Annotated in this window: 46 protein-coding genes (2 of these 46 running past the window's edge); 15 read left to right on the top strand and 31 right to left on the bottom strand. The window is 64.5% G+C overall.

What is annotated here, in order from left to right; all coding sequences use genetic code 11:
- The 6 genes in view from treY to AABA84_RS27225 are tightly spaced (at most 11 nt apart) and all read right to left on the bottom strand, a layout consistent with a single transcriptional unit that may run on beyond the window.
- A protein-coding gene (gene treY / locus AABA84_RS27250; protein WP_338313710.1) for a malto-oligosyltrehalose synthase crosses the window boundary here: on the bottom strand, positions 1-2279 show its 5' portion. The gene continues 508 nt to the left of window position 1, outside the view; 2279 of the gene's 2787 nt are visible here — the first part of the coding sequence; its start codon is at positions 2277-2279; the stop codon falls past the left edge of the window.
- Position 2280: 1 nt separating this feature from the next.
- Positions 2281-4032: a malto-oligosyltrehalose trehalohydrolase gene (gene treZ, locus AABA84_RS27245; RefSeq protein WP_338313709.1), complete on the bottom strand. Its 1752-nt coding sequence runs from the start codon at positions 4030-4032 to the stop codon at positions 2281-2283.
- Positions 4029-6107 carry a glycogen debranching protein GlgX gene (gene glgX / locus AABA84_RS27240; RefSeq protein WP_338313708.1) on the bottom strand — a complete coding sequence of 693 codons (2079 nt, stop codon included), beginning with the start codon at positions 6105-6107 and terminating at the stop codon, positions 4029-4031. The genes treZ and glgX overlap by 4 nt, the downstream gene beginning before the upstream one ends.
- Before the next feature lie 3 nt (positions 6108-6110).
- Complete coding sequence (glgB, locus tag AABA84_RS27235) at positions 6111-8258, bottom strand: 1,4-alpha-glucan branching protein GlgB (protein WP_338313707.1); 2148 nt, start codon at positions 8256-8258, stop codon at positions 6111-6113.
- The gene (gene treS / locus AABA84_RS27230; RefSeq protein ID WP_212248226.1) at positions 8251-11544 is read right to left on the bottom strand and encodes a maltose alpha-D-glucosyltransferase; all 3294 of its coding nucleotides are present in this window, start codon (positions 11542-11544) and stop codon (positions 8251-8253) included. Before treS ends, glgB begins: the two co-directional genes overlap by 8 nt.
- An 11-nt stretch (positions 11545-11555) precedes the next feature.
- The gene (locus AABA84_RS27225; protein ID WP_338313706.1) at positions 11556-13502 is read right to left on the bottom strand and encodes a maltotransferase domain-containing protein; all 1947 of its coding nucleotides are present in this window, start codon (positions 13500-13502) and stop codon (positions 11556-11558) included.
- A gap of 204 nt (positions 13503-13706) precedes the next feature.
- Between AABA84_RS27225 and malQ the strand changes: the two genes are divergently transcribed.
- Positions 13707-15668, top strand: a complete 1962-nt coding sequence (gene malQ, locus AABA84_RS27220; RefSeq protein WP_338313705.1) for a 4-alpha-glucanotransferase — start codon at positions 13707-13709, stop codon at positions 15666-15668.
- A gap of 43 nt (positions 15669-15711) precedes the next feature.
- Entirely contained in the window at positions 15712-17514 is a 1803-nt protein-coding gene (locus AABA84_RS27215; protein ID WP_338313704.1) for a glycoside hydrolase family 15 protein, read from the top strand.
- Positions 17515-17598: 84 nt separating this feature from the next.
- Here AABA84_RS27215 and AABA84_RS27210 read toward each other — a convergent pair whose 3' ends face one another.
- From AABA84_RS27210 to AABA84_RS27185, 6 genes are read right to left on the bottom strand one after another with little or no spacing between them, the layout of a single operon-like run.
- Complete coding sequence (locus AABA84_RS27210; protein ID WP_212248222.1) at positions 17599-18411, bottom strand: HAD family hydrolase; 813 nt, start codon at positions 18409-18411, stop codon at positions 17599-17601.
- A gap of 25 nt (positions 18412-18436) precedes the next feature.
- The gene (locus tag AABA84_RS27205) at positions 18437-18967 is read right to left on the bottom strand and encodes a gluconokinase (RefSeq protein ID WP_338313703.1); all 531 of its coding nucleotides are present in this window, start codon (positions 18965-18967) and stop codon (positions 18437-18439) included.
- Entirely contained in the window at positions 18954-19703 is a 750-nt protein-coding gene (gene pgl / locus AABA84_RS27200) for a 6-phosphogluconolactonase (RefSeq protein ID WP_338313702.1), read from the bottom strand. Before pgl ends, AABA84_RS27205 begins: the two co-directional genes overlap by 14 nt.
- Entirely contained in the window at positions 19703-21214 is a 1512-nt protein-coding gene (zwf, locus tag AABA84_RS27195; protein ID WP_212248218.1) for a glucose-6-phosphate dehydrogenase, read from the bottom strand. Before zwf ends, pgl begins: the two co-directional genes overlap by 1 nt.
- A gap of 38 nt (positions 21215-21252) precedes the next feature.
- Positions 21253-22251: a phosphogluconate dehydrogenase (NAD(+)-dependent, decarboxylating) gene (gene gnd, locus AABA84_RS27190; protein ID WP_212248216.1), complete on the bottom strand. Its 999-nt coding sequence runs from the start codon at positions 22249-22251 to the stop codon at positions 21253-21255.
- 13 nt (positions 22252-22264) lie between these two features.
- On the bottom strand, positions 22265-25114 hold the full coding sequence (locus AABA84_RS27185; protein ID WP_338313701.1) for a bifunctional transaldolase/phosoglucose isomerase: 2850 nt from the start codon (positions 25112-25114) through the stop codon (positions 22265-22267).
- A gap of 304 nt (positions 25115-25418) precedes the next feature.
- Between AABA84_RS27185 and AABA84_RS27180 the strand changes: the two genes are divergently transcribed.
- From AABA84_RS27180 to AABA84_RS27165, 4 genes are all read left to right on the top strand, one after another.
- Positions 25419-26072 carry an STM3941 family protein gene (locus AABA84_RS27180; protein WP_212248212.1) on the top strand — a complete coding sequence of 218 codons (654 nt, stop codon included), beginning with the start codon at positions 25419-25421 and terminating at the stop codon, positions 26070-26072.
- Positions 26073-26369: 297 nt separating this feature from the next.
- On the top strand, positions 26370-28313 hold the full coding sequence (locus AABA84_RS27175; protein ID WP_212248210.1) for a PrkA family serine protein kinase: 1944 nt from the start codon (positions 26370-26372) through the stop codon (positions 28311-28313).
- Between the two features lie 19 nt (positions 28314-28332).
- Positions 28333-29610 (top strand): YeaH/YhbH family protein, encoded by a 1278-nt coding sequence (locus AABA84_RS27170; protein WP_212248449.1) that lies wholly within the window; start codon positions 28333-28335, stop codon positions 29608-29610.
- The gene (locus AABA84_RS27165) at positions 29607-31145 is read left to right on the top strand and encodes a SpoVR family protein (RefSeq protein WP_212248208.1); all 1539 of its coding nucleotides are present in this window, start codon (positions 29607-29609) and stop codon (positions 31143-31145) included. The genes AABA84_RS27170 and AABA84_RS27165 overlap by 4 nt, the downstream gene beginning before the upstream one ends.
- Positions 31146-31375: 230 nt before the next feature.
- Here the strand turns inward: AABA84_RS27165 and AABA84_RS27160 are convergent, their stop codons facing one another.
- The 6 genes from AABA84_RS27160 to AABA84_RS27135 all read right to left on the bottom strand — a co-directional run bounded on the left by AABA84_RS27160 (position 31376) and on the right by AABA84_RS27135 (position 34203).
- On the bottom strand, positions 31376-31816 hold the full coding sequence (locus AABA84_RS27160; protein WP_212248206.1) for a DUF1801 domain-containing protein: 441 nt from the start codon (positions 31814-31816) through the stop codon (positions 31376-31378).
- Positions 31813-32022, bottom strand: coding sequence for a hypothetical protein (locus AABA84_RS27155; protein WP_433960973.1), 210 nt, complete (start codon positions 32020-32022; stop codon positions 31813-31815). The genes AABA84_RS27160 and AABA84_RS27155 overlap by 4 nt, the downstream gene beginning before the upstream one ends.
- A gap of 59 nt (positions 32023-32081) precedes the next feature.
- On the bottom strand, positions 32082-32513 hold the full coding sequence (locus AABA84_RS27150) for an SRPBCC family protein (RefSeq protein ID WP_212248202.1): 432 nt from the start codon (positions 32511-32513) through the stop codon (positions 32082-32084).
- The gene (locus tag AABA84_RS27145) at positions 32510-32833 is read right to left on the bottom strand and encodes an ArsR/SmtB family transcription factor (protein ID WP_212248200.1); all 324 of its coding nucleotides are present in this window, start codon (positions 32831-32833) and stop codon (positions 32510-32512) included. Before AABA84_RS27145 ends, AABA84_RS27150 begins: the two co-directional genes overlap by 4 nt.
- 261 nt (positions 32834-33094) lie before the next feature.
- Positions 33095-33544: a DsrE family protein gene (locus AABA84_RS27140; RefSeq protein ID WP_338305375.1), complete on the bottom strand. Its 450-nt coding sequence runs from the start codon at positions 33542-33544 to the stop codon at positions 33095-33097.
- 38 nt (positions 33545-33582) lie between these two features.
- On the bottom strand, positions 33583-34203 hold the full coding sequence (locus AABA84_RS27135) for a hypothetical protein (RefSeq protein ID WP_212248198.1): 621 nt from the start codon (positions 34201-34203) through the stop codon (positions 33583-33585).
- A gap of 301 nt (positions 34204-34504) precedes the next feature.
- On the opposite strand from AABA84_RS27135, the gene AABA84_RS27130 reads away from it, so the two are divergent.
- Positions 34505-36055 (top strand): SUMF1/EgtB/PvdO family nonheme iron enzyme, encoded by a 1551-nt coding sequence (locus tag AABA84_RS27130; RefSeq protein ID WP_212248448.1) that lies wholly within the window; start codon positions 34505-34507, stop codon positions 36053-36055.
- Between the two features lie 17 nt (positions 36056-36072).
- Positions 36073-36522, top strand: a complete 450-nt coding sequence (locus tag AABA84_RS27125; protein ID WP_338305374.1) for a DUF4399 domain-containing protein — start codon at positions 36073-36075, stop codon at positions 36520-36522.
- On the opposite strand, the gene AABA84_RS27120 is transcribed toward AABA84_RS27125, so the two are convergent.
- The 10 genes from AABA84_RS27120 to pqqA form a co-directional block, all read right to left on the bottom strand.
- The gene (locus AABA84_RS27120) at positions 36523-37578 is read right to left on the bottom strand and encodes a 2-oxoacid:ferredoxin oxidoreductase subunit beta (protein ID WP_338313700.1); all 1056 of its coding nucleotides are present in this window, start codon (positions 37576-37578) and stop codon (positions 36523-36525) included. It abuts the gene before it with no gap.
- Positions 37575-39422, bottom strand: a complete 1848-nt coding sequence (locus tag AABA84_RS27115; protein WP_212248195.1) for a 2-oxoacid:acceptor oxidoreductase subunit alpha — start codon at positions 39420-39422, stop codon at positions 37575-37577. Before AABA84_RS27115 ends, AABA84_RS27120 begins: the two co-directional genes overlap by 4 nt.
- A complete protein-coding gene (locus AABA84_RS27110; RefSeq protein WP_338313699.1) occupies positions 39392-41191 on the bottom strand; it encodes an FAD-dependent oxidoreductase in 1800 nt (599 codons plus the stop codon). Before AABA84_RS27110 ends, AABA84_RS27115 begins: the two co-directional genes overlap by 31 nt.
- A 234-nt stretch (positions 41192-41425) precedes the next feature.
- Entirely contained in the window at positions 41426-42103 is a 678-nt protein-coding gene (locus AABA84_RS27105) for a hypothetical protein (protein ID WP_338313698.1), read from the bottom strand.
- A 13-nt stretch (positions 42104-42116) separates the two neighbouring features.
- Positions 42117-43103 (bottom strand): prolyl aminopeptidase, encoded by a 987-nt coding sequence (gene pip / locus AABA84_RS27100; RefSeq protein WP_338313697.1) that lies wholly within the window; start codon positions 43101-43103, stop codon positions 42117-42119.
- Positions 43093-44292 carry a pyrroloquinoline quinone biosynthesis protein PqqE gene (pqqE, locus tag AABA84_RS27095; RefSeq protein WP_212248185.1) on the bottom strand — a complete coding sequence of 400 codons (1200 nt, stop codon included), beginning with the start codon at positions 44290-44292 and terminating at the stop codon, positions 43093-43095. Before pqqE ends, pip begins: the two co-directional genes overlap by 11 nt.
- The gene (gene pqqD / locus AABA84_RS27090; RefSeq protein ID WP_212248184.1) at positions 44289-44600 is read right to left on the bottom strand and encodes a pyrroloquinoline quinone biosynthesis peptide chaperone PqqD; all 312 of its coding nucleotides are present in this window, start codon (positions 44598-44600) and stop codon (positions 44289-44291) included. The genes pqqE and pqqD overlap by 4 nt, the downstream gene beginning before the upstream one ends.
- A 12-nt stretch (positions 44601-44612) precedes the next feature.
- Entirely contained in the window at positions 44613-45368 is a 756-nt protein-coding gene (gene pqqC / locus AABA84_RS27085; RefSeq protein WP_445083424.1) for a pyrroloquinoline-quinone synthase PqqC, read from the bottom strand.
- A gap of 20 nt (positions 45369-45388) precedes the next feature.
- On the bottom strand, positions 45389-46318 hold the full coding sequence (gene pqqB, locus AABA84_RS27080; protein WP_338313695.1) for a pyrroloquinoline quinone biosynthesis protein PqqB: 930 nt from the start codon (positions 46316-46318) through the stop codon (positions 45389-45391).
- 118 nt (positions 46319-46436) lie between these two features.
- Positions 46437-46517, bottom strand: a complete 81-nt coding sequence (gene pqqA, locus AABA84_RS27075; protein ID WP_007595659.1) for a pyrroloquinoline quinone precursor peptide PqqA — start codon at positions 46515-46517, stop codon at positions 46437-46439.
- Positions 46518-46768: 251 nt separating this feature from the next.
- Here pqqA and AABA84_RS27070 point away from each other — a divergent pair, with 251 nt between their 5' ends.
- The 5 genes from AABA84_RS27070 (at position 46769) to tarD (ending at position 50725) form a co-directional block, all read left to right on the top strand.
- Complete coding sequence (locus AABA84_RS27070) at positions 46769-47026, top strand: DUF6894 family protein (protein WP_212248181.1); 258 nt, start codon at positions 46769-46771, stop codon at positions 47024-47026.
- 285 nt (positions 47027-47311) lie between these two features.
- Positions 47312-48712 (top strand): amidase family protein, encoded by a 1401-nt coding sequence (locus AABA84_RS27065; protein ID WP_212248180.1) that lies wholly within the window; start codon positions 47312-47314, stop codon positions 48710-48712.
- 2 nt (positions 48713-48714) lie between these two features.
- Positions 48715-49191, top strand: a complete 477-nt coding sequence (locus tag AABA84_RS27060) for a glutathione peroxidase (protein WP_212248179.1) — start codon at positions 48715-48717, stop codon at positions 49189-49191.
- The gene (locus AABA84_RS27055; RefSeq protein WP_094893764.1) at positions 49188-49445 is read left to right on the top strand and encodes a DUF3297 family protein; all 258 of its coding nucleotides are present in this window, start codon (positions 49188-49190) and stop codon (positions 49443-49445) included. The genes AABA84_RS27060 and AABA84_RS27055 overlap by 4 nt, the downstream gene beginning before the upstream one ends.
- Positions 49446-49555: 110 nt before the next feature.
- On the top strand, positions 49556-50725 hold the full coding sequence (gene tarD, locus AABA84_RS27050; protein WP_338313694.1) for a D(-)-tartrate dehydratase: 1170 nt from the start codon (positions 49556-49558) through the stop codon (positions 50723-50725).
- A 174-nt stretch (positions 50726-50899) separates the two neighbouring features.
- Here tarD and AABA84_RS27045 read toward each other — a convergent pair whose 3' ends face one another.
- Both AABA84_RS27045 and AABA84_RS27040 read right to left on the bottom strand, forming a co-directional pair.
- On the bottom strand, positions 50900-52252 hold the full coding sequence (locus AABA84_RS27045) for a malonyl-CoA decarboxylase (protein ID WP_212248175.1): 1353 nt from the start codon (positions 52250-52252) through the stop codon (positions 50900-50902).
- A gap of 278 nt (positions 52253-52530) precedes the next feature.
- The gene (locus AABA84_RS27040; protein ID WP_338313693.1) at positions 52531-53331 is read right to left on the bottom strand and encodes an AraC family transcriptional regulator; all 801 of its coding nucleotides are present in this window, start codon (positions 53329-53331) and stop codon (positions 52531-52533) included.
- Between the two features lie 59 nt (positions 53332-53390).
- On the opposite strand from AABA84_RS27040, the gene AABA84_RS27035 reads away from it, so the two are divergent.
- Together AABA84_RS27035 and AABA84_RS27030 are read left to right on the top strand one after the other, a co-directional pair.
- A complete protein-coding gene (locus tag AABA84_RS27035) occupies positions 53391-54563 on the top strand; it encodes an MFS transporter (RefSeq protein ID WP_338313692.1) in 1173 nt (390 codons plus the stop codon).
- A gap of 227 nt (positions 54564-54790) precedes the next feature.
- Positions 54791-57058 carry a cation:proton antiporter domain-containing protein gene (locus AABA84_RS27030; protein ID WP_338313691.1) on the top strand — a complete coding sequence of 756 codons (2268 nt, stop codon included), beginning with the start codon at positions 54791-54793 and terminating at the stop codon, positions 57056-57058.
- A gap of 195 nt (positions 57059-57253) precedes the next feature.
- Here the strand turns inward: AABA84_RS27030 and AABA84_RS27025 are convergent, their stop codons facing one another.
- Positions 57254-57671: the 3' portion of an efflux RND transporter permease subunit gene (locus tag AABA84_RS27025; RefSeq protein ID WP_338313690.1), read on the bottom strand. It continues 2750 nt past the right edge of the window; 418 of the gene's 3168 nt are visible here — the last part of the coding sequence; its start codon lies off the right edge, out of view — the gene reads right to left on this strand; the stop codon is at positions 57254-57256.

Raw genomic sequence — 57671 nt, 5'->3', positions numbered from 1 at the left:
GTGCCCTGATAGAAGTCGGGCACGCCGGGCAGCGTCGCCTTGAGGGTGAGCTGGCTCAACGCGTTCAGCGCGCCCAGCAGTGCCACGCGCCGGGCCAGCGTTTGCAGCGAATCCAGGAATTCACCGGATTGTGCGGGATCGAGGACCTTGTCGATGAAGCTCTTGACGCCGTTCTCATAGGCTTCATGCGGGTTGAGCCAGCTCGTCTCTTCCTTGCCCTCGCGCGCGGCCTTCAGCGCATAAGCCTGGATGCGCTCGACGAAGCCGGCATCGATCGGCCCCTGAAGCGGCCAGGCTCCGAGCAGGGTCTGGTACAGCATGTATTCGAATGTTGCCGACGGTGCGCGGAAAGTTCCGCGGAGCGCCAGATGCGGCGCATTCAACACCTTCCAGCGCGCCACCGCGCTGGTCCATTCGCCGGGAATTTCGCTGAGCGCCGCGATGCGCGCGCGGGCGTCCTCACCGCGCTTGGTGTCATGCGTCGCGGTCGCGGTCATTCCGAGCGGCCATTCCCTGGCGCGGGCCTGCATGGTCTCGTGGAAGGCGGAAATCGTGAGCCCGGTGCTGGCGGGATCGCCGCCGACCTCGTTCAGCGCGAGCAGTCGGTGGAATTGATAGAACGCGGTGTCCTCCAGCGACTTCGCCATCATCGGCCCGGTGAATTGCTGCACTTTCAGCGCGAAACGACGCACGCGCGGGGCGCTGTGCGGGGGGCGGCCGGGCTTGAGCAGGTCCATGGTCAGCGCGTCGCGCAGGAAGTCGAAGATGCCTTCGTCCGCGGCGAACCATTCGGCGCGTGCGCGCGCGATGGTGTCGTCGATCAGCTTGCGGTCGGGCGCCGTCGGGGCGCTGTTGGTCAGATAGGTGCGGTACACCGGGAAATGCAGCACATAGAGCTCGAGCGCCTGCCGCAGGCTGTCGGCGGAGAAATCGCGCGTCGAGTAATGCCCGTTGGCGATGCGCGCGAGCAGGCGGGTCAGCACGGTGAATTCGCTGGTGAGCAGCGTCTCCAGCACGCGCCGCTTGGCGTCCTTGACGTAAGGCGCAAGCCGCGGCGGCCGGTTGCTGACCTGCCGCCAGGTCTCGTCCAGCGCCCCCAGTCCCCCGGCCTCGACCAGCGCATGGATGATGACGTTCATCCATTCATAGCCGGTGGTGCCCTGAACGCCGGCGAAGTGCGGCAGGCGTTCGTGCTCGCACAGGATCTTCTCGATCACCGTGTAGAACGGCTTTGTATTTCCCTGCGCGTCGCGCACCAGCCGGCGCAGCCGCTGGCAATATTGCGCGGGGTCGCGCAGGCCGTCGATGTGATCGAGCCGAATGCCCTGCAGCTTGCCGCTGGCGATGAGCTGCTTCACCAGCCGGTGCGTGGCGGCGAAGGTGCTCGCGTCCTCGACGCGCAGACCTGCGAGACCGTTGACGTCGAAGAAGCGGCGATAGTTGATGTCGCTGGAGGCAAGCCGCCAGTGCCCGAGCTTGTAGTGCTGGCGTTCGAGCAGATGATGCAGCGCCAGCGTCTGCGCGGGACGATCCTTGGCCGCGCGATAGGCCGCAAGGCCGCGATTGATGATATCGGCCGCGCCTGCGATCTCCTTAAGTTCCGCCTTGAACGCCGGTGCCTCCTTGCGGCTGGGACGGCGCAATCCGGTATATCGCGCCGCGAGCGACAGCAGGCGTTTGCCGGCCTCCGTCTCGGCGGCATCCGCTTCCTTCACGATCATGCGCAGCATCTCGCCATAGCGCTCCGGCGCGACGGGCAGGCGATGCTCGAAATACCAGGCGGAAAAGCTTCCCTGGTCCGAATCGTAGCGCAGCTCGATGTCGCCGCGCTCAAGCGCCTCGCCATAGGATGCCCCCAAGATCGGCAGCAGCACGCCGCCGCGGGCGCGGTAGGGCAGCAGGTCCCAGTCGATGTCGAAGGAGACCGCGTGGGGCGAAGCCTGGCCCCATTCCAGCACGTCGAGCCACCAGGGATTGTCGGCAAAATGCACACCGACATGGTTGGGCACGAAGTCGATGATGAGGCCGAGGTCGTGCTTGGTCAGCACCTCGCTCAGCCGGGCGAAGCCGGCTTCGCCGCCAAGCTCCGGATTGAACTGGCTGTGATCGACGGTGTCGTAGCCGTGGGTCGAGCCCTTGCGCGCCTTCATCACCGGCGAGGCATAGAGATGCGTGATCCCCAGCGCTTTCAGATAGGGCACCACCGCGGCGGCCTTGTCGAAGTCGAAATCCGCGGTGAGCTGAAGCCGGTAGGTCGCGAGCGGAATGGCGGGAGGCATCCTAACCTCCGAGGCGCCAGACCACCGACCAGGGCGGAAGCCGGTCGCCGGTCTCGCCGCCCCAGATCGGCGTACCCGCGCTGACATTGGAGACGATCTCATGGTCCGACAGGTTGGCGGTCAGTCGCAGCACCGTGCCGTCGCCCATGCGCCAATGCGCGGTGAGCAGGCCGCTATCGGCCGCCTCGGCCTCGCCGAAGCTCGCGCCCCTCAGCCGCGGCATGATCTCCTTGCGGCGAAGCGCGAGCAGCTCTCGAACCAACGCAAGCCGCGCGTCCTGCTGCAGCGTGCGGCCGGTCCAGTCGAGCACGGCCGATTGCAACGTTGCCGGATCGAGCGGATCGGGCACCTCGTCGCCGTACTTCTCGTAAGCCCAGGCATATTCCTGCTTGCGCCCCTTGCGGACGGCATCGGCGAGTTCGCCCTGGAAATCGCAGAAGAACGGGAAAGGCACGGTCGAGCCCCATTCCTCGCCCTGAAACAGCATCGGCACCATCGGCGCGAGCAGGGTCACTGTGAGCGCGGCTGCGATCTGCTGCGGTGATGCCAGGCTCTCGAGCCGGTCGCCGAGCGGACGGTTGCCGATCTGGTCGTGGTTTTGCAGGAAGTTGACGAAGGTCGCCGGCGGCAGCTTGCCGCTCGGCTCGCCGCGCGGCTTCTTGCCCCAGAACTCAGAAACCTCGCCCTGGTAGACGAAGCCGGAGGCCAGGGCGCGGGCGAGATCGAGCCGCGGCGTTTGATAATCCGCGTAGTATCCGGCGAGCTCGCCGGTCAGCATCACGTGCCAGACGTGGTGATAGTCGTCGTTCCATTGCGCGCGATATCTGCCGTTGGGCGGCTCCTGCGCGGCATCGAGCAGGCTGGCGCGATTGTCGCCGTTCTCCAGCACGAGATGGATGTGCCGCCCCGTGGCCTTGGCAAGCTCGCCGGCGGCGACGCTGAGGTCCTGCAGCATCGACTGCTCGCCGGGGATTGCCATGATGTGATTGGCGGCATCCAGCCTCAGGCCGTCGAAACGGTAGTCGCTGAGCCAGGACAGCGCGTTCTCGACCGCGAACGCGCGCACCTGCGGCACGCGATAATCGATCGCGCTGCCCCAGGGCGTGTGAGCATCGGTGAAGAAGGTCGGCGCATAGCGGCCGAGATAATTCCCCTCGGGCCCGAAATGATTGTAGACGACGTCGAGGAACACCATCAGGCCGCGCAGATGCGCTTCGTCGATCAGCGCCTTCAGGTCTTCGGGGCGGCCATAGGCGCTGTCGGGCGCGTACCACAGCACACCGTCATAGCCCCAGCCGCGGCGCCCGGCGAAATCCGCCAGCGGCATCAGTTCAAGCGCGGTGATGCCGGTTGCGGCGAGATGATCGAGCTTGTCGATCATGGCGCGATAGGTGCCTTCAGAGGTGAAGGTGCCGACATGGGTCTCGATCAGCACCGTCTCTTCCCAGGGCCGGCCGCGCCAATCGCGCGCACGCCACGAAAAGGCGTCGTGATCGATCACCTCGCTCGGGCCGAACACATCCTTGGGCTGGAAGGCCGAGGCCGGATCGGGCACCTCGATCTCATCGTCGACCCTGAACTTGTAGGGAGTGCCGGCGGTGAGGCCGGAAATCTCGGCCACGTACCAACCATCGTGCCGGCGCTGCATCGCGTGTCTTCGGTCGAGCAGGAGGTCGACACGCCGCGCGCCAGGCGCCCACAGACGGAACGACACGCCGTCCTTTGTCGGCCTCGCCCCGAAGGATGGCCTCATAGCGCCCCCGCGAAGGCGAGCACGGAGCGTGGCGGCGCCTTGCTGTCGCTCCCGGGCTGGAACTCGACCGTATTCAGCTTGGCATCGGTCGTGTTCAGCATCTGCTGCCAGCTCTTGTACTCGGTCATTTTTGGCAATTTGAATGCGATCTCTTCGGGGGCGGCGTTCAGTACGATAAAGATCGCGGCTCCGCCCGGTTCCATCGGGCCCATCACATAGGAGAGGAATCTTCCCTCCGGGAATTTCCAGTCGTTCTCCGTCATCTCGTCGCCGGCAGGTGTCAGCCACAATGCGCCGTAGGACACGCCGTCGGCCGGGCGGCCGTCGAGCCAGCGATGGCTGCGAAGCTGTGAGAACCGGCGGCGGATGTCGGCGAGATGGCCGACGAAATCGACCATGTCGTCGCCCTCCTTGCCGAGATTGTCCCAGCCGACCCAGCCGATCTCGTTGTCCTGGCAATAGGCGTTGTTGTTGCCGGATTGCGAGTTGCCGACCTCGTCGCCGGCGAGGATCAGCGGAATGCCCTGCGCCAGCATCAGGCAGGCCAGCACGTTCTTGCGAAGCTGGCGGCGTAGGCTGATGATGTTCGGATCGTCGGTCGGGCCCTCGACACCGCAATTGTTGCTGTGGTTGTCGTTGGAGCCGTCGCGGTTGTCCTCGCCGTTGGCCTCGTTGTGCTTCTCGTTGTAGCTGAAGAGGTCGGCGAGCGTGAAGCCGTCGTGGACGGTGATGTGGTTGATGCTGGCGCGCGGCCGCCGTCCGTCGTGGTTGAACAGGTCGGAGGATGCCGTCATCCGGCTGGAGATGTCGCCGATCAGGCTGCCTTCGCCGCTCCAGTAGCGGCGCATGGCGCTGCGATAGCGATCGTTCCATTCCGACCATTGCGAGGGAAATGCGCCGACCTGGTAACCGCCGAGGCCGAGGTCCCAGGGTTCGGCGACGAGCTTGACCGTCGCGAGCACCGGATCCTGCCGGATCGCGGTCAGGAACGAGATGCCGCGATCATAACCGTTCGGCCCGCGCGCGAGCGTGGTGGCAAGGTCGAAGCGGAAGCCGTCGACGTGGCAGACCTCGACCCAATAGCGCAAGGAATCCATCACCATCTGCAGCACGCGCGGATGGGTGAGATTGACCGACGAGCCGCAGCCGGTGAAGTCGTCGTAATAGCGCGGGTTCTCGCGGTTGAGCCAGTAATAGGAGGCGTTGTCGATGCCGCGGTAGCACAGCGTCGGGCCGAGATGATTGCCTTCGGCGGTGTGGTTGTAGACGACGTCGAGCATCACCTCGATGCCGGCATCGTGCAGGCGCGCCACCGTGGTGCGGAAGGAGTCGAGTGCATTGTCCTGGGCGTAGCGCAGCTCCGGCGCGAAGAAGGAGAGCGTGTTGTAGCCCCAGTAATTGGCGAGCTTCTTCTCCACCAGGATGCGGTCGTCGACGAAGCTGTGCACCGGCAGCAGCTCGATCGTGGTGACGCCGAGCTTCTTCAGGTGCTCGATCATCGCCGGCGAGGACAGCCCGCCATAGGTGCCGCGCAGGTTCGGCGGCACGTCGTCGCGCTTCTGGGTCAAACCCTTGACGTGAGCCTCGTAGATGACGGTGTCTTCCCAGGGGATGTTGGGACGGATCTCGCGGCGGCCCCAGTTGAAGGTCTCGTCGACCACGACGGCCTTGGGCATGCCGCGGGCATTGTCGCGCCGGTCGAAGGACAGATCCTCGCGCGCGCTCCCGGTGCGGTAGGCAAAATGCGCATCGCTCCAGACCAGACGTCCCGCGAGCCGCTTGGCATAGGGATCGAGCAGCAGCTTGTTCGCGTTGAAGCGGTGGCCGTGCTCGGGCTCGTAGGGGCCGTGCACGCGATAGCCGTAGAGCTGGCCGGGCGAGACGTCGTTGAGATAGCCGTGCCAGACATCCTCGGTTCTTTCAGGCAGCTCGATGCGTTCGAGCTCGCGGCGGCCTTGCGCGTCGAACAGGCAGAGCTCGACCTTCTGTGCGTTGGCGGAGAACAGCGCGAAATTGGTGCCGCGTCCGTCCCAGCTTGCGCCGAGGCGTGCAGGCGATCCAGCAGTCAGGCGCATGTGTCAGCTTTCCGGAACGAGGAAGATCGCGGCGAGCGGCGGAATGGTGAGGCGCAGCTCGGGCGCCTTGCCTTCAACGGCATGAACCTCGCCGATGTTCCCGACATTGCTGCCGCCATAATGGGCGGAGTCCGAATTGAACACTTCCTTCCACTTGCCGGCAAAGGGCGCGCGAACCCGATAGTTGCGATAGACATTGGGAGAGAAGTTGATGATGACGAGACACCGCTCGTGCTCCTCGAATCCCTTGCGCAGCCAGGCGTACACGTTGCGGTTGGCGTCATCCGTGACCAACCATTCGAACCCGGCCTGGTCGCAGTCCATCTGGTGCAGCGCCGGCACCGCGCGGTAAAGCCGGTTGAGGTCGCGGATCAGCGCCTGGATGCCGGAGTGAAACTTGTATTCGAGCAGGTGCCAGTCGAGCGACTGGTCGTGATTCCATTCGCGGCTTTGGGCGATTTCCGCGCCCATGAACAGCAGCTTCTTGCCGGGATGGCCGAACATGAAGCTGTAATAGGCGCGCAAATTCGCAAAGCGCTGCCACTCGTCGCCGGGCATGCGGCCGAGGATCGAGCGCTTGCCGTGCACGACCTCGTCATGCGAGAGCGGCAGGATGAAGTTTTCCGAGAAGGCGTAGTGTAGGCCGAACAGGATGTCGCCGTGATGGTGCTTGCGGTGGATCGGGTCCTTGCTGATGTAGTTCAGCGTGTCGTGCATCCAGCCCATGTTCCACTTGTAGCCGAAGCCGAGCCCGCCGAATTCGACCGGGCGCGAGACCTGCGGCCATGCGGTGGACTCCTCGGCCGCCGTGGTCGCCTGCGGGAAGCGTGCGAAGACCTCGGTGTTGAAGCGGCGCAGGAAGTTGATGGCCTCGATGTTTTCGCGGCCGCCATATTGGTTCGGGATCCAGGCGCCGGGCGGCCGGCTGTAGTCGAGATAGAGCATGGACGCGACGGCATCGACGCGTAAGCCGTCGATCGCATAACGCTCCATCCAGAACAGCGCGTTCGACACCAGGAAGTTCGTCACTTCGGTGCGGCCGTAATTGTAGATCAAGGTGCCCCAGTCGAGGTGGCGGCCCTGGAGCGGGTTGGCGTGCTCGTAGATCGCGGTGCCGTCGAAACTGCCGAGCCCGTGCGGATCGTCCGGGAAGTGACCGGGCACCCAATCGAGCAGCACGCCGACGCCTTCGCGGTGGCAGGCATCGACGAGGGCGGCAAAATCCTCCGGCGTGCCGAAGCGGCTGGTCGGCGCATAGAGGCCGGTCGGCTGATAGCCCCAGGAGCCGTCGAAGGGATGCTCGCTCACGGGCAGGAATTCGAGATGGGTGAAGCCCATGTCGCGGGCATAGGCCGGCAGTTGTTCGGCCAGCTCGCGATAGGTCAGCCATTCGTCGCCGTTCTTGCGACGCCACGAGCCGAGATGGACCTCGTAGATCGACATCGGCGCCGACAGCGCGTTGATCCCGTCAGGCGCCGGGCGCGGACGCGCCAGATCCGCCTCGTCGAACACGATGGAGGCCGTCTTTGGCCGCACTTCGCTGGCAAAGGCCATCGGGTCTGATTTCAGCGGAAGCAAATGGCCGTGCGGGCCGATGATCTCGAACTTGTAGTGATCGCCAATTTTCGCATGCGGGATGAACAGCTCCCAATAGCCGCTGCCGCGTACCCGCATGGGATGGCGCCGTCCGTCCCAGAAATTGAAATCGCCGACCACGGAGACGCGCCGCGCGTTCGGTGCCAGCACCACGAAGCCGATGCCGTCGACGCCTTCGAGCCGCATCGGATGCGCCCCGAGCTTGTCATAGAGGCGCTGATCGGTGCCTTCGCCGAGCAAATAGAGGTCGAAATCGGTCAGGATCGGCGGAAAGCGATAGGCGTCCTCGAACTCGACGACGTTGCCTCCGAATTTTGCGCGCAGCTGATAGTGCTTCGAGCCATTGGGCAGGGCCCCGATGAACAGGCCGGAATCGTGCACGCGGTCGAGCGGAGCGACTTCGCCACGCTCGCCGACTGCCTCGACATTTGAGGCCTCGGGGAGAAAGGCGCGCACCACGCTTTTACCGTCCTCGGGATGCAGCCCGAGATAGTGGAAGGGGTCGGAGTGGCGGCCCTCGATGATCGCGTAGGCCTCGGCAGGCAGTTTAGGCATGGGCTTCGCTCCCGGCACTGGACAGAATGCGAAGCAGTCCGGTCAGCGGCGCATGGAGCCCCTCAGGCCGGTTGGACAGCTCGTACTCTACTTCATCGAAGGCTTGATCAAGCAGGAAAAACCTTAACAGGCCTTCCGCGGATTGCCGATCCTCCGGCCACAGCCGTCGATCGGTCGCGGCCTCGCGATAGGCGGACAGGAACGTTGCGGCGGCTCGCTCGCGCCATTCGTCGAGCGCTGCGGTGATCCGGCCCTGCTCGTCGGAGGCACCCGTGAGTGCGCGGCTCAGCGCCGCGTTAACCGAAAGATCGATCGAGCGGATCAGGCCGGCGACGTCGCGCGCGGCAGGCAGCTTGCGCCGCTTGTCGGCCAGCGGCACACGGGGATTGCCGTCGAAGTCGATGATGAAGATATCGTCCTTCACGATCAGAGTCTGCCCGAGGCGGAAGTCGCCATGATGACGGATGTTCAGCCCGCCGATCCCGGAAGGCAATAGCGCATTCAGGTGGTCGGGCAGGGACGCGCGCACGGCGGCGAGCTGGTCGATCAGCGGCCGGTCCGCCTCCCGCAGGCCGTCGCGGCTGTCGGCCAGCCGTTCGAAAATCCGCTCGGCGCGCGCCTTGAGGTCGGACACGAGGCGTTTGACGTGCGCAGAGCCGATCGGCTCCGGGGCGAGATCGTCCGGCTTTGCCGCCGCCAGGGCAACATGCAACTCGCCGAGCCGCCGGCCGATCTGCGCGATGAAGTGCAGATAAGGCGCTTGCTCCTGGGTCTCGCGCGGCGCTTCGCCCGCCGACAACACGCGTTGCTCGTCGATATAGCGATCGAGATAACCCGTGGTCACGGTCCAGCCGTCACCCTGGTTCTCGACATAGGCATGCAACACGCCGAGCGTGCTGCGCTGATCGCCCTCGACCAGCTCGACGCTGCCGAGCAACGCCGGCGTATTGGCAAAGCGCGCGACCTCGGTGAGATAATGGCCGATCTCGATCTCGGGGTTGATTCCGCTTTCGAGCTGGCGATAGAGCTTGGCGACGTACTGGTTGTCGACCAGCGCGGTGCTGTTCGATTGCTCGATCGCGCGGATGCGTTCGGGCTCCTTGATGGTGTAATCGGCGAAGCGGCTGGTCGCCTTGAACTCCAGCCGCAGATTGTTCTCTTCCACCACCAGGTTCTGCGACAGGTTGCGCAGGAACAGGCCGATGAAGATCTGATCGGTCGCCACGTCGAGCAGCGTACCCTCGCGCGCGCCCTGGCGCACGGCGGCGAGCGCCTTCGGGTTGAACCGCTCGCGGTCGAAGCGCACCCACTCGATCTGCATCGGCAGCACGTAACGCGGCGCAGCGTCCTGGTCCGGCCTCTCAAAGAACGCGATCCAGGGCCTGTTGTCGCCGATGTCGCAGAACGGTACCGCCGAGGTCAGCGCGGTCTTGATGTGCTTGGGATTGTGCTCGGGATACCACCGCGTTCGTGACAGGAAGCCCGGCAGAACGTCGCGCTCGAACACGCCGCGCTCGCGGGCGAGCGACACCCAGTTCGAATTCACCGGCACCACCAGCGTCTCGAATTCCGGCACCGCGCGCGGCGTCACCGGCTCGGACTTGTCGCGCTCCTGAAGCTGGAACCAGTAGAAGCCGTAGGGGCCCAGCGTGATCATGTAGGGCAGTTCGCCGATCGCCGGAAAACGCGTCCGTCCCAGCATCTCCTGCGGGATGCGGTCCTTCCACGGCGACAGGTCGAGTTCGGTGGCCTGCGCGGCGCGCGACAAATTGGCGACGCAGAGGATCACCTCGTCGCGGTATTGTCGGACATAGGCGAGCACGGCGCGGTTGGCCGGACGGATGAAGGTCATGGTGCCGCGGCCGAAAGCGAGCGTCGACTTGCGCACCGAGATCAGCCGCTTGGTGGCGCTGAGCAACGACGACAGGCTGCGCGACTGCGCCTCCACGTTCACCGATTCGTAGCCGTAGACGGGATCCATGATCAGCGGCGCGTAGAGGCGGGCCGGGTCGCAGCGTGAGAAGCCGCCATTGCGGTCCGGGCTCCACTGCATCGGCGTGCGGACGCCGTTGCGGTCGCCGAGATAGATGTTGTCGCCCATGCCGATCTCGTCGCCGTAATAGATGATCGGCGTGCCGGGGAAGGACAGCAGCAGCGAGTTCATCAGCTCGATCTTGCGCCGGTCATTATCCATCAACGGCGCAAGGCGCCTGCGGATGCCGACATTGATGCGGGCGCGGGGGTCGTTGGCGTAGGTGGTCCAGAGATAATCGCGCTCGACGTCGGTGACCATCTCCAGCGTCAGCTCGTCATGGTTGCGCAGGAACAGCGCCCATTGGCAGCTTGCCGGAATGTCCGGCGTCTGACGCAGAATGTCGGTGATCGGGAAGCGGTCCTCCTGCGCGATCGCCATGTAGATGCGCGGCATCAGCGGGAAGTGATAGGCCATGTGGCACTCGTCGCCACGGCCGAAATACTCCTGCACGTCCTCCGGCCATTGATTGGCCTCGGCCAGCAGCAGCTTGCCCTTGGAGTAGGAATCCAGCTCGTGGCGCAGGCGCTTGATGATCGCATGCGTCTCGGGGAGGTTTTCGTTGTTGGTGCCGTCGCGTTCGCACAGATAGGGAATGGCATCGAGGCGGAAGCCGTCGACGCCGGCGTCCAGCCAGCGCTTCATCACCTGGATCAGCGCGCTGACCACGCGCGGATTGTCGAAATTGAGATCCGGCTGGTGCGAGAAGAAGCGGTGCCAGTAGAACGCGCCGGCCTCGTGATCCCAGGTCCAGTTCGACTTCTCGGTGTCGGTGAAGATGATTCGTGTGCCCTGGTATTTCTGGTCGGTGTCGCTCCAGACATACCAGTTGCGGGCGCTGGAGCCGGGATGGCTGCGGCGCGCGCGCTTGAACCATTTGTGCTGGTCCGAGGTGTGGTTGACGACGAGCTCGGTGATGACGCGCAGACCGCGCTTCTGCGCTTCCTGGATGAAGCGCTTGAAATCCTTCATCGTCCCGAAATCGGGATTGACCGAGCCGTAGTCGGCGATGTCGTAGCCGTCGTCGCGGCCGGGCGAGGGGTAGAACGGCAAAAGCCACAGCGCGGTGACGCCGAGCTCCTGGAGATAGGGCAGCTTCTCGGTCAGACCGGCGAAATCGCCGATCCCGTCATTGTTGCTGTCGGCGAAGGCCTTGACGTGGAGCTGATAGATAATGGCGTCCTTGTACCAGAGCTCATCCACGATTTCGGCAGCCTCAAGCTTCTTGGTGTCGACGGAAGACAGAACATTCATGGCGTGACCCCTTACGCCAGGCAGCGGAACAAGAGCGCCGGATCGCCGTCGGGATCGATACGCAACCTGATCCCGCCCCATTCGATGCGGGACTGTTCCCCGGTGAGAAGGTTTTCGAGTGTCGTCACATGGTGCCGCTGCCCGCCGGCGTCAACGGTGACGTCGCCGAGCGGCAGCCAGCACTCGCGCAAATGGCCCGAAAGCGCGATCACGATGACGACGGTATTGGCCGGCTCGGCCGCCTCCTTGACGAAGGCGATCGTTTCGCCGTCCTCGATGCCGAGAAAACGCAGGTTCGCGGTTTGCTGGAGCGCGGCGTTGTCGTTGCGGATGCGGTTGAGCGCGGCGATGTAGGACTTGATGTTGCCGGGCCGGTCCCAGTCGCGTTGCCGGATCTGGTATTTCTCGGAATTCAGATATTCCTCGCGGCCCGGCATCGCCTCGTGTTCCAGCAGCTCGAATCCGCTGTAGACGCCGTAACTGCCCGACAATGTCGCCGCCAGCGCAACGCGTGACTTGAACGCCCAGGCTTCGCCGCTCTGGAGATGATAGGGCAGCAGATCGGGCGTATTGACGAACAGGTTCGGGCGATAGAAGTCGCGCTCGGGATAGCGCGTCAGCTCGCCAAGATATTGCTCCAGCTCCCACCGCGAGGTGCGCCAGGGGAAATAAGTAAAGGACTGCGCAAAGCCGAGCTTGGCGAGGCCCTTCATCAGCTTCGGCCGTGAAAACGTCTTGGAGAACAGGATCACCTCGGGATGCCGGCGGCGGATGTCGCGGATCAGCCAGTCCCAGAACGCAAGCGGCGCGGTGTCGTGGTTGTCGATGGCGAAGATGGTGACGCCTTGGTCGATCCAGAACAGCATGGCGTCGCGAAACCCATTCCACAGCCCGGCCCTGTCGACGGAGTTGAAATCGGGGATCACGATGTCCGAATAGGGTCCATCCGCCGTCCGCACCGAGCGGTCCGGCCGCCATTTGAACCATTCCGGATGCTGCGTCAGCCAGGGATGGTCGGGCGAGCATTGCACGGCGAAATCGAGCGCGAGCTCGAGACCGTATTCCAGGCAGGTCGCGACCAGTGCACGAAAATCCTCGATGGTGCCGAGCTCGGGATGCAGCGCATCGTGGCCGCCCTCGGCGGCTCCGATTGCATAGGGCGAGCCGGGCTCGCCTTCGGTTGCCACCGGCGCATTGTTGTGGCCCTTGCGGCGGCGACGGCCGATCGGGTGGATCGGCGTGAAATAGAGCACGTCAAAACCCATCGCGGCGATATCAGGCACGCGGGCGATGCAGTCGCGCAGCGTGCCGTGCTGACCGGCGACCCGGCTCTGGCTGCGCGGCATCATCTGATACCAGGCGCCGAAGCGCGCCTTGTCGCGGTCGACGGTCAGCGGGAAGGGCTGCGAGCGGGTCAGGTCAGGCCGGGACTGGCTCTCGGCCATGGCATTGCCGAGCTCGGCCGCAAGCAGTGTGGCGACATCGCCAGTCTGAAGATAATCCTCGCACTGTCTGACGATGACGTCAGCGGCGTCCTGTCGCGCGCCATGTGCTTTGGTCAGGAGCCCGGCCCCCTCGATCGCATCCAGGCTGACATCGGCACCCATTCGCTGCTTGCGCGCGACCCCGTGCGACCAGGTGGCGAACTCGTCGGTCCAGGCCTCGATCGCGTAGACATATTGGCCGGTCTCAACGGGTGTGAATCCGCCGGACCAGCGGTCATTGCCGTGAGGGATCATCGGCTCGCTCTGCCATTCGCGGTCCTGCTCCTGTCGCCAGATCAGCGCGGCTCCCATCACGGCGTCGCCGTCGCGATAGATGTCGGCCCAGACCTCGACCCGTTCGCCCGCGATCCGTTTCACGGCGAAGCGGCCGCCATCGATCAGGGGATAGATGTCTTCGATGAGGAAAGCGCTGCCGGCAGCGGCGCTCTCGACAGTTTGAATTGTCTTGTTCACGGTGATGCCATTGACAAGAAAGCAGGAGCCCGTTTCCCTTGTCGGGAACCTACGCTTGGTACCACTATAGAAAGCCGCTTGTGTGTCATTGGTTCCCTCGGGAACGGGTGGTGCGGTTTGCGAGTTACCCCTGACTAACCTCTTCCTCGACCTCGTTAAAATCAATGCCCCCGGCCGAAGAATGGCCTGCAAGCTGCGTGCCGAATGGATCTTTTAGCTCAAGCCCGCATCAAGGGCGTTCAATCCGAATTCATCGACGCCCTCGGAAAGCTGCGGGTCACCGATCCCGTGGCCCTCAAATCCATCCTCGACGCCCTGCCGGAGAAGCGGGTTTACCGCTTCGTCAGCGGGCCGGTCGTGGTCCGTGCCTTGGGTCATCCGCGCACCGAATTGGCGACAATCGGCGCGCCGCCGCTCAAGTGGAAATTGGCCGCAAAGGGGGAGGTGATTGCCGAGGGCGAGACGCGCGAGCCCGTGATCGCCTGGCCTGCCGGCCTGCCGCTCGGCTATCACCGGTTGACACTGACCGATGCCGAAGGTGTGACGGAAGAGGTGCCGATGATCGTGGCGCCCGAGCGCGCCTTCGGCGGTGATTTCGACCGCGGCTGGCTGCTGGCCGTGCAGCTCTACAGCGTCCGTTCGAACCGCAATTGGGGCATCGGCGATTTCACCGATCTGGCCGATCTCGTCCGGCTCGCCAAGCAGTTCGGGGCCGATGGTGTCGGCCTCAATCCGTTGCATGTCCTGTTCGACGACCACCCGGCCGATTGCAGCCCCTATTCGCCGAACAGCCGGCTGTTCCTCAACCCGCTCTATATCGACGTCGAGGCCATTCCCGAATTCTCCGCAGACCTCGTGCCCGACGCGGCCGCGACCGCGGCCCGTCTGCGCCAAGGCGATCGCGTCCCCTATGCCGACATGGCGGCGTTGAAATGGCTGGGCCTGCGCGCCGCCTTTGACAGCTTCGCGACGACGGCCAGCGAGGCGCGCCGCAAGGCGTTCGACGCCTTCCGCACCGCCCGCGCGCCGCTATTGTCCCGCTTCGCCTGCTTCGAGGTGCTGCGCCATCGTTTCACCGCGCCATGGTGGGAATGGCCGGTTGAATGGCAGCAACCGGATGAGGCGAAATGCGCCGGCTTGCGCAATGGGCCTGCCAAGCGCGAGGTCGAGTTCGTCGAATTCGTGCAATGGACCGCAGATAGCCAGCTGCATGCGGCCAAGGAGCTTGCCGGCCGGCTCGGCATGCGCGTCGGGCTCTATCTCGATGTCGCCGTCGGCGTGCAGTCCAACGGCTTCGATGCCTGGAACGAGCAGATGGCGATCTCCCGTCATCTCGCCGTCGGTGCGCCGCCCGACGTGCTCAACACCATCGGCCAGGACTGGGGCCTTGCCGGCTTCAACGCCGGCGGCCTGGAAGCCCAATCCTTCGTGCCGTTCGCCGACATGCTGGCGGCGTCAATGCGCCATGCCGGCGCGATCAGGCTCGACCACGTGCTCGGCCTGAAGCGGCTTTATCTCGTGCCGCGCGGCTTCAAGCCGGACAACGGCGCCTATGTGCAGATGCCGTTCGAGGCGCTGCTTGGCGCCGTGGCGCGCGAGAGCGCGGCCCACAAATGCATCGTGATCGGCGAGGACCTCGGCACCGTGCCGGAAGGTTTCCGTGAGACCATGCAGGATTTCGGCATCTGGTCCTATCTCGTCATGATGTTCGAGCGCGACGATGCCGGCCACTTCCGCAACGTCGACCATTACCGGCCCAACGCGTTGGTCACGCTGAACACGCATGATCTGTCGACCTATGCCGGCTGGCGCTCCTTTGGCGATCTCAAGATGAAGCGCTCGCTTGGGCTCGATCCCGGCGAGAACGACCAGGCGCGCTGGGATGCGCTCGGCAGGCTCGACGAGATCCTGCGCCAGAACGGCATTCGTGCCAATGACCTCTATTCGGTGCTGGCCTTCCTGTCGCGCACGCCGTCGCGGCTGCTCGCGGTCTCCATGGAGGATCTGCTCGGCGTGATCGACCAGCCCAACATTCCCGGCACGATCGACGAACATCCGAACTGGCGTCAGCGCCTTCCCGTTGCGCTCGACAAGATCGCCGCGAAGGTCGATCTCACGGCCTTGCGAGCGGCGACGCGGGAACGTTCGCTGAATGGCGGGAGTTGACGCGCAAGGGCTACCAAGGGCTGCTTTCAAGGCTCGTACGGCATTGTCTCAGAGGATCGAGGATTATGCGCTGATCGGCGATTGCGAGACCGCGGCGCTGGTCGGGCGCAACGGCTCGATCGATTGGCTGTGCTGGCCCGCCTTCGATTCCGACGCCTGCTTTGCCGCCATCCTCGGCACCCACAAGAACGGCCGCTGGCTGATCGCGCCTAGCGAGGACGTCACCAAGACGTCGCGCCGCTATCTCGGCGATACCCTCATCCTCGAAACGCGTTTTGAGACGAAGAGCGGGACCGTCGCGCTGATCGACTTCATGCCGCCGCGCGGCAAGGCGTCCGACGTCGTTCGGCTGGTGCGCGGCGTTACGGGCACCGTGAAGATGCGGATGGAGCTCGTGATCCGCTTCGGCTTCGGCATCGATATTCCCTGGGTGCGGCGGATCGACCATTCCCTGATGGCAATCGCCGGCCAGGACATGACGGTGCTGCGCACGCCGGTCGAGACCCGCGGCGAGGACCTGACCACGGTGTCCGACTTCGAGGTGAAAGCCGGCGAGACCGTGCCGTTCGTGCTGACCTACGGCCCCTCGCATCTCGATCCGCCCGCGCCGATCGATCCGGAGATCGCGCTCCGGGAGACGGAGCAGTTCTGGAAGGACTGGTGCAGTCATTGCACCCGCGACGGCGAGTATCACGACCTGATCGTGCGCTCGCTGATCACGCTGAAGGCGCTGACGTTCGGCCCGACCGGCGGCATCGTCGCGGCGCCCACCACCTCATTGCCGGAGAAACTCGGCGGCAGCAGGAATTGGGATTATCGCTTCTGTTGGCTGCGCGACGCTACCTTCACGCTGCTGGCGCTGATGAACTCCGGCTATACCGAGGAAGCCTCGGCCTGGCACAATTGGCTGCTGCGCGCCGCCGCCGGCTCGCCCGCGAACATGCAGATCATGTACGGCATCTGGGGCCAGCGGCGCCTGCTGGAATGGGAGGCGGGCTGGCTCGACGGCTATGAGGGCGCAAAGCCGGTGCGCGTCGGCAATGCTGCACATGCGCAGCTCCAGCTCGACGTCTATGGCGAATTGATCGACGCCTTCCACCAGTCGCGCATGGCCAAGCTCAAGCTCGACGACGAAACGACATGGGCGCTGGAATGTGCCGTGCTCAATCATCTGGCCGAAGTCTGGGACCAGCCCGATCACGGCATCTGGGAGCGGCGCGGCCAGCCCAGGCACTACGTCTTCTCCAAGGTGATGACCTGGGTCGCCTTCGACCGCGGCATCAAGAGCGCGGAGACCTTCGGCTTCAAGGCGCCGCTGTTGCACTGGCGCGCCTTGCGCGAGGCCATTCATCGCGACGTCTGCAACAGGGGATTTGACGCGGAGGAGAATGCCTTCGTCGAATCCTACGGCTCGAAACTGCTCGATGCCAGCGTGCTGCTGCTGCCGGCCGTGGGCTTCCTGCCGCCGTCGGACCCGCGCATCCGTGGCACCATCGCCGCGGTCGAGACATGCCTGGTGCGCGACGGCTTCGTCCTGCGGCACGATCCGCGCGAGCTGCCTGCAGGGCAGCCGCCGCTCGAAGGCGCGTTCCTGGCCTGCAGCCTGTGGCTCGCCGATGCCCATGTGCTCGCCGGCGATCTCGACAAGGCGCAGATCTTGCTCGATCGCGTGGCCGGCATCGCGAACGACGTCGGGCTGCTGGCCGAGGAATACGATTCAGTCGCCCGGCGCCAGACCGGCAATTTCCCGCAGGCGCTGACCCACATCGCGCTGATCAACACCGCGCATAACCTGTCGGCGGCAAGGCAGCAGTGCGACAAGCCGGCGGTGCAGCGGTCGAAGTAGTAGCGCTCTCTCCGTTCCCTCCCCCACAAGAGGGGAGGGAACGCACCGCAGTGGAGGAGCCTGTCGAGGCTCTTCACATCAAGCTCAGCCAACCCCATTCCGCTTCAAGATCATCTCCATCGCCTCCGCAAAACCATCCTGCTCATTGGTAGCGGTGACGTGCGTCGCCTGGTCCTTGACGCTGTCGGTGGCGTTGCCCATGGCGATCGAGACGCCGCTGACGGCGAACATCGCGAGGTCGTTCTGCATGTCGCCGATGGTGGCGACGGCGCCGGTCTCAATGTCCAAGCGCTTGGCCATCGCCTCGACGAAGGTGCCCTTGTTGAAGCCGGGCGGGGTGATGTCGAGATAATAGGTCTGCGAACGCACGGCGGTGGCTTCGCTGCCGAGCGCCTTCTGCATCGCCTTCTCGCAAGCCTCGAGGCCGGCGGCATCGGCGCTGGCGCCGACGATCTTGCACGCACTGGCAAGGTAAGGCGAGAAATCCGTCACGATGGTGGGATCGGAGCGGATCGTATGCTGCTCATGCGCGACGTATTTGCCGCTCGGATTGTCGATTAGCCATTTGTCATAAGTGAACAGCCAGATGTCGGCGCCGAATTCGCGGAGGATTTTCAGGGACCGCTCGGCCGCGCTTGCCGGGATGAGATGCTGCTCCACCGGCCGCATCTCGGGATCGACGATCGAGGAGCCGTTGAACGGGCCGACGGGTAGCCAGAGCGCCAGCGGCTCGATCAGGAAGCGCATGCCGATGGCGGGACGACTGGACGTGATGGTGAAGCCGATGCCGGCCTTGTGCAGCCGCTGCACCGCACTCCTCGCACGTTCCGTCAGCGTCTTGTCCTTGGTCAGCAGCGTGCCGTCGACGTCGGACACCACGAGGGAGATTTGCGTCATGACAGAACCTTCAGGTTTCCAGGTCTCAGCGCTTCGCCCCGCCCAGCTTCAGCTGCCGCACGATGCCGTCCACGATCGCTTCGACGGTTTCGTCGATCGAGACGGTGATGACGTGCTCGCCCGCCTCCGGCGGCTCCAGCGTGTCGAACTGGCTCGTCAGCAGCCCCGGCGGCATGAAATGGCCCTTGCGTTGCGCGAGCCGCTCGGCGATCAGCTCCTTGGTGCCCTTCAGGAACACGAAGCGGACGTCGTCGCGTCCACGCAGCAGCACGTCGCGATAGGTGTGCTTCAGTGCCGAGCAGGCGATGATGACATGCCCGCCCTCGTCGCAAACCCGGGCGATCTCGTCGGCGATGGCGTTGAGCCAGGGCCAGCGGTCCTCGTCGGTGAGGGGATGGCCGGCCCGCATCTTCTCGACATTGCCGGCGGGATGAAAGCTGTCGCCGTCCTCGAAGCGCCAGCCGAGCCGCTCGCCGAGCGCTTCCGCGACCGTGCTCTTGCCCGAACCCGACACGCCCATCACGATCAATGCACAAGGTGCTTCAACGCCCGCCACGAATTCCCTCCGGAAGCGCGGCCTGGTCGACCAGCCAGACGGTCTCACCATTCGAGCGCGCGCGTAACGCCGGCAGAGTCTCGCCATTGACGAGGCGCGTCAAGATCGGCTGCTTGTCGTGCCCGGCAATCTCGAACAGCATTTCGCGGCAGGACGCCAGAGCGGGCAAAGTGAGCGACACCCGCGGCACGAAAGGCGCGACATTGGCTTTGGGCACCCCGACGACCCAGCGTTCGGTCTCCTCGATTTCGGGGAAGCCCGGGAAGAGCGAGGCGGTGTGGCCGTCGGGGCCGGCGCCCATCAGCACCAGATCGAACAGCGGCCGCGCCGGATCGAGACTTTCAGAACCGTAGAAGGCCTGCAGCTCGCGCGCATAGGCCTCGGCGCTTCGGTCCGGATTGTCGGCCGTGGTCGGGATCGGGTGGATATGGCCGGACGGCGCATTGCGGTCGAGAAACGTCGCGCGCGCGACCACCATGTTGTTGAGGGGATCGCTGTCGGGCACGAACCGCTCGTCTCCGATGAACCAGTGCACGCGGTCCCACGGGATCTTGCCACGCCAGGGGGCGCTGCCGAGCAATTGATAGAGCTTCTTCGGGCTGGAGCCGCCGGTGAGGCAGATCGCGATGCGCGAGGGGTTGGCGGCGATCCGCGCCATCACCCGCTCGGCCGCGGCCTGCGCCAGCGCCCCGGCGTCGGCCACGGCGATCAGCTTCGGCAGTCCGGCCGCCGCCATCACGAAAATTTCCGCCAGCTTCGTCCGTCGCGCCGGAGCAGCTCGTCGGCGCAGGCCGGGCCGTCGCTGCCGGCTTCGTAGGTCTCGATGCCGTTGGTGCCCGCGCTTTTCCAGGCGTCCAGGAACGGCTGCACCGCCTGCCATCCGGCCTCGATGCCGTCGGCGCGCTGGAACAGGATGTTGTCGCCGATCATGCAGTCGTAGATCAGCGTCTCGTAGCCGGTCGAGGGGTCGGCTCGGAAATAATCGCCATAGCGGAACTTCATCTCGACGCCGTCGATGGTGACGCTCGGTCCCGGGATCTTGGCATTGAACTGAAGCTCGATGGTCTCGGTCGGCGCAATGCCGATGGTGAGAAAGTTCTGCGACAGGCGATCGACTGTCGTGCCTGAGAACATCGACAGCGGTGCCTGCTTGAACTTGATCGCGACCTCGGTGCGCTTGTGGCCCAGCGCCTTGCCGGTGCGCAAATAGAAGGGCACGCCGGCCCAGCGCCAATTGTCGATCATCAGCTTCAGCGCAACGAAAGTCTCGGTGCTGCTGCCGGGCTTGACGTCCTCGGTCTTGCGATAGTCCGGGATATCGTCGTCGCCGACGCGGCCTGCGAGATATTGCGCGCGGACCGAGTTTCTCAGCGCATCCTCCCGGCTCGGCTGCTGGATCGACGTGAGCACCTCGGCCTTCTCGGAGCGCACGGAATGGGCGTCGAAGCGGGCCGGCGGCTCCATTGCGACCAGCGACATCAGCTGGAACAGATGGTTCGGCACCATGTCGCGCAGCGCGCCGGTGGCATCGTAGAAGCCGCCGCGATGGCCGACGCCGAGCTTCTCCTCCACCGTGATCTGGATGTGGTCGATGTGGTTGCGATTCCAGATCGGCTCGAACATGCCGTTGGCAAAGCGCAGCACCAGGATGTTCTGCACGGTCTCCTTGCCGAGATAATGATCGATCCGGTAGATCTGGTGCTCGTCCATGATCTTCAGCAACTCGGCGTTCAGCGCCTTGGCCGAGGCGAGGTCGGTCCCGAACGGCTTTTCGATCACCAGCCGCCGCCAGGCGCCGTTCTCCTTCATCATGCCGGTGCGGCCGAGCTCGCGCGCCGTCGGTGCGAACGCAGTGGGCGGCGTTGCCAGATAGAACAGCCGGTTGCCGCCGGTTTCCTGCGCGCATTCCAGCGAATCCAGGTGCTCGCGCAGGCGATCGAACGACGGCGGGTCCTTCGGATCGGCCTCGACGAAGGTCACGCATTCCAGCAGCTTCTTTGCGATGTCGTCGTCCACGGGACGGGTCGCGAACTGGCGCAGTCCCTTCAACAGGCTGTTGCGCAGTTCGTCATCCGACTGCCCCCTGCGGGCCACGCCGACGACGCAGAACTTTTCCGGCAACAGATGCTCGGCCGCCAGATTGTAGAGCGACGGCATCACCAGCCGATGAGTGAGGTCGCCGGTCACGCCAAAGATGACGAAGGCGCAATTTTCCGGCTTGCGCTTTACTTGCGGGTCTTTTGTCACGAATTGTCGGCCTTCGCTTGGGTACGCTTACTGAGCTCTTATTTGGACTTCGCGGCGCCCGGCTGCTTCGGCTCCTTGTGGCCGCCAAAACCCGCGCGCATCGCGGAGAGAATTTTTTCGGCGAAGGTGTGTTCCTGGCGGGAACGGAAACGTGTGTAGAGCGCCGCGGTCAAAACTTCGGCCGGCACGGCCTCGTCGATCGCCGCATTGACGGTCCAGCGTCCTTCGCCGGAATCCTCCACGAAGCCGGAATATTCCGCGAGCTGCGGACTGTCGGCGAGCGCCGTCGAGGTGAGGTCGAGCAGCCAGGACGGGATCACGCTGCCGCGCCGCCACACTTCGGCGATGTCGGCGAGATCGAAATCGTAGCGGTGATCCGCCGGGAGAGCCTCGATGTTGGCGTTCTTGAGGATGTCGAACCCTTCGGCATAGGCCTGCATCAGGCCGTATTCGATGCCGTTGTGGATCATCTTGACGAAATGGCCGGCGCCGACGGGGCCGGCATGGATGTAGCCCTGCTCGATGCGGGGATCGCGGCCGTCGCGTCCTTCCGTGCGCGGAATGTCGCCGGCGCCGGGCGCCAGCGCGGCGAAGATCGGATCGAGCCGGTCGACCACCTGCTTCTCGCCGCCGATCATCATGCAATAGCCGCGGTCGAGACCCCAGACGCCGCCGGATGTGCCGACGTCGACATAGTGGATGCCGCGTTCCTTCAGCGCCTTGCCGCGGCGGACATCGTCCTGCCAGAAGGTGTTGCCGCCATCGATGATGACGTCGCCCGCCTGCATCACGCCCGCGATGGTGTCGATCGTGGTCTGGGTGATGTGCCCCGCAGGCAGCATCACCCAGGCCGTGCGCGGCCGCTCGAGCTTCGCGATGAAGTCCTCGAGCGTCGCGGAGCCGACCGCGCCGTCGGCGGCGAGGCCCGCGACGGCCTTGGCGTCCTTGTCATAGACCACGGTCGAATGTCCGTGGCGCATCAGGCGGCGAACGATGTTGCCGCCCATTCGGCCGAGGCCGATCATGCCGAGTTGCATCTGCAATATTCCCTTAGTTCAGCGCGTCGTTAAGCGCCGCATTGAGTGCCGCAAGACCCTTCTTGAGCCCGCCCTTGAGGTGCACGCGCAGCGCACGCCGGCCGCGTTCGGTGAGCACGTCGAAATCGCCGCGTGCCTGCGCCGCCTTGATCACGCCAAAGCTGGCCTTCTGGCCCGGCACCGCCAGGTCCTTGGCATCATCAGCGGTGATCTGGAGGAACACGCCGCTGTCGGGTCCGCCCTTGTAGGCCTGCCCCGTGGAGTGCAGGAAGCGCGGTCCGAACTCGGCACAGGTCGCGACCTGCCGCTTCTCACGCACCTCTAGCCGCATGGCCTGGAGCGCGTCGATGGTCACCTTGTCCCGCGCGATATAGCCGAGCAGGGCGACGTAGTCGCCGTGGTTGGAGCGCGAAAGATGCGCCTTGAGCCACGAGGTGAGGTCGCCGTTGGCGCCGGCGGCGCGCAGCGCAGTCGCGTTGGCTTCGTCGGTGTAGAGATCGGCCTCATCGGTGCTGACCACCGGCTGCTCTTCCGGCAACGTGCCGGTCTTCTCGAACGATGCCGTGAGCTCGCGAGTCTTGATCTTGGCCGCTTCCACGTCCGGCTGGTCGAACGGGTTGATGCCGAGGATCGAGCCGGCCACGGCGGTTGCCATCTCGAAGCGGAAGAACTCCTGGCCGAGATGGTCGATCGACTTCATGACGATGCGCACGAGGGGGTGGCCGGCCGCTTCGATCGCGGCGAGCTGCGAGTCATGGGCGGCGTCCGCCTCGCCTTCGATGCGAATGTCGACGAAGAAGCGGTCATTGCCGTAAGAAGAGGGGTCGCCCAGCGGCTCGCCCTCGATCGGGATCAGGCCCTTGCCCTCTTTGCCGGTCGATTCCGCGATGAGCTGTTCGGCCCAGGCGCCGAAATCGGCGATCTTCTCCGACGCCAGGATCGTCACCTTGTCGCGGCCTTCGAGCCCCGCGAGCCCCATGGCGAGGCCGAGCTGCACGCCCGGGTTTTCGCTCGGCGGCACGTCCGGCCCGCAGGATCGGGCCATCGCGATCGCATGCTTGACGAAGGTCTTGACGTCGATGCCGGCGGTTGCCGCCGGCACGAGGCCGAACGGCGACAGCACCGAATAGCGGCCGCCGATCGACGGCTCGCCATGGAAGATGCGGGCGTAATTCAGCTTCTTGGCCGCCTTCTCCAGCGACGAGCCGGGATCGGTCACCGCGATGAAGCGGTGGCCGGTCTTCACCTTGGGCCCGACCGCCTTGGCAACCTGCTGATGGAAATAGTCCTTCATCGCGTTCGGCTCGGTGGTGCCGCCGGACTTGCTGGAAACGATGAACACGGTGTTGGCGATGTCGATCCGGGCCTCCATCGCCCGCACCTGCGCCGGATCGGTGGAGTCGAGCACATGCAGCTTCGGGAAGCCGGGCCTTTTCCCAAAAGTCTCGGCCAGCACCTCCGGCCCGAGGCTCGATCCGCCCATGCCGAGCACGACGGCGTCGGAGAATTTCTGGCCCTTCACGCGGCCGGCATAGTCCTCGTAATCGGCGACGTCGGCCCTGGCGGCGCTGTCGAGCCAGCCGAGCCATTTGTCCTCGTCCGAGCCGGTCCAGACCGACTTGTCACGCTGCCACAGCCTGCGGATCTTGGCGGATGCACGCCATTCCTCCGTGCTCTTGGCCACGGCCTTGCCGAGCCCGTCGCCGAGCGAGAGAAGCTGGCGGTCCAGCGCGGGCCCAAGCACGGTGGCGCGCTTGTGGGCGACGGCGCCGTAGAGCTTGTCGGCGGCGTCTGCGAACAGCTTGACGCCGTCCTTGACCAGCTCCTCGGTGATGGCATCGAGCAAGACGCCGGAGCGCTCCAGCTCTTCCAGCACGCGGTAGGCGTCCTCGACGTTCTCTTCCAGGCTGTCGCGCGGCTTGCCGTGGTCACGGAACGCATCCAGCGTTGCCGGCGGCACGGTGTTGATGGTGTCGGGACCGATCAGCTCCTCGACATAGAGGACGTCGCTGTAATCCTTGTTCTTGGTCCCGGTCGAGGCCCACAGCATGCGCTGCGGCTTGGCACCCTTGGCGGCGAGCTTTTCCCAGCGCGGGCCCGAGAACAGGCGCTTGTAGTCCTGGTAGGCGACCTTGGCGTTGGCGATCGCGACCTTGCCCTTGAGCGCGGCGAGCCGCTCCTTCTCGGACGGGTCGTTGGCGCGGGCGATCTTGTCGTCGAGCTGCTTGTCGACCACGGAGTCGATGCGGCTGACGAAGAAGCTCGCCACGCTCGCGACATGCGAGGGATCGCCGCCGCCTGCGACGTATGTTTCGAGGCCGGCGATGTAGGCTTCGGCGACCTCCAGGTAGACTGCCTTGGAGAACAGCAGCGTGATGTTGATGCTGATGCCGTCGCCGATCAGCTGCTCGATCGCCGGCAGGCCCTCGGGCGTCGCCGGCACCTTCACCATCAGGTTCTTGCGGCCAACGTCCTTCCAGAGCCGCCGTGCTTCGGCCACCGTGCCTGACGTGTCCATGGCGAGATAGGGCGAGACCTCCAGGCTGACATAGCCGTCGCCGCCCTTGAGGCGGTCATAGACCGGGCGCAGCACGTCGGCCGCATTCTGGATGTCCTCGACCGCGACGGCCTCGAACAAATCGGCCACGGTCCGGTCGGCGCGCTTCAGCGCCTTGCCGATCGGGGCGTCATATTCGTCCGAGCTGCCGATCGCCTTCTCGAAGATCGAGGGGTTGGAGGTGACGCCCTTGACGCCGTCGGTCTCGATTAGCCGCTTCAGGTCGCCCTTGGCGATGAAGCCGCGGGCCAGGAAGTCCAGCCAGACGGCTTGTCCGTGCTTTTCCAGTTCTTTGACGGGATTCATGATGCTTATTTATCTCCAAGCCTGCGGGCGAGGGGTTTCCGCGCCGGTCCTGACGCGCTATCCTCTAGCTTACATGCTCCCGGGAGGGAACCAATCAAGGGCACAGGCGTCATACCCTCCAGTGTAACTCCGTCGCGATCATGGCGATCCGGGCGGCAGCAGCGGTTGTTGCGTAAAAAGTCGTTGGCCGAAGGTTCGGCCGGGTCTCGTTGCGTAACATTGGCCGCTTCGTCGTCAGCCATTGGCTGCGTGGAGTGCCATCAGCGGATTGCGATCCGTCTGGTGCATCGTGGCTCGGCCGCGAATGGCCATGCTGGGGAAATGCATGCACGCCCATCCTGAAGGTCTGGCGTTCGCTGTCGCCGACAGCCAGCAGTCGGCTGCGACCGTCGACGCTTCCCACGATCTCGAAATCAGTCGATGCGCGACGCAGTTGCGGCTGCTGGTCGCGGCGGGCTTTGCGATGACCCTGCTCAGCGCGAGCCTCGCCTTCGACTGGTGGGACGGTTTGGGCGACTACGACACGACGCTCGGCTATGCCGGCGTCGCACTGTTCGGCCTGGTGACCTGCCGGCTGATCTGGATGCTGCCCGCCGAACGGGGAGCGGTGGTGGTCGTCACCCCCTACGGCATCCGCGATCTCCGCATCGGCAATGAATTTCTGCCGTGGGATTCGATTGCGGAGATTTCGGCTGAGAAAAGCCGCGGCCACAAGATGATCGTGCTGACGCCGACGCCGGCCTTGCAGCAGCAGCTCTGCGGCATCCGCGATCTGGCCCGTTGCGCGCGAAACGATCGCATCGTCATCCTGTCGGAGGGCCTGGCGACCGATTTTGATACATTGCTGCGTGCTTGCCGCGACTGCCACGCTGCCAGCACTCCGCGCGCCGCATTGCAGCAGGAAGATGAACGCGGCAACCCAGGCGGCGCTCAAGGCTTCGCCGTACAAGCGTCATAAGATCGCCGCTCGCCGATCGCTATGCTGCAGCGCCGGATGGTCTCATCCCCGGTAACGCCCGGATGTTGCGACCAAGTGACATTTTCTGGAAATGAGCCAATATAGACAGAGATTCGCACAAATTACGGGCAGGTGCCTGTTCGTAACTCAACGAGTGCCTACGTTGTGCGTTGCGTCGTGTCGGCACCCGGGTGTCCAATGATCGTCATGTGCTCACGCTGATTCGAAATGGCCTGAGGAACGGTCCGGTAACTGCTTTCGTTTCAGCTTGTAGCGGAACTCACGCGGAGAGGGATCATGTACAACGATTCTTTATTCAACGCTTTCGCTCGGTCGTTCGAGGCGAGAAGCCAGCACGACATGTCGATGGCGGAATATCTGGAATCGTGTCGAAGCGATCCCATGAAATACGCGAACGCGGCCGAACGACTACTAGCAGCGATCGGTGACCCCCAGACGATTGACACGGCCAAGGATACCCGCCTTGGCCGTATTTTTTTGAACCGTACGATCCGTACCTATCCGGCCTTCGCCGGGTTCTACGGCATGGAAGAAACCATCGAGCGCATCGTTGGTTTCTTCCGCCATGCGGCGCAAGGTCTCGAAGAGCGCAAGCAGATCCTCTATCTGCTCGGCCCGGTCGGCGGTGGCAAATCCTCGCTCGCCGAGCGGCTGAAGTCGCTGATGGAAGTGCATCCGATCTACGTGCTCAAGGCCGGCGATGAACTCTCGCCTGTGTTCGAGAGCCCGCTCAGCCTGTTCGATCCCGATCATCTCGGGCCGATGCTGGAAGAGAAGTACGGCATTCCGCGCCGTCGTCTCACCGGCCTGATGAGCCCGTGGTGCTACAAGCGGCTGGAAGCCTTCGGCGGCGATATCTCCCAGTTTCGTGTCGCAAAAATCCAGCCGTCGCGGCTGCGCCAGATTGCGATCTCCAAGACCGAGCCCGGTGACGAGAACAACCAGGACATCTCCTCGCTGGTCGGCAAGGTCGATATCCGCAAGCTCGAGACCTACGCGCAGAACGACCCCGACGCCTACAGCTATTCCGGCGGCCTCAACCGCGCCAACCAGGGCGTGCTCGAATTCGTCGAGATGTTCAAGGCGCCGATCAAGATGCTGCACCCGCTGCTGACCGCGACGCAGGAAGGCAACTATATCGGCACCGAAAACATCGGCGCGATCCCGTTCACCGGTGTCATCCTCGCGCACTCCAACGAGGCTGAGTGGTCGAGCTTCAAGGCCAACAAGAACAACGAGGCCTTCATCGACCGCATCTGCGTGATCAAGGTGCCCTATTGCCTGCGGATCACCGAGGAGCAGAAGATCTACGAGAAACTGATTCAGGGATCCGAACTCGCGGCGGCGCCTTGCGCGCCTTCGACGCTGGAGACGCTGGCGCGGTTCTCGGTGATGTCTCGCCTGCGCAAGCACGAGAATTCCACGGTGTTCGCCAAGATGCGGGTCTACGACGGCGAAAGCCTGAAGGAATCCGATCCGAAGGCGCGCAGCGTCCAGGAATACCGCGATGCCGCCGGTGTCGACGAGGGCATGGACGGCGTCTCCACCCGCTTTGCCTTCAAGATCCTGGCCGCGACCTTCAACCACGATCCGCAGGAAGTCGCCGCCGACGCCGTCCATCTGATGTACGCGCTGGAGCAGTCGATCAAGCGCGAGCAGCTGCCCGAGGAAGTCGAGAAGCGCTACCTCGAATTCATCAAGGCGGATCTGGCGCCGCGCTACGCCGAGTTCATCGGCAACGAGATCCAGAAGGCTTATCTGGAATCCTACTCGGATTACGGCCAGAATCTGTTCGACCGCTACGTCGATTATGCCGATGCCTGGATCGAGGACCAGGACTTCAAGGATCCCGACACCGGCCAGCTGCTCGATCGCGAGCTTTTGAACCAGGAGCTGACCAAAATCGAGAAGCCGGCGGGCATCGCCAACCCCAAGGACTTCCGCAACGAGGTCGTCAAATTCTCGTTACGGTCGCGGGCCCAGAACGGTGGCAAAAATCCGACCTGGACCTCCTACGAGAAGATTCGCGACGTGATCGAAAAGAGGATATTCTCGCAAGTCGAGGACCTGCTTCCGGTCATTTCTTTCGGATCGAAGAAGGACGGCGAGACGGAGAAGAAGCACGGCGAGTTCGTCTCACGCATGGTGGAGCGTGGCTACACCGAGCGTCAGGTTCGCCGGCTCGTCGAATGGTACATGCGTGTGAAGCAGGCCGGTTGAGGCGGATGGTAAAGTGCCCATTCACATTATTGACAGGCGCCTGAATCCAGGCGGCAAGAGTCTTGAGAACCGCCAGCGGTTCTTGCGTCGGGCCAAATCCCTGGTGCAGGGCGCCGTCAAGAAGACCTCGCAGGAACGCGACATCAAGGACGTCCTGGAGGGGGGTGAGGTCACGATCCCGCTCGACGGCATGCACGAGCCGCGCTTCCGCCGCGAAGGCGGAACGCGCGACATGGTGCTGCCCGGGAACAAGAAGTTCATCGAGGGGGACTATCTCCAGCGCTCCGGCCAGGGCAGCGCCAAGAACTCCGGTCCGGGCGAAGGCGACAGCGAGGACGCCTTCCGCTTCGTGCTCTCCCGCGACGAGTTCGTCGATCTCTTCCTCGACGATCTCGAGCTGCCGGATCTTGCCAAGCGCAAGATCGCGCAGACCGAGAGCGAGGGCATTCAGCGCGCCGGCTACACCACGTCGGGCTCGCCCGCCAACATCTCGGTGAGCCGGACGGTGAAGCTGGCGCTCGCCCGCCGCATCGCGCTCAAGCGTCCCCGCAAGGAGGAGATCGAGGAGCTGGAAGCCGCGATCGCCGCCTGCACCGACGAGGACGAGCGTGAGGTGCTTCTCGCCCAGCTCGAAAAGCTGAAGGCGAAGTCCAAGCGCATTCCCTTCATCGATCCGCTCGACATCCGCTACCGCCGCTTCGAGACGGTGCCGAAGCCGGTGGCGCAGGCGGTGATGTTCTGCCTGATGGACGTGTCGGGCTCGATGTCCGAGCACATGAAGGATCTCGCCAAGCGCTTCTACATGCTGCTCTACGTGTTCCTGAAGCGGCGCTACAAGCACGTCGAGATCGTCTTCATCCGCCACACCGACCGCGCCGAGGAGGTGGACGAGCAGACCTTCTTCTATGGCCCGGCCTCTGGCGGCACGCTGGTCTCGAGCGCGCTGCAGGCGATGCACGAGATCGTGCGTGAGCGCTTCAATCCGTCGGACTGGAATATCTATGCCGCGCAGGCTTCCGACGGTGACAATTCCTATTCCGACGGCGAGCTCACCGGCCTCCTGCTGACCGACAAGATCCTGCCGGTCTGTCAGTTCTTTGCCTATCTCGAGGTCGGTGAATCAGGCGGCAGCGCCTTCGATCTCTCCGACTCCTCGCTCTGGACCCTTTACGAGCGCCTGCGCAACAGCGGCGCGCCGCTCTCGATGCGCAAGGTCTCGGAGCGCAGCGAGATCTTTCCGGTGTTCCACGATCTGTTCCAGCGCCGCGAAACTGCCCAGGAGAAAGCCGCTCCATGACGGAACGATTGTTCGAAGGCGCGGATTGGGATTTCCACACCTTGCAGCGCATCACCGATGCCTGCGAGATGGTGGCGACGAAAGATCTCGGGCTCGACGTCTATCCGAACCAGATCGAGGTCATCACCGCCGAGCAGATGCTGGATGCCTACTCCTCCGTCGGCATGCCGCTGTTCTACAAGCACTGGTCGTTCGGCAAGCAGTTCGCGTTTCACGAGGCGTCCTATCGCAAGGGCCTGATGGGGCTCGCCTATGAGATCGTGATCAACTCCTCGCCGTGCATCTCCTATCTGATGGAGGAGAACACGGCGACGATGCAGACGCTGGTGATCGCGCACGCCGCTTTCGGCCATAATCACTTCTTCAAGAACAACTATCTGTTCAAGCAGTGGACCGACGCCGACGGCATCCTGGATTATCTCGACTTCGCCAAGACGTATGTCATGCAATGCGAGGAGCGCTACGGCCGCGTCGAGGTCGAGCGCACGCTCGATGCCGCGCATGCGCTGATGTCGCACGGCATCGACCGCTATCCCGGCAAGAAGAAGCTGGACCTGCGCGCCGAAGAGAAGCGGGCAGGGCGGCGTCGCCAGCACGAGGAGGAGGTCTTCAACGACCTCTGGCGCACCGTTCCCAAGGGCGCGGCCAAGAGCCGGTCCGCGCTCAGCATCGAGCGCCGCCGCAAGCTGCTCGGCCTGCCGCAGGAAAATCTGCTCTACTTCCTGGAGAAGAGTGCGCCGCGGCTGGCGCCGTGGCAACGCGAGCTGCTGCGCATCGTCCGCCACATCGCGCAGTATTTCTACCCGCAGAGCCAGACCAAGGTGATGAACGAGGGGACGGCCACCTACGTCCACTATCGCATCATGACCAAGCTGCACGAGCAGGGCCGCATCACCGACGGCAATTTCCTGGAATTCCTGGGATCCCACACCAACGTGGTGTTCCAGCCCGAATTCGACGACCCGCGCTTCTCCGGATTCAACCCCTATGCGCTCGGCTTTGCCGTGATGCAGGACATCGAGCGCATCGTCACCAAACCGGAGGACGAGGACCGCGAATGGTTCCCCGACATCGCCGGCAAGGGCGATGTGATGGGCGTGCTGCGCGACGTCTGGGCCAACTACCGCGATGAAAGCTTCATCGCGCAGTTCCTGAGCCCGAAGCTGATGCGGCACTTCCGCATGTTCCATCTGCACGACGATCCCGAGGAGCGCGCCGGCATCCGGGTCGATGCCATCCACGACGAGCGCGGCTTCCGCCGCGTGCGGCGCGAGCTGGCGCGGCAGCACGATGTCGGTTACATCGATGCCAATATCGAGGTGGTCGACGTCGATCTCTCCGGCGACCGCCGCCTGATCCTGCACCATCACGTCATCAAGGGCTCGCAGCTCAACGAGACCGATGCGAAGCGGGTGCTGCAGCACCTGGCCGATCTCTGGACCTACGACGTCGCGCTGATCGAGGTCGATGCAAACGACAAGGTCATGCGCGAATACGTCGTCAGCCCGCGCCCGATCCCGGCGGCGGTGGCTTGAGGCAGTCCGGCTCTGCTTGACGCCTGATGAGTGAGACTCGACGAGCGCTCCAACAGAGGTGCGCTCCCTCCCTCGCTTGCGGGGGAGGGTTGGGGAGAGGGTCTCTCCTCAGTGGGACTCCCCAGAGGAGAGAGCCCCCACCCGGCGCTTCGCGCCGACCTCCCCCGCAAGCGGGAGAGGTTGCAGCGAGTTCGCGGCTGCTTGGGCGATCAAAATGAATTCATGGTGTTTCAGCCCGATCGCTTCTTCGCCGCCTTTTTCTTCTTGCTTGCATTCAGCTCCACCGCCGCGCGGATCAGCGCCTTCAACGCCTTTTCGTTGATCTTGTCGCCTTCGCGAATGTCGATCGCGCGCCGGACATTGCCGTCGAGGCTGGAATTGAACAGGCCGGCCGGGTCGTCCAGCGCCGCACCCCTGGCAAAGGTCATCTTCACCACTTCCTTGTAGGTCTCGCCGGTGCAGATGATGCCGTCGTGCTCCCACACGGGAACGCCGCGCCATTTCCACTCTTCGACGACCTCGGGATCGGCCTGCTTGATCAGGCCGCGGACCCGCGCCAGCATTTCGCCGCGCCAGTCGCCGAGCTCCTTGATCCTGCCGTCGATCAGCTTGGCGGGCGGGGCTCCGTCCGCCACCTTCTCCGCGTTCTTCTTCGTCACCGCCTTCTTCATGACCTCGCCTCACCATGCGCGCCGCGCCGGCCGAGATAAGGCAGCGCGAACAGATAGAGCCCGGTCGCCAGCAGCGGGATCAGCGGGACGAGCGCCAGGAAGCCGATCCAGACGGCCTGGAGCTGCATGGTCATGGCGACGATGTTGGCGATGACGGCGAGCGTGAAAGCCACCGACAGCCAACGATGGATCTGACGAATCCACATGTCTGTGCTCAACGGGATCTCCTTCTAGAAATGATTGGAATGGATATGGCCGGCCGGAGCTATTCCCCCCGCGCCAGCACCTCGTCCAGCTTGGCAAGGAACTGCTTCCAGCCGGCATGCGCGCCGCCGTAGGCCTGCTTCTGCGTCGGGCTGAAGCCCGCCTGCTCGACGCGCAGATGCGTGCCCGCGCCGGTCGGCGTCAGCGTGAAGGTGACGACGCTCTTGAGGTCGAACGCGGCGTCCTCATGCGAGAAATTCCAGGTGTAGGCGAGCGTCTTCTGCGGCTCGATCGTGAGCACCTCGCAATCCAGCACGCCGCCCCATTCACCGCGGAGATTGAAGCGGTGACCGACCGATGGCTTGAAGTCATTCTTCATCAGCCATTCCTCGATCAGATGCGGCTGCGTCAGTGCGCGCCAGAGCCGTTCGGCCGTAAAGGCAAATTCGCGCTCGACGACGACGGAGCGGGTCTGGCTTGTGGCGTCAGTCATTGGTCCATCCTCTTCAGGAGATCGTCGAGTGCGTCGAGCCGCCTCTGCCAGAATCCGGTCATCTGGCTGGTCCAGTCGAGCAGCGGATCGAGTGCGCCGGGCTGCGCGCTGTAATGGGTCTGCCGTCCCTCATGGCGGTCGCGCACCAGGCCGGCCAGCTTCAACGCGCCGAGATGTTTCGAGACCGCCGGCTGGGAGACGCCGGATTTCACGGTCAGGGCCCCGACCGTCTGCTCCCCCTCGCGGCACAGCCGCTCGAAGATCGCCCGCCTTGTGGGGTCGGCGAGCGTCCTGAACAGGAGATCGGGGGCGAGGGACATGGAAATCCATAACCAGGAAGTTATGGGTTAACTCATAACCGGGAAGTTATGGATAAGTCAAGCATGATGGCGGCGGCGGGAGCTTTGAAGCGGTAGGCACCCGCGGGCGCGACTTACCTCTCCCGCTTGCGGGAGAGGTCGACGCGAAGCGTCGGGTGAGGGTTCTCTCCTCTGGGGGTCTTCATTGCGGAGGCACCCTCTCCCCAACCCCTCCCCGCAAACGGGGGAGGGGCGCACCTTTCTCGTGGCAACCGCAATGCCCTACGGGCGCAAGTACAAATACCCCTGCGACTGCAGCTCGGCCAACCTGACCACGCCACCTTTCTCCGCACTGACGAAGCCCGGCAACAGCTCGGTGAGCGACACGTTCTGCGCCTTCATCGTGTTGCCGCAGGCGGCGAGCTCGACGCCGTCCTTGGAGAATTCGCCGACGCGCTTGCTGATGTCGGGGTTGGCCTGCGCCGAGTGGAATGCCTTCAGCGCCGGCCCGTGGATCACCAGCGCGATCGTGACGTGATCAGGACCGCCGACGCCTTCGATGTGGTTCTGGATGTTGCCGAGCACGAAGTTGACCTTCTCGGCATCGCTGAGATGGTAGACCACTTTCAGCTTGTTGCCCGTGCCCGCTTCCGTCCCGGCTTTCGCGCTGGAGGCACCGAATGCCGCGCCCAGGGCCGAGATTGAGCTCCACAAGATGTTCCGGCGGTTCATGGCGATCTCCCTCGACTGACTTTGCCGGAGGCATATCATCATTTGTGGCGCAGCGCGGCGAGTTCCTTGCGGTCGGTCACCAGCGAAGCGCACTCGCTATTGTCGGTGCGGTCCAGGCGGAAAATCCTGTCGTCGGCACCGCCGACCAGCGACTGCTCGGCCTCCTCATCCGGCTTGTTGTTCTGCCAGACGCGGACCCGTTCGAGCCGCACGATCGTCGATTTGTCGTCTTTGGACAGCGCAACGCCGATGCCACCGCCCTCGCAATCGACACCGCAACCGAGGCGAACCTCGTTGCCGTCCTTGGTGAATACGGCGTGGTTACAAGAACCGCTGGAGTCGAAATCGCCGGAGCGATGGCGATACCTGAAGCCGAGGCGGAAGGAGTTGTGGAGCTCCTTGTCTTCCTTGTCCAATTCGGCCGAGATCAGCAGCTTCATCGAAGCGACCTTCTGCTTCGGATGCCGCGCCAGATGCTCCGCATCGTAGCGGCGGACGAAACAGGCGTAGGCCTTGTTGCCGGGAGGCCCCGCATACATGCGCGTGTTGAAGGTCTCGGCCTCGGCCTTGCTGGCCTCGCGGATGTCGTCTGCCTCCTCCGCGTGGGCCGCGCTGATGAGTGCGGCAACGGCGAGGGCAGCCAGGAGAGAAAGCTTCATGATGCCTCGAGCGCAGTAGTTGAGCTGTAGGCTGTAGACGCGGCCCAAGTGCGACGCGTTCAATCTTCGCAAGTCGCACATGATCATCGCAGCGCGGAGCGGGATGGATAGTTCCAGGCAGTGCGTTAGTCACCGGCAGGGCGAGGAAGGTTCAATCGACGTGACGCCTTCGACCTCCGGAACTCGATGCTCGCGAGTCCTTCGACATTGCCCCATTTCATCAATGTGATAGCCTTCACAGACGATCGCCTTGAGCGGTCGTAAGCTGGGGTGCCTTTGTAGGTTTGTGGAGTCCCCCGCAATGGGCGAAATTCGCAACTTCAGACCCGGAAGTCAGGATGAGCCGCCTCCACACGGCCCAATGCCTCGTCGTCTCGCAGCCATCATCGTCGGTGACATCGCTTCCTACAGCCGCATGATGCAGGCCGACGAGGAGGGCACGCATGTCCGCGTCAAGCGGATCGAGCGTGATCTCATCCAGCCCAGCATCGTCGAACATCATGGGGCGCTGGTGAAGACAACGGGCGATGGCTTCATCGCGATCTTCGACAGTCCTGTCGAGGCCGTTCGCTGCAGCATTGTCATCCAGCAGAACCTCATCGGCCGCAATGCCTCGCTTCCGAAGCATTCCCGGCTCGAATACCGGATCGGCGTCAATCTCGGTGACGTGATCGTGGAGCCGGACGATGTCTACGGCGACGGAGTCAACATCGCCACACGTATCGAGGGTATCGCCGAGCCCGGTCAGGTCTATATCTCAGGCGCGATCTACGAGCAGATCAAGCACAAGGTGGTGTGCGGCTACGAGTCGCTCGGGGATCGCAAGGTCAAGAACATCACGGATCCGGTGCGCGTCTATCGCGTGCTACCGGACGCAGATGCCGTCGGAAGTACGCGAGGACGGCGCGAGAATACTCTGATCTTCCTCCTTGGCATCACGCTGCTGGTGATTGCGACCGGCGTGCTGTGGTATCTGCTGGCGCAGCCGCAGGGTAGAGTGGGCGAGCAGGCCGCTGCGCCGGCTGCGTCCCCGAGCCCACAGGCCCCGCCGCGCGAAGCGGCGACGCAAACGCCGCAACCATCTCCGTCATTGGCATCGTCGCCGGCACCGGCGCCCAGCCCGTCGGCCGCGCCGCCCAGCCTGTCGGTCGCACCGCCCAGCCCATCGGCCCCGCCGCTCCGCGAACCAGAGATGATCGCCATTCGCGGTGGCAGTTTTGCGATGGGGAGCAATGACGATCCGACCGAACGTCCTGTCCACCAGGTCACCGTCAAACCGTTCTCGATCGGCAAATATCCGGTGACCGTGCAGGAATGGAACGAATGCGCGGCCGCAAAGGCGTGCAGCTTCACCGCTACCGGCAAAGACGATGCGCCGATCAGCAATGTGAGCTGGACCGACGCGCAGCAATATGCGGGGTATCTCGCGCAGGCGACGAAGAAGCCCTACCGGCTTCCGAGCGAAGCCGAATGGGAATACGCGGCGCGCGGCGGCACGCAGAGCAAATATTGGTGGGGCGACAAGCTCCAGCCAGGCATGGCCGGATGCAAGGATTGCGGTGACCTTGCGGCCGAGCAGCCCGCGAAGGTCGGCAGCTTCAAGCCGAATCCGTTCGGCCTCCACGACATGGGTGGCGGTATCGATCAGTGGGTCGAGGACTGCTGGCACAAGACCTATCAGGGCGCGCCCACTGACGGCTCGGCATGGAGTGGCGGGGACTGCAGCTCGCACGTTCTGCGCTCGGGCTCGTGGAAGAACGATGCGAGATATGTGAGGCCATCCAATCGCGATGGCTACGATACCAATGTTCGATATCCGACGCATGGATTCCGCGTCGCGCTCGGTCCTTAAGCCCAGGAGCAGGTTTGATGCAAATCCTTCGCTGCATCGCGCTGTCAGCGGCGATCGCATTGCTTCCGGGCGCAGCCTTGTCGCAAGGCAAGGCCGCCCCGAAGGATGCGAAGCTCTATTTCATCACGCCGCATGACGGACAGAAGGTTCGTGGTGGCTTCTGGGTCAGGTTCGGCTTGCGCAATATGGGAGTCACTCATGCCGGCGACGACTACCAGAACGCCGGTCATCACCATCTGTTCGTCGACGTCAACGACCCCATCGATTCCAAGGAGCCGATCCCGCAGGACAAGTCGCACCTGCATTTCGGCGCAGGGCAGACCGAAACCTTGCTCGACCTTCCGCCGGGGACGCACACGTTGCAACTGGTGCTCGGCGACGCCAGGCACTATCCGTTCGAGCCGCCTGTCGTGTCGGAGAAGATCACCATACGCGTCAGATCGCCTGCTTTAGAGCGGCGGAGATGATCACCGCAGGCTGGCGTTGATCTTGTCCAGCGCCGCCGAACCCGGGCACAGCGTGTCCGCCTCCAGCGTGTTGAGCGGCGTGGCGACCGTGTTGAGGTGCTCGTGCAGGTCTTCGGCGTCGGGGTCGACGTAGAGAAGCCCGGTGACGATCTGGCCCTTGGCGGCGTGCCGCGCGAGGAAGGTCTGGGCCCCGAGCCGATCATGCGGATCGTAGTCGGCGTCGATCTTGCGCAGTGCGATCTTGCTGCCGTCGTGCTGCTCGACCATTTGCACCGTGCCGGGCGCGTAGTCGACGGCAATGGGATCGCGGCCGACCAGCACGTCGAGCCGGTTCACGGCGTCGTTGTGCTCGCGGACATAGTCGAAGCTCTTGGTCGAGCCGGCATGGTTGTTGAAGGCGATGCAGGGGCTGATGACGTCGATGAAGGAGGCGCCCTTGTGGCGGATCGCGGCCGCGATCAGCGGCACCAGCTGGGTCTTGTCGCCGGAGAAGCTGCGCGCCACGAAGGTGGCGCCCAGCTGCAGCGCGATCGCGACGAGGTCGATGGCGTTGTCGGTGTTGGTGACGCCCTTCTTGGACTTCGAGCCGCGGTCGGCGGTGGCCGAGAACTGGCCCTTGGTCAGCCCGTAGACGCCGTTGTTCTCGACGATATAGGTCATGTTGACGCCGCGCCGGATCGAATGCGCGAACTGGCCGAAGCCGATCGAGGCGCTGTCGCCGTCGCCGGACACGCCGAGATAGATCAGATCGCGGTTGGCCAGGTTGGCGCCGGTGAGCACGGATGGCATGCGGCCGTGCACGGAGTTGAAGCCGTGCGAATTGCCGAGGAAATAGTCCGGCGTCTTCGACGAGCAGCCGATGCCGGAGATCTTCGCCACCCGGTGCGGCTCGATCGAGAGCTCGTAGCAGGCCTCGATGATCGAGGCCGTGATCGAATCATGGCCGCAGCCGGCGCACAGCGTCGAGATCTTGCCCTCGTAGTCGCGATGGGTGTAGCCGAGCTCGTTCTTCTTGAGGCCGGGATGATGGAATTTCGGCTTTGCGATGTAGGTCATGACACGGCCTTGCGGAGCGGGGTCACCTTGAGGTGATCCTGGTGGTCGCCAATGGCTTTCGCGATGAAACGGGCGGTGATCGGCGAGCCGTCATAGTGCACGATCGGCACGAGGCGCACCGGGTCGATGCCGTTCTCGTTGACGATCAGCTGGCGGAGCTGGCTGTCGCGGTTCTGCTCGACGACGTAGACGAAATCGTGCTCGGCGAGGAAGCTCGCCACGCTCGAATGGAATGGGAAGGCGCGGATGCGCAGGCGGTCGAGCTGATGCCCGCGCGCTTCCAAGAGACCGATCGCCTCGTCCATCGCCGGCGAGGTCGAGCCGAAATAGATCACGCCGTATTTGGTCGGCCGCTCCGCATTGGCCTGCAGCGGCCGCGGTACCAGGTCCTGCGCGGTCTCGAACTTGCGCATCAGGCGCTGCATGTTGTCGGCGTAGACCGAGCCTTCCTCGGAGTAGCGCGCATAGCGATCACGCGAGGTGCCGCGGGTGAAATAGGAGCCTTTGGTCGGGTGCGTGCCGGGATAGGTGCGGTAGGGGATACCGTCGCCGTCGACGTCGAGATAGCGGCCGAAGTCGCGCCCCTCTTCCAGCATCTCCTCGGTCATCACCTTGCCGCGGTCGTATTGCCTTGCGTCGTCCCACTTCAGCGGGCGGCAGAGCCGGTGGTTCATGCCGATGTCGAGGTCGAGCATCAGGAAGATCGTGGTCTGCAGCCGCTCGGCGAGATCGAAGGCGGCGGCCGCGAACTCGAAGGCCTCGGCGGGATCTTCGGGGAACAGCAGCACGTGCTTGGTGTCGCCATGCGAAGCATAGGCGCAGGCGATGATGTCGCATTGCTGGGTGCGGGTCGGCATGCCCGTCGAGGGACCGGCGCGCTGGATGTTCATGATCACGGCCGGAATCTCGGCGAAGTATGAGAGGCCGATGAATTCCGTCATCAAGGAGATGCCGGGGCCGGAGGTTGCGGTGAACGCGCGGGCGCCGTTCCAGGACGCGCCGATGACGATGCCGATCGAAGCCAGCTCGTCCTCGCCCTGCACGATCGCATACTTCGCCTTGCCGGTCTCAGGGTCGTGGCGGTACTTCTTGCAATGGCTGGTGAAGGCTTCCGCCACCGACGAGGACGGAGTGATCGGATACCACGCGCACACCGTCGCGCCGCCATAGACGGCGCCGAGCGCGGCAGCGCTGTTGCCCTCGATGAAGATGCGGTCGCCGACCTTGTCGGATTTCTTCACCCGCAGCCCGAGCGGGCATTTCAAATTCTGCAGCGCCCAGTCGCGCCCCAAATGCAGTGCGTGGACGTTGGAGGAGAGCAGTTTCTCCTTGCCCTTGTACTGCTCGCCGATCAGCTGTTCGATCAGCTTCGGGTCCATGTCGAGCAGCGCCGAGAGCGCGCCGAGATAGATGATGTTCTTGAACAGCTGGCGCTGGCGCGGATCGGTGTAGGTCGAGTTGGTGATGGCGGTGAGCGGCACGCCGATCACGGTGATGTCGTCGCGGAATTTGGTCGACGGCATCGGCTTGGTGGAATCGTAGAACAGATAGCCGCCGGGCTCGATGCCGGCGACGTCCTTGTCCCAGGTCTGCGGGTTCATCGCGACCATCATGTCGACGCCGCCGCGGGCGCCGAGATGGCCGTCCTCGGTCACCCGCACCTCGTACCAGGTCGGCAGGCCCTGGATGTTGGAGGGGAAGATGTTGCGCGGGGAGACCGGGACGCCGTGGCGCAGGATCGCGCGTGCGAACATTTCGTTGGCGCTGGCCGAGCCCGAGCCGTTGACGTTGGCGAAGCGGACGACGAAGTCGTTTACGCTGCTGATCGGCTTTTTGTCGGGCATGTCGAACCTGCGTGGGTCATCTCGATGAAATATTTCTGCATGTCCCAGGCGCCGGTGGGACAGCGCTCGGCGCACAGCCCGCAATGCAGGCAGACGTCCTCATCCTTCACCATTACGCGCCCGGTTTTGAGATCCGAGGAGACGTAGAGGTCCTGGTCCGGATGCGGCGAGGGCGCCTTCAGGCGCTGGCGCAGGTCGCTTTCCTCGCCGTTGCCGGTGAAGGTGATGCAATCCATCGGGCAGATGTCCGCGCAGGCATCGCATTCGATGCAGAGCGAGGTCGAGAACACGGTTTGGACGTCGCAGTTCAGGCAGCGCTCGGCTTCGCCCAGCGCCAGCTTGACGTCGTAGCCGAGCTCGACCTCGGCGCGGATGTCCTTCAGCGCGATCACCTTGTCGCGATGCGGCACCTTGTAGCGCTTGTCGATCGAGATGTCGTTGTCATAGCTCCATTCGTGGATGCCCATCTTCTGCGATGAGACATGCACGTCGGGCAGCGGACGCTCGGTAATGTCCTCACCCGAGAGCATCTTGTGGATCGACAGCGCGGCGTCATGGCCGTGCGCCACCGCCCAGATGATGTTCTTCGGGCCGAATGCAGCATCGCCGCCGAAGAACACCTTTGGATTGGTCGAGGCGAATGTCTTGGGATCGACCTTGGGCATGTGCCATTTGTCGAACTCGATGCCGCAATCCTGCTCGATCCAGGGGAAGGCGTTCTCCTGGCCGACTGCGACCAGCACGTCGTCGCAGGGAATGGTCTGATCGGGGTCGCCCGAAGGCACGAGGTTACGGCGGCCCTTGGCGTCAAATTCGGCTTTGACGTGCTGGAAGGTGACGCCGATGAGCTTGCCGGCGACGTGCTTGAATGCAACCGGCACCATGTAATTGAGGATCGGAATATCCTCGTGGATTGCGTCCTCCTTCTCCCACGGCGAGGCCTTCATCTCCTCGAAGCCGGAGCGCACGATCACCGTGACTTTCTCGCCGCCGAGGCGGCGCGCGGTGCGGCAGCAATCCATCGCGGTGTTGCCGCCGCCGAGCACGATCACGCGCTTGCCGATCTTGTCGACATGGCCGAACGAGACCGAGGCCAGCCACTCGATGCCGATATGGATGTTGCCAGCCGCTTCCTTGCGGCCGGGAATGTCGAGCTCGCGGCCGCGCGGCGCGCCGGAGCCGACGAAGATCGCGTCGTATTTCTCCGCGAGCAGCGCCTTCATGCTCTCGATGCGGTGGCCGCCCTTGAAGTCGACGCCGAGACCCAGGATGTAGCCGGTCTCCTCGTCGATCACCGAATTGGGCAGGCGGAATTTCGGGATCTGCGTGCGCATCATGCCGCCGGCTTCCGGATCGGCATCGAACACGGTGCAGTGGTAGCCGAGCGGCGCCAGATCGCGCGCCACCGTCAGCGAGGCCGGACCACCGCCGACGAAGGCAACGCGTTTGCCGTTCTTCGGTGAGGGGCGCGGCAGGCGCTGCTTGATGTCGTCCTTGAAATCGGCGGCGACGCGCTTGAGCCGGCAGATCGCGACCGGCGTCTCCTCGACACGTCCGCGGCGGCACGCCGGCTCGCATGGACGATCGCAGGTGCGTCCCAGAATTCCGGGAAACACGTTCGATTTCCAATTGATCATGTAGGCGTCGCTGTAGCGGCCTTGTGCGATCAGTCGGATATATTCGGGAACCGGGGTGTGCGCAGGACAGGCCCATTGGCAATCGACTACCTTGTGAAAGTAGTCGGGGGCCGCGATATCGGTCGGTTTCATTCCTACCCTGTCCGCGCAGGCCCAAAGACCCGGCGGCCTCTTCTGAGCTTGGCGAACGCTTAACGCGCGTCGATCTGGTTTCTGAATGACGTCATTGGGTTAGCTTATTAGAACCTCTCCGAAGTACAACGGCAAAGTTTTGCGCGTCCCCTCTTTCATAGGAGCCACGCGCGCATAGCATTAGCGGCCGCGCGCGGTGCGCGTGCGGTGCAATATGTTGCGATGCAGATATGTTCAGTCGCGTGCGATATCGCTCTTCGCGAGGTCCCACATCAGGCTGTAAGTCCCGACCGAGACGGGCAGCGGGAAGGGTGATGCAGCAGGGCCGGTGAAGCGCTCGGCGATCACGGCCGAGACTGCGCCGACATGCGTGCCGTCGATCAGCACGAACCAGTCGCGTGCGCCTTCGTTGCGCACCGCCGGAATGTCCGCCGTCGCGCCGGACAATTCCGGCTCGCTCTCGAGCAGATGCATGGAGATGATGCCGTCGCGCTTCTCCGGCGCCAGCTTTTCTTGCAGTGCATCACGCCAGGGCGTCGCATTGTCGGGCGTCGGCCGCAGCCGCACCACGCCGAGCGCAGCGCCGCGGCCGGTGCCGTTGCTGATGGTAATGCGAGCGACGACACGGAGCATGTCCTTGAAATGCGCCATGCTCCGCCGCGACCATTCGGTCTGATTGGCAAGCCGCGCCCGATAGGGCGGACTGTCGAGCACGTCGAGCGTCGCAGTCGAGTACAGCGAGAGATATTTGGGATTGGCGGCATGCGCGACATAGCGCCGCGCTTCCAGAAAGCCCTCGATCGCAACGCGCTCTTCCAGATGCTCGCGATCATACCAGCGGTTGAAATCGGCCTCATCGGCTGTGTCGATATTCATCGACGTCAGCAGCATGCCCTTTCCGGCGAGCGGCATTCTTCTTGTCCTCTCATCGCCCGATCTTCGAAGCAAGGTCCGCGATCGACTTCATCACCGCATCCCTCACGCCGGTATCATAGAGCGAATGTCCGGCTTCTTCCACGATGCGAAGCTCGGAACCCGGCCAAACTTTCGCGAGCGCGTGTGATGTCTCAGGGGGGCACAACAGGTCGTAGCGGCCCTGCACGATAATGCCGGGAATGCCGGCGAGCCGGTCCGTGTTCCGCAGCAGCTGGTCTTGGTTCATGAAGCTGTCGTTGCTGAAGTAATGCGCCTCCATGAACGGCGTCGCCGGCAGCGTGCGCCAGACGTTCAGCGACGCCAGGTCCAGCCGCGTCTTGGCCGCCTTGTGCTCCGACAATGCGCGCTCGGTGTCGTGCCAGGCGCGGGCCGCGGGTCCGTGAACGGCCGGATCGGCATCGAGGATGCGGCGATAATAGGCTTCCACCGGATGCGCGCGTTCCCCGGGCGGCAGCACGTTCAGAAAATCCTCGTAGAGTGCGGGATAGAATTGCGGCAGGCGTACCGTGAAGGCCGTCTCGACCTCCGCCCGCGTGCCCAGAAAGGTTGCACGCAGCGCGATGCCGCAGACGCGCTCGGGATGGGCCTGCGCGTACGCCAGCGCCAGCGTCGCGCCCCAGGAGCCGCCGACCACCATCCAGCGTTCGAAGCCGAACTTGTCGCGGATTTTCTCCATGTCGGCGATCAGATGGGCCGTGGTGTTGTGCTCGCGCGATCCCTTGGGACGGCTGCGGCCGCAGCCGCGCTGGTCGAACAGCACGGCGCAGAAGCGGTCGGGATCGAACAGCCGGCGATGATCGGGCTGGCAGCCGCTGCCGGGTCCGCCATGCAGATAGATCGCGGGAATGCCGTCGCTGCGGCCGACGCTCTCGACATAGAGCTCATGGCCGTCGCCGACGTCGAGCATGTCGGAGGTCAGCGGCGCAAAGGGATCGGCGCGCCTCGCCGCTGTGCCTGCGTCGGCGTCAGGCCCCATTCTCGGATTCCAGAGTACCGCCGGCGAAGTTGCGATAGAGGAAGCGGCTGGTCTCGCCCTCGGCCTCACGCTCGGCCTGCTTGAAGATGGTTTCGTGCAGCGGCGACAGCGCGCAGGCCGGATCGGTGTTGGCGGCGTCCCCGGTCAGCGCAAAGGCCTGGCAGCGGCAGCCGCCGAAATCGATCTCGCGGAATTCGCAAGACTTGCACGGCTCCTTCATCCAGCCGGTGCCGCGATAGCGGTTGAAGGCCTCCGAGTTCTGCCAGATCCAGGCGATCGAATGATTGGAGCGGACGGATTCGAAGTCGAGCCCGGTGATGCTCTCGGCGGCGTGGCAGGGCAGCACCTTGCCGGCAGGCGAGATGTTGAAGAATTGCCGGCCCCAGCCGCCCATGCATTTCTTCGGCCGCAGCGCGTAATAATCCGGCACGACGTAGTCGATCGCAAGCGTGCCCTTCAGCCGCTCGCGCGCCTCCTCGACGATGCGCGTACACTCGTCCAGCTGCGCCACGGTCGGCATCAGCGCGGCGCGGTTCTTCAACGCCCAGCCGTAATACTGCACATTGGCGACCTCGAGCCGGTCGGCGTCGAGATCGATGGACATCTGGATGATATCAGGCAGCTGATGCAGGTTCTGCCGGTGCATCACCGCGTTCACGGTGAGCGGCAGGTCCAGCTCGCGCGTCCACTTTGCGACCTCGAGCTTCTTGCGGTGCCCGCCCTTGTAGCCGGCGACGCGATCGGCGAGGCCTTCTTCGATGCCCTGGAACGAGATCTGCACATGGCAGAGCCCGGCATCGGCAAGCTCGCCGAGCTTCTCGCGCGTCAGCAGCACTGCCGAGGTGATGAGATTGGTGTAGAGGCCGACGTCGCTGGCATGCTTGACGAGGTCGACGAGGTCCTTCCGCGCCGTCGGCTCGCCGCCGGAGAAATGCACCTGCAGCACGCCGATCTCGGCGAGCTCGCTGAGCACCTTCTTCCATTCCTCCGTGGTCAGCTCCTTGCCGGAGCGATCGAGCTCGACCGGGTTGGAGCAATAGGGGCATTGCAGCGGGCAGCGGTGCGTGATCTCCAGCAGCACCGCGAGCGGAATGCCGAATGTCTCCGCCGTCGAGCGCTGCTTCTCCAGCACCGCGAGGCTGTCGCTGGCGTCAGGGGGGATGATGGGATTGCCGAGCACATCGCTCATGACGTCTTCTCCCGGGCCTCCGTGAGAAAGCCCTTGTCGGCGAGATCCTGCAGCATGACGATGACGTCGGCCAGGATCGCCTCGCGCGGCGCGGCGTATTTCGCCGCCAATTGGTCGGCGATATCGCCGACATTGCGCTCGCCGTTGCAGAGCCGCAAGACCTCGACCGCGATCTCGTCCGGGGCCAGCACCCGTTCCGGTGCCAGGATCACCCAGACCTTCCGCGTCTCGTCATATTTCAGCTTGGCATGCCGCGGCAGCACGGGGCGGCTCGCCTCGCTGACGCTGATGTTCCGCGGCCCGGCCATTCCAGTTCCTCTTCAGCTCGCTTTGGGCACGAACGCGCCCGGCGGAATATTGCCCTCGACATAGGCGTGCTGGAGCGCGTCGAGCTGCACCCATAGCACGTTGGTCTTGAAGATCAGCGCGTTGCAGACGGAGGCGCGCTCCTCCGGCGTCCGCGCATGCGTCCGGACATAGTCGAGCGCGAAATTGGCATCGCGCGGCGCCTGCGTCAGGCGACGCTTGAAGTAGCTCATGATGTCGGGGTTCACGAAGTCGTAGTGCTGCAACATGCCCGCGATGCGCTCTTCATGGATGCTCGGCGCGAACAGCTCGGTGAGCGAGGAGGCGATCGCCTCCAGCGGGCTCTTCTCGCGGCAGTAGTGGACGTAGGCTTCGACCGCGAAGCGCGTCGCCGGCAAGATGCCTTCGGTCGATTCCACGTAAGCCGTGTCGAGGCCGAGGCCTTCGGTCAGCTTGATCCAGCGCTCGATGCCGCCCTCGGAGCCGACATCGCCGTCATGGTCCTCGATGCGGTGGCGCCATTCCAGGCGCGTGGCGCGGTCGCGGAAGCGCGAGATCACCACCGCGTCCTTGATCGGGATCGTGCTCTGGTAATAGTAGCGGTTCAGCGCCCAGGCCTGCACCTGGCCCTTGTTCAGCTTGCCGCCGTGCAAGAGCTTATGGAACGGGTGCAGGCTGTGATAGCGCGTCGCGCCGATGTAGCGCAGCGCTACCTCGAGCTCTTCGGCCGAGTTGAGCCTCAAATCCTTGCCGATCGAGAGCGCAGTCATTCCAGTCATTGACGCCGCATTCACAGCACGATCTCCGTTCCATCCGCCGGTATCTGCCAGCCCGCCGCCTCAGCGGCCTTGCGCTCGGATGAGGCGGGCAGCAGCGCCGGGTTCGAGTTATTGATATGCAGAAATATCTTCCTGTCGATAGCGAGGTCGGCCAGCCGTGCGATGGCGCCGTCCTCGCCGGACATGGCGACATGTCCCATGCTCTTGCCGGTCTTGTGGCCGAGGCCGCATTTGATCATCTCGTCGTCCTGCCAGACCGTGCCGTCGAAGAACACGAGCGAAGCGCCGTCGATCTCGGCCTTCAGCGCGTCGGTTACCTCGGCGCAGGCGGCGATGAAGTAGAAACACTTGCCGGTCGCCTTGTCGGTGATCTTCAGGCCCAGCGTGTCGCCGGCGCCGCTCTCCCCGCCCGGATGCGCCTTGCCTTCCAGATACCAGGCCGACTTGCCGGGGACTGCGAAGGCCAGCACTTCCAGCCCCGATCGCGCGCCATCCGGTAGCCGCGGTTCGAACGGCTCGCTGATGGCGATCGGCTGGCGCCGCACGTGCTTCTCGTTCAGCACGTTGAAGATGCTATTGCTGGCCAGGATCGCCAGCACCTTCTCATGCGCATAGATCGTGAACGGCGAACTTTCGCGCATCGAGAGCAGGCCTGCCACCGCATCCACTTCGCTGTTGGTCAGGATCACGCCCGCAATCGGCGTATGGCGCAGCGCCCCGGCCTTGGGGTGCAGTTGCGGCGTGGCATTCAATTGCTGGCGCAGGTCCGGGGAGGCGTTGATTAGGAACCAGTGCTCGCCATCGCCGCTGAAGGCGACCGAGGCCTGGGTTCGATAAAGCTCATGGCCGTTCGCACGGGCCGCCCGGCAGCCCTCGCAGCCGCAATTCCATTGCGGCACTCCGCCGCCGGCTGCGGCGCCCAGGACGACGACGCGAAGCATGATCCGTCTCCTGGAAGCAACGTCACGGAGGTGGATCTCAGGCCGACACGATTTCCCTCATTCGGAAACCGGTCGTGACCGAAAGACCCACCTGCGCTGAACGCAGATCACCAACCGCCTACTTGCGGGTGGCGCTCACATACATGTTGATTTCCATGCCACAGGGCACTTCGACGATCTTCGGGGCTTTCCAGGCCATTTTGGCACTCCATTTTCGCGAATTCGGACGTATCCGCCCACCCGTTAAATTAGTGCGCGCGGAGAAGTTCGCCAGTGAAATTTTCCCGAGAAGGCCATGTTGCGCCGCGAAAAAAATGCCATTGGGAACACCACTTCTGAGGTGCTGCCTTGCGTCCGGCGCATTCGGTCGCGAAGCCTGTCCTGATAAAGCAGTTGTGAGTGCAGTGCAGCTTTCAATCCGGTACAGGCGACTCTAGCTGGATCTCGATGATGCCCAGATATTTCTTCAACACCCGTATCGGCGACGAACTGATCGTGGATCCCGAAGGCGAGGACCTGCGCAACCCCGACCGCGCCTGGGAGGTCGCCCGCCAGATGATCCTGGAGGTGGTGAAATCCGAGGGCACCCAGCGCGCCCTGCTGGACGCCGTGATCGAGGTGACCGACGCCGAAGGCGAGATCGTGCTGGAGTTCCCCTTCACCGAAGCGCTGCTGGACATCCCGGACGCGTCCGCGACGCGGCATTGAGGCCGACATTGTACTGAAACGCAGCCGCGGCGGCGGTGTGCTCCCTCTCCCGCTTGCGGGGGAGGGCTGGGGAGAGGGTGTCTCGACAACGAAGACTCCCCAAGCGGAGAGAACCCTCACCCGCGCCTTCGGCGCGACCTCACCCGCAAGCGGGAGAGGTTATCGAGCCCGCTCCTCGATCCAGCAATCAATTGAGAGCTCACCTCCCGCCCTTCGCCTCTGCGAAATCCGCATGGCTTTGCCGCGTTCCCGGCGCTAAAAGACGCCGGTTACACGGAGCAAGCCATGCAAGATCTCTGGCGCCTGTCGGCTGCCGACCTCGCCACCCTCGTCAAGTCCAAAAAGGTGTCCGCCAGGGAGGCGGCCAAGGCCGGTCTCGCCCGCCTGGATGCGGTCAATCCCCAGCTCAACGCCGTGATCGACCACCGGCCGGACGACGTGCTCAAGCAGGCCGACGCCGTCGATGCCGCCATCGCGCGGGGCGAGGACCCCGGCGTGCTCGCCGGCGTGCCCGTCACCATCAAGGCCAATGTCGACCAGGAGGGCTTTGCTACCACCAACGGCCTGAAGCTCCAGCGCGATTTGATCGCGCGGGAGGACAATCCGGTGGTCGCCAATTTCCGCAAGGCCGGCGCCGTCCTGCTAGGCCGCACCAATTGCCCGGCCTTCTCCTATCGCTGGTTCACCACCAACCTCGTCCATGGCGACACCAAGAACCCGCGCGATGCTTCGCTGACCCCGGGCGGCTCGTCCGGCGGCGCCGGTTCGGCGGTTGCGGCCGGCATCGGCCACATCGCTCATGGCACCGACATTGCCGGCTCGATCCGCTATCCCGCCTATGCCTGCGGCGTGCACGGCCTTCGCCCGACGCTCGGCCGCATCCCCGCCTTCAATCCGGCGCTGCCGGAGCGTCCGATCGGGCCGCAGATCATGGCGGTGTCGGGTCCGCTGGCGCGCACCGTCAACGACATCAGGATTTCGCTGGCTGCGATGTCGGCCCGCGACATCCGCGACCCCTGGTTCGCACCGGTGCCGCTCGAAGGCCCAGCGCGGGAAAAGCGCGCCGCGCTCTGCCTCAATCCCGGCGGGCTTGCCACCACGCCGGAGGTGAAGGCGGCGGTGAGCGATGCCGGCAAGCGGCTGGAGCGCGCCGGCTGGACCGTCGACATCATCGAGGATACGCCGCCGATGCGCGAGGCGGTCGAATGGCAGATCAAGCTCTGGCTCGGCGACGGCTATGAGGCCCAGCTGGAGATGGCCGAGCGCGAGGGCGATCCCGGCGCGCTGGCGTGCCTGCGCGGCAACCGCGCCAGGGTCACGCCGATGGACCAGGCCAACTATGCCAAGGCTCTGACCCGAAGAGCCACGCTGACCCGCGACTGGATGCTGTTCTTCGAAAAATACGCGGTGCTGCTGACGCCGGTGTCCGGCGAACTGCCGTTCCCCGATCATCTCGACCGCAAGGACGAGGAGTCCTTCAAGCGGGTCTGGGAAGCACAGCTGCCGCAGATCGCCATTCCCTTCATGGGTCTGCCGGGCCTCGTGGTCTCCACGGGTCTGGTCGGCAAGGCTCCCGTCGGCGTGCACATCGTCTCGGGCCGCTATCGCGAGGATCTCTGCCTGCTCGCAGGCGAGGCGATCGAGGCGGGCGGCGTGCCGCCGTCGCCGATCGATCCCGTGGGTTAGCGATGTCCGCGATCTACGATTTCAAGGCCAACTCGCTTGCGGGTGAGGAGGTTGCGCTCCGCCGCTTCGAAGGGCAGGTGCTCCTGATCGTCAACACCGCGAGCAAATGCGGCTTCACGCCGCAATATCGTGGCCTTGAGGATCTGCATCGCGATCTCTCGCCGCGCGGCTTCTCCGTGCTCGGCTTTCCCTGCAACCAGTTCGGCGCGCAGGAGCCGGGGCCGGCAGCTGAGATCCAGGCGTTCTGCTCGACCAATTACGACGTCACCTTTCCCCTGTTCGAGAAGATCGACGTCAACGGTGCCCATGCGCACCCTCTGTATGAGTACCTGAAACACCAGCAATCGGGCCTGTTAGGGGCCTCCATCAAATGGAATTTCACCAAATTCCTGGTGGACCGTCAGGGCCGCGTAATCGCGCGCTACGCGCCGACCGCACGGCCCGAAGGATTGCGGAATCAAATCGAGACCCTGTTATGAGCGAGACAATCATGAGCGACGAATTTCCGGACCGCCTGTCGGTCGATCCGAACAGCCCCTTCTACAACGCGGACATCCTGTCGCGCGACGTCGGCATCCGCTTCAAAGGCGTCGAGAAGACCAATGTCGAGGAGTACTGCATCAGCGAAGGCTGGGTCCGCGTCACCGCAGGGAACGCCAAGGACCGCCACGGCAACCCGCTGACCATCAAGGTGCACGGGCCCGTGGAGCCGTATTTCAGGGATAAGAAGTGACGGCGAAGCCGTCATTCCGGGGCTCGCGTAGCGAGAATCCGGAATCTCGAGATTCCGGGTTCGATGCTGCGCATCGCCCCGGAATGACGAAAAGAGAAAGTTGATACCCCATGTCCGTCCGCATCGTCGACGTCCGCGAGATCACCAAGCCGATCTCCTCGCCGATCCGCAACGCCTATATCGACTTCACCAAGATGACGACGAGCCTCGTCGCCGTCGTCACCGATGTCGTGCGCGACGGCAAGCGCGTGATCGGCTACGGCTTCAACTCCAACGGCCGTTACGGGCAGGGCGGGTTGATCCGCGAGCGTTTTGCCTCGCGCATCACCGAGGCCGATCCGAACTCGCTGCTGAATGCGGCCGGCGACAATCTCGACCCCGACAAGGTCTGGGGCGCGATGATGACCAACGAGAAGCCCGGCGGCCACGGCGAGCGTTCGGTCGCAGTCGGCACCATCGACATGGCGGTGTGGGATGCGGTGGCCAAGATTGCCGGCAAGCCGCTGTTTCGCCTGCTCGCCGAACGTCATGGCGTCAAGGCCAATCCGCGCGTGTTCGTCTATGCCGCCGGCGGCTATTACTATCCCGGCAAGGACCTCTCGATGCTGCGGGCTGAGATGCGCGGCTATCTCGATCGCGGCTACAACGTCGTGAAGATGAAGATCGGCGGCGCGGCAATCGAGGACGACCGCACCCGCATCGAGGCGGTGCTGAAGGAGATCGGCAAGGACGCGCAGCTTGCCGTCGACGCCAACGGCCGCTTCAACCTCGAGACCGGCATCGCCTATGCCAAGATGCTGCGCGACTATCCCTTGTTCTGGTACGAGGAAGTCGGCGATCCCCTCGACTACGCGCTGCAGGCCGCGCTCGCCGAGTTCTATCCGGGCCCGATGGCGACGGGCGAGAATCTCTTCAGCCACCAGGACGCCCGCAACCTGATCCGCTACGGCGGCATGCGCCCCGACCGCGACTGGCTGCAATTCGACTGCGCGCTGTCCTACGGCCTGTGCGAATACCAGCGCACGCTGGAGGTGTTGAAGACCTACGGCTGGTCCCCCAGCCGCTGCATCCCGCACGGCGGCCACCAGATGTCGCTCAACATCGCCGCCGGCTTGGGCTTGGGCGGTAACGAGAGCTATCCCGACCTGTTCCAGCCCTACGGCGGCTTCCCGGATGGTGTACGCGTCGAGAACGGCCACATCACCATGCCGGATCTTCCTGGCATCGGTTTTGAAGGCAAGTCGGATCTCTACAAGGAGATGAAGGCGCTGGCGGAGTAGGGTCGACGGCGTCTCCAATAACTCGGTGTCGTCCCCGCGAACGCGGGGACCCATAACCCCAGGGAGAGGTTATGGAGCGGGCCGGCAACTCCGAATCTTCGCCAAACCCACCCCTGTGGCTATGGGTCCCGGATCAGCGCTTCGCTTGTCCGGGACGACGACTGAGTTTGCCGCTCACGACAACCGCATATCCAGCAGCCGTCGCCCTTCGCCCTTCAGCAGCTTCTTCACCGCACTCGACGCCACCACCTCGCCGTCATTCGCGTAGGCCTCGTGGTTCTTCTCGATGTCGTCGAGGCGGTAGAGATAGTTGACCATGACGCCGGCGGACTCGCGCAGGCCCTTCGGCGAGAGATCGCCGAGCCAGTTGATGCGCTCCAGCCTGGCGCCGTTGCCGAGATGGAAGCGGGCGACGGAATCGATCAGCTTGCCCTTCGGCGTGCGTGCCTTCAGGAAATAGTGCGCCGCGAGCGGCTCGATCACGGCGCGGAGCTGTGCCGTCGTCTCGGGGCTCTCGAACCATTTGGGGTCGTCGAGGCGCTTCAGCACCTCGCGGTCCTCGTCCGACAGCGGCAGGTCCTTGTCCTGCTTCACCCATGGCATGAAGCCGGGCACCGGCGACAGCGTCACGAAGTTGTCGAGCTTGGGCGTTTCGCGGCGCAGCTCCTCCACCACCTGCTTGATCAGGAAGCTGCCGAAGGAGATGCCGCCGAGACCGCGCTGGGTATTGGAGATCGAATAGAACACGGCAGTGCGCGCGCGCTCGATCGGCAGATACTGGCGGTCGACCGCAAGCAGCGGCGCGATCGCGCCGGGGATCGTCTCGGTCAGCGCCACCTCGACGAAAATCAAGGGCTCGTCGACCATCGCCGGATGGAAGAAGGCGTAGCAGCGGCGGTCGACCGGATCGATGCGGCGGCGCAGATCGTCCCAGTCGGAGATCTCGTGCACGGCTTCATAGCGGATGATCTTTTCGAGGATGTTGGCCGGGGTCGACCAGTCAATCCGGCGCAGCACGAGAAACCCCCTGTTGAACCACGAAGAGAGAAGATGCGAGACGTCGCGATCGAGCGCGGCCAGATCGGTGTGCCCGTTCATCATGCCGAGCAGATCGGCGCGCATGTTGACGAGATCGCCGGTGCCGCCCGGCGCGCGGTTGAGGCGGCGGATCAGCTCCTGCCGCCGCGGCTCCGAGGCGAAATGCAGCGAGCTTGCGTCCTCGTCGCTGGGCGCGGCGCGCCATTTCTCGATCGCCTTGGACAGGCGCTCCCGGTCCGGGCCGAAATCGCGCACCAGTCCGTCGAAGAAGGCGCGGCGTCCCGCCGCATCCAGCTCCCGGTAGATGTCGAGCACCTCACGCGCAATGGCGATGCCCGATGCCTCGCCCCGGCCCGACAGCAACGCATCGCAGAGATCGATCAGCCCGTCGGCGTCCCGTCTGGTTTCGGCGGACTCGCCGCGACGAAGCAGCGTGCGGCCGCGCTCGGAGATGGTGGCGAGCAGATCGGAGAAGAAGGCGTTGGCCATCGGGACTTTCGTGTCGGGTTTGTGCGTTGCGGAAGCTTACATGGGATTTGGGCGGAATCCGATCACAATCAAGCGGAGGAATGCGGCAACTTTAGTTGGGCCGTGCGCTTGGAGAATGCCGGTATGCCTGCCTTCGCGGCAATGCCACCGAGGGCACCGCTACCGTGGGGTGGGCAAAGGCGCACTTGCGCCGTGCCCACGATCTCTCTCGATTGCGAAAAATGCGTGGGCACGCTCCGCTTTGCCCACCCTACGAGTTCTGCGTTCGTATCGACGAGCTACACTTTCCCCGCAAACTCAGTCGGCGTGCGCCCCGTCACCTGCCGGAACGCGGCCGAGAAGGCCGGCACGCTGGCATAGCCGAGCTGCGTCGCGAGCTGCTTCACCGAGACATTCGCATCCGTGGAGAGCCGCTGGATCGCCGCCGCGATCCTCGCGCGCTGGCACCAGCTCTTGAAGCTCAGTTGCGTCTCCGTCGAAAATAGCCGCGACAGCGTCCGCGCGGAAGTTCCAACCTCGCGCGCCAGGGTGTCGATGTCGTGCAGCCCCGTGGGGTCGTCGAGCACGATCAGCGCGGCGCGGCGGCAGCGCACTTCGTGCGGCAGCGGCACGAAGGTCGCGGAATCCTCGGCCTGGTGCAATTCCAGCATCACGAGGCGCACCAGCAGCTCGGTGCGCTCTTCCGTGTTGCGCGCGTCGAACAGCGCCAGGATCGCCTGGTTGAGCAGCGGCGACACCCGCACCACGAATTCCCGGGTCAGGCCGTCATAGCGCTGCTCGCGCTTGAGCCAGGACAGGTCGAAATACAGCGTGCGCATCTCGATGTCGGCGAGCAGGTCGATGGCGTGCTCGAGCCCGGCCGGGACCCACACCGCCCGGTCCGGCGGCACCAGCCACCGCCCTCCGGGCGTCGTCACCTGCATCGTGCCCCTCGCCGCATAGATCAGCTGCGCCTCGCGGTGCAGGTGCGGATCGATCCGCATGCCCTTGGGATAGTCGCGCGCAACCAGGTGCACGCCCGCGGGCGAGCGGTGGTTGCTCCGGACCTCCCGCAGGATTGGCGTTTCCAAGACAGTCATTGGCAGCATCCCGTCATGGGGAGGACATATAACTCATATTGGAGCAGGAGAGGATTCGTATGAACAGCCCCAGCCGGGTGATCAGTTTCGTCAACGCAGGCCATTTCATCGACCATTATGCGATGCTGATCTTCGCCGCCGCCGTCATCATCATGGGGCCGGCGCTCGGCATGGCCTATTCGGAACTCTTGCCCTACGCGACACCGGGGTTCGTGGCCTTCGGCGCCGGCTCGCTGCTGACCGGCTGGCTCGGCGACCGCTGGAGCCGCCGCCACATGATGCTGATCTTCTTCGTCGGCATCGGGGCGTCCATGATTTCGGTCGGGCTCGTGCAGACCCCGGCGCAGCTCGGTGCCGCCTTGCTTTCGATCGGCATCTTTGCCTCGATCTATCATCCCGTCGGCACCGCCATGATCGTGTCCTATGCCGACCGGCTCGGCCGCGAGATGGGCATCAACGGCGTCTGGGGCAATCTCGGCGTCGCTTCGTCGGCGCTGGTGACCGGCGTGATCGGCCAGTATCTCGGCTGGCGCTTTGCCTTCATCGTTCCCGGCGTGGTCACCATCCTGATCGGCATCGCCTTTGCGATGATGGTCGTGCACGAGGACCGCAAGGGCTCGAAGCAGGCGGCGGCGCAGGCACGGGTGGCAAAACAGGACATGTGGCGCGTGGTGCTGTCGCTGCTGATCGTGGTGATCGCGATCTCCACGACGTTCAACGCCGTCACCGTGGCGCTGCCAAAACTGTTCGCGGAGCGGTTGGCGGATTTGACGAAAAGCCCGGCGCTGCTCGGCGTGATCGCGGCCTGCGTCTACGTGTTCGGCGCGATGACGCAATACACGATCGGACGGCTGCTCGACCGCTATTCGCTGAAGACGGTGGCGCTGCCGCTGTCCTTCATGCTGGCGCCATTCCTGTATCTGGCAGCGAGCCTGAACAATCTGCCGCTGATCCTGGTCTCGATCGGCATCGTCATGGGTGCGTTCGGGCAGGTCACGGTGAACGACGCCATGGTCGGCAAGTACACCAGCGAGGAATGGCGCTCGCGCGCCTACGCCGTGCGCTATTTCATCGGGTTCACCGCGGCGGGCGCCTCGGTCGGCCTGGTCGCCTGGCTCTACGAGCAGGGCGGCTTCGTCACCATGCTGCACGCCTTCGCCGCGCTCTGCCTGCTGGCGGTCGCGGCGGCCATCATCCTGCCCCGCGAGATCAGGACGCCGGCTGCAGTGTGAGGGCCCGTGTCCCGGGCAAGCTGCAAGGCGTAAGCGTTGCGGCGCAGAGCCGGGACCCAGAAAATTGCGGGCAAGTTTCTCGGCGGCATAGGCCCCGGCTCTGCAGCGCACCGCCGAAGAGGCGCTGCGCTGCGGCCGGGGCACCAGCGGGGTGGAACCCGCCCCACCCCCCGCGGGTTCTATCCCCGCGGCCCCGACACCGGGGGTGAAGGGGGAAAGACACCTGCATGCCATGGCGCCTGCTCCGACCGGTCGGCCTTGTCCCCGCGGCGCTTGTCCTCACCACCATTGCGGCCGGTGCTGAGGGCGGCAAATCGGCTGGCCCGTCGGAATTCCTGCTGGTGACGCAGATCGTGCTGCTGATCGCTGTGGGGCGCGGTCTCGGCGAGATCATGCAGCGGGTCGGCCAGCCCTCGGTGATCGGCGAGTTGCTCGCCGGCATTATCCTCGGACCGTCGCTGTTCGGCTGGATCTGGCCCGAAGCGCAGCACGCGATCTTCCCGAAGGCACCCGAGCAGAAGGCGATGCTCGACGGCATCGCGCAAGTGGGCATCCTGCTCCTGCTGCTGCTCACCGGCATGGAGACCGACCTCAAGCTGGTCAGGAAAGTCGGCAAGGCCGCGATCGCGATCTCGATCGCCGGCATCCTCGTGCCCTTCGCCTGCGGCTTTGCGCTCGGCGAGTTCCTGCCCGATGCGCTGCTGCCTAATCCGCAACAGCGCCTGGTCGCTTCGCTGTTCATGGGCACGGCGCTGTCGATTTCGTCCGTGAAGATCGTCGCGGTGGTGGTGCGCGAGATGAATTTCATGCGCCGCAATGTCGGTCAGATCATCGTCGCGACCGCCGTGATCGACGACACCATCGGTTGGATCATCATCGCCGTCATCTTCAGCCTGGCCTCGCACGGCACGCTGGATATCGCCTCGGTCGCGAAGGCCGTGCTGGGCACGCTCGCCTTCCTCGCCGTCAGCTTCACCATCGGGCGCCGCCTGGTGTTCCAGCTGATCCGCTGGGCCAACGACAATCTCGTCAGCGCGGCCGCGGTCATCACGGTGATCCTGCTGTTGATGAGCGTGATGGCGCTGATCACGCATCTGATCGGCGTGCACACCGTGCTCGGCGCCTTCGTCGCCGGCATCCTGGTCGGGGAATCCCCGATCCTGACGCGGCAGATCGACGAGCGCCTGCGCGGGCTGATCTCCAGCTTCTTCATGCCGGTGTTCTTCGGCCTCGCCGGCCTTGCCGCCGATCTCTCGGTGCTGCGTGATCCCAATCTGCTGATGCTCACCGGCCTCCTGGTGGTGATCGCCAGCGTCGGCAAGTTCGGCGGCGCCTTCGTCGGCGGCACGTTGGGCGGCCTGAGCACGCGGGAGTCGCTGGCGCTGGCGAGCGGCATGAATGCCCGCGGCTCGACCGAGGTGATCATCGCGACCATTGGACTCTCCATCGGCGTGCTGAGCCAGAACCTGTTCACGATGATCGTGACCATGGCGATCGTGACCACGATGGCGATGCCGCCGATGCTGCGCGCCGCGCTGGCGAGGCTCCCGATGAACAAGGAGGAGAAGGAACGGCTGGAGCGGGAGGAATTCGAGAAGCGCGGCTTTCTCGCCAATCTCGAGCGCCCTCTGCTGACGGTGGACGAAAGCGTCAACGCCACCTTTGCCGCCCACATCGCCGGCCTGATCGCCGGCATGAGGGGCCTGCCGATCACCGTGCTGCATATCGGCAAAAGCGCCAAGGAACAGGAGAAGGGCCGCGACCAGGAGGAGAGCCACGAAGCCGTGGTGAAGAAGGCGGCCGAAGTCGTGTCCGCCCATGGCGACGGCGGGGCCGGCAACGTCGATGTCGTCACCCGTGCGAGGCAGGCGGAACTCGGCGAGACCATCGCCGACGAGGCGCGCAAGGGTTTTGATCTCCTGGTCGTTGGCATCGACAAGGTCGTGACGGCCAAGGACCGTTTCGATCGGAGGATCGACGACATCGCCGCGAAATTCGAAGGACCGCTTGCGATCGTCGCGGCCAAGGGCAAGCACCTGAAGCAGCCGGCGCCCGAGGCGCTCAACATCCTCGTTCCCGTCTCCGGCAGCGGCATCTCCAAGCGCGGCGCCGAGGTGGCGGTCGCGCTGGCGCAGGCCGGGTCAGGCTCGCTCCGGGTGATCTATGTCGCGACGACGCGCGACAAGGGCGCGCAGCGCGGCGCCTCCCGTGGCCTCGGCCAGGAGGCGGGCATCCTCAAGGACGCCAGCGATCTGGCCGCCCGTTACGACGTCGACATCACCACTACGCTGCGGGTGAACCGGGCGCCGGAGGCCGCGATCCTGCGCGAGATCGACACCACCGACGTCGACCTCGTCGTCATGGGCGTCGACCGCATCCAGGCTGACCATCTCTCCTTCGGCGGCGTCGCCGACGCGGTGCTCAGGCAGTCGAAAGTCTCGGTGCTGCTGGTGTCGAGCGGCGAGGCGCGGCCGGCGGTGGTGGAGAAGGCTTAGTATGTGGCTGTAGCGGCGTGGACGGTGCGCTCCCTCTCCCGCTTGCGGGAGAGGGTTGGGGAGAGGGTGTTTCCGCATTGGGACACTCCCCAAGAGGAGAAAGCCCTCACCCGCCCCGCTCTGCGCGCCGACCTCTCCCGCAAGCGGGAAAGGTTACACCGAGCACGCGACTCGGCCGATCCGACTCAACGGCTCTTAGGGCTTCACCTCCGCCGCCGTCTCCACCTTCGCCACCTTCGCCACCTTCTTGCTCGCCCGCCAGTTCTCGAACCGCTGCACCACCACGAAGAAGGCCGGCACGAACAGCACGGCGAGGCAGGTCGAGGCCAGCATGCCCGAGAACACCGTGATGCCGATCGACTTGCGCGCGCTGGCGCCGGCGCCGGTCGCGAGCACCAAGGGCACCACGCCGAGGATGAAGGCGAATGACGTCATCAGGATCGGGCGGAAGCGGGCGCGCGCCGCCTCGATCGCGGCCTCCAGCACCGGCTTGCCGTCGCGGCCGTGCAGCTCGAGCCCGACCTCGACGATCAGGATCGCGTTCTTGGCCGACAGCGCGATCAGGAGGATCAGCCCGATCTGGCAATACAGGTTATTGTCGATCTTGAGCCCG

Source organism: Bradyrhizobium sp. TM239, from assembly GCF_036247985.1.
Lineage (GTDB): Bacteria > Pseudomonadota > Alphaproteobacteria > Rhizobiales > Xanthobacteraceae > Bradyrhizobium > Bradyrhizobium ottawaense.
Note: the sequence above shows the minus strand (reverse complement) of the source record. Positions and strands in the feature narration are given on the sequence as shown.

What these genes read in the sequence shown, in the direction of transcription:
- treZ (WP_338313709.1), bottom strand. Translation starts at nt 4,032, where the DNA reads ATGAGGCCATCCTTCGGGGCGAGGCCGACAAAGGACGGCGTGTCGTTC.
- glgX (WP_338313708.1), bottom strand. Translation starts at nt 6,107, where the DNA reads ATGCGCCTGACTGCTGGATCGCCTGCACGCCTCGGCGCAAGCTGGGAC.
- glgB (WP_338313707.1), bottom strand. Translation starts at nt 8,258, where the DNA reads ATGCCTAAACTGCCTGCCGAGGCCTACGCGATCATCGAGGGCCGCCAC.
- treS (WP_212248226.1), bottom strand. Translation starts at nt 11,544, where the DNA reads ATGAATGTTCTGTCTTCCGTCGACACCAAGAAGCTTGAGGCTGCCGAA.
- malQ (WP_338313705.1), top strand. Translation starts at nt 13,707, where the DNA reads ATGGATCTTTTAGCTCAAGCCCGCATCAAGGGCGTTCAATCCGAATTC.
- AABA84_RS27210 (WP_212248222.1), bottom strand. Translation starts at nt 18,411, where the DNA reads ATGACGCAAATCTCCCTCGTGGTGTCCGACGTCGACGGCACGCTGCTG.
- pgl (WP_338313702.1), bottom strand. Translation starts at nt 19,703, where the DNA reads ATGGCGGCGGCCGGACTGCCGAAGCTGATCGCCGTGGCCGACGCCGGG.
- gnd (WP_212248216.1), bottom strand. Translation starts at nt 22,251, where the DNA reads ATGCAACTCGGCATGATCGGCCTCGGCCGAATGGGCGGCAACATCGTT.
- AABA84_RS27185 (WP_338313701.1), bottom strand. Translation starts at nt 25,114, where the DNA reads ATGAATCCCGTCAAAGAACTGGAAAAGCACGGACAAGCCGTCTGGCTG.
- AABA84_RS27180 (WP_212248212.1), top strand. Translation starts at nt 25,419, where the DNA reads ATGGCCATGCTGGGGAAATGCATGCACGCCCATCCTGAAGGTCTGGCG.
- AABA84_RS27175 (WP_212248210.1), top strand. Translation starts at nt 26,370, where the DNA reads ATGTACAACGATTCTTTATTCAACGCTTTCGCTCGGTCGTTCGAGGCG.
- AABA84_RS27165 (WP_212248208.1), top strand. Translation starts at nt 29,607, where the DNA reads ATGACGGAACGATTGTTCGAAGGCGCGGATTGGGATTTCCACACCTTG.
- AABA84_RS27160 (WP_212248206.1), bottom strand. Translation starts at nt 31,816, where the DNA reads ATGAAGAAGGCGGTGACGAAGAAGAACGCGGAGAAGGTGGCGGACGGA.
- AABA84_RS27155 (WP_433960973.1), bottom strand. Translation starts at nt 32,022, where the DNA reads ATGTGGATTCGTCAGATCCATCGTTGGCTGTCGGTGGCTTTCACGCTC.
- AABA84_RS27150 (WP_212248202.1), bottom strand. Translation starts at nt 32,513, where the DNA reads ATGACTGACGCCACAAGCCAGACCCGCTCCGTCGTCGTCGAGCGCGAA.
- AABA84_RS27145 (WP_212248200.1), bottom strand. Translation starts at nt 32,833, where the DNA reads ATGTCCCTCGCCCCCGATCTCCTGTTCAGGACGCTCGCCGACCCCACA.
- AABA84_RS27140 (WP_338305375.1), bottom strand. Translation starts at nt 33,544, where the DNA reads ATGAACCGCCGGAACATCTTGTGGAGCTCAATCTCGGCCCTGGGCGCG.
- AABA84_RS27135 (WP_212248198.1), bottom strand. Translation starts at nt 34,203, where the DNA reads ATGAAGCTTTCTCTCCTGGCTGCCCTCGCCGTTGCCGCACTCATCAGC.
- AABA84_RS27130 (WP_212248448.1), top strand. Translation starts at nt 34,505, where the DNA reads ATGGGCGAAATTCGCAACTTCAGACCCGGAAGTCAGGATGAGCCGCCT.
- AABA84_RS27125 (WP_338305374.1), top strand. Translation starts at nt 36,073, where the DNA reads ATGCAAATCCTTCGCTGCATCGCGCTGTCAGCGGCGATCGCATTGCTT.
- AABA84_RS27120 (WP_338313700.1), bottom strand. Translation starts at nt 37,578, where the DNA reads ATGACCTACATCGCAAAGCCGAAATTCCATCATCCCGGCCTCAAGAAG.
- AABA84_RS27115 (WP_212248195.1), bottom strand. Translation starts at nt 39,422, where the DNA reads ATGCCCGACAAAAAGCCGATCAGCAGCGTAAACGACTTCGTCGTCCGC.
- AABA84_RS27110 (WP_338313699.1), bottom strand. Translation starts at nt 41,191, where the DNA reads ATGAAACCGACCGATATCGCGGCCCCCGACTACTTTCACAAGGTAGTC.
- AABA84_RS27105 (WP_338313698.1), bottom strand. Translation starts at nt 42,103, where the DNA reads ATGCCGCTCGCCGGAAAGGGCATGCTGCTGACGTCGATGAATATCGAC.
- pip (WP_338313697.1), bottom strand. Translation starts at nt 43,103, where the DNA reads ATGGGGCCTGACGCCGACGCAGGCACAGCGGCGAGGCGCGCCGATCCC.
- pqqE (WP_212248185.1), bottom strand. Translation starts at nt 44,292, where the DNA reads ATGAGCGATGTGCTCGGCAATCCCATCATCCCCCCTGACGCCAGCGAC.
- pqqD (WP_212248184.1), bottom strand. Translation starts at nt 44,600, where the DNA reads ATGGCCGGGCCGCGGAACATCAGCGTCAGCGAGGCGAGCCGCCCCGTG.
- pqqC (WP_445083424.1), bottom strand. Translation starts at nt 45,368, where the DNA reads ATGACTGCGCTCTCGATCGGCAAGGATTTGAGGCTCAACTCGGCCGAA.
- pqqB (WP_338313695.1), bottom strand. Translation starts at nt 46,318, where the DNA reads ATGCTTCGCGTCGTCGTCCTGGGCGCCGCAGCCGGCGGCGGAGTGCCG.
- pqqA (WP_007595659.1), bottom strand. Translation starts at nt 46,517, where the DNA reads ATGGCCTGGAAAGCCCCGAAGATCGTCGAAGTGCCCTGTGGCATGGAA.
- AABA84_RS27070 (WP_212248181.1), top strand. Translation starts at nt 46,769, where the DNA reads ATGCCCAGATATTTCTTCAACACCCGTATCGGCGACGAACTGATCGTG.
- AABA84_RS27065 (WP_212248180.1), top strand. Translation starts at nt 47,312, where the DNA reads ATGCAAGATCTCTGGCGCCTGTCGGCTGCCGACCTCGCCACCCTCGTC.
- AABA84_RS27060 (WP_212248179.1), top strand. Translation starts at nt 48,715, where the DNA reads ATGTCCGCGATCTACGATTTCAAGGCCAACTCGCTTGCGGGTGAGGAG.
- AABA84_RS27055 (WP_094893764.1), top strand. Translation starts at nt 49,188, where the DNA reads ATGAGCGAGACAATCATGAGCGACGAATTTCCGGACCGCCTGTCGGTC.
- tarD (WP_338313694.1), top strand. Translation starts at nt 49,556, where the DNA reads ATGTCCGTCCGCATCGTCGACGTCCGCGAGATCACCAAGCCGATCTCC.
- AABA84_RS27045 (WP_212248175.1), bottom strand. Translation starts at nt 52,252, where the DNA reads ATGGCCAACGCCTTCTTCTCCGATCTGCTCGCCACCATCTCCGAGCGC.
- AABA84_RS27040 (WP_338313693.1), bottom strand. Translation starts at nt 53,331, where the DNA reads ATGACTGTCTTGGAAACGCCAATCCTGCGGGAGGTCCGGAGCAACCAC.
- AABA84_RS27035 (WP_338313692.1), top strand. Translation starts at nt 53,391, where the DNA reads ATGAACAGCCCCAGCCGGGTGATCAGTTTCGTCAACGCAGGCCATTTC.
- AABA84_RS27030 (WP_338313691.1), top strand. Translation starts at nt 54,791, where the DNA reads ATGCCATGGCGCCTGCTCCGACCGGTCGGCCTTGTCCCCGCGGCGCTT.